The following is a 53,756-nucleotide window of genomic DNA, read 5'->3' as shown; positions in this document are numbered from 1 at the left end:
TGAGGAATCACCCCAGAAGCCCGCGTATTACGCTGAAAAATCCCCCCATACCCCGCAAGCGCCGTCACCCCCTCCTGAATCCGCGCCCCCGCACCGTCGTTCAACGACACCAACGGCGCCCCCGCCGCGATCGCCATATCCATGATCTTGTGGATCTTCTGCGCATGCGCCTCCCCCAACGCACCCCCGAACACCCGAAAATCATGCGCATACACAAACACCGCACGCCCGTGAACCGTCCCCCACCCGGTCACCACCCCATCCCCGTACGGACGCTTCCCCTCCAGCCCGAACCCCGACGCCCGATGCCGACGCAACGGCTCCATCTCGCCGAACGACCCCTCGTCCAGCAACAACCCGATCCGCTCCCGAGCCGTCAACTTCCCCTTCGCATGCTGCGCCTCGGTCGCCCGCTCACTCGGCCCCGCCAGCACCGACTCCCGGATCGCACCCAGCTCCGCCACGCGCCCCCGGCTGTCGCCACCGGCGTCCGTCACCACCGGGGCGGTCATGACGCGAGCGGCGGGCAGGGAGCACCCACCGGGGCGAGCTGCTGCTCACCGGTCCGGCCGCCGGATTGCGCGGCCCGGTCGGACTGCACGGCCTGCTCGGCCTGGTCGGGGCGTGCCATCGACCACTTGAGCAGGATCGTGCCGACGCTCATCCCGCCGCCGAAGGCGGTCAGCAGCACCAGGTCGCCGTGGGAGGCGGAGCCCGCGCGGTCCATCTCGTCCAGGGTGATCGGTACCGAGGCCGCCCCGGTGTTCGCGTAGTGCTCCAGGGTGAGGTGCAACGCGGCCCGGTGCAGCCCGAGTTCGGGCCACAGCTCGGCCAGCATCACCCCGTTCGCCTGGTGCGGGACGAAGTGCCGGACGGCGGCGGCGGGGGTGCCGGCCCGGCGCAGCAGCGCGCCGATCTCACCGGGGAGGGTGCTCTGCACGAACTCCCGCACGCCCCTGCCGTCCATCCGGAAGTAGTGTCCACCCTCCTCCAGGGTCGCCTGCGAGGCCGGCCGGCGGCTGCCGCCGGCGTCGACCCGGATCAGGTGGTGCGCGTCGCCCCGGGTGACCAGCGAGGTCTCCAGTAGGCCGAGCCCGGGTGCGACCGGCCCGAGTACGGTCGCCCCGGCGCCGTCGCCGAACAGGATCGCGGTGCGGCGGTCGCTGTAGTCCAGGATCCGGGAGTAGATGTCGGCGCCGATGACCAGCCCGTAGCGGGGGACGTCGCCGCTCTCGCCGTGCAGCAGCCGTTCGACCACCTTGAGCGCGTGCACGAAGCCGCTGCAGACCGAGTTGATGTCGAAGGTCGCTGCCTGCCGGGCCCCGATCAGGTCCTGCACGATGGCAGCGGTGGCGGGCTGCGGGTGGTCCGGGGTGGAGGTGGCGACGACGACGTACGACAGTTGCTCGGCCGACAGCCCGGAGCGGTCCAGGGCGCGCCGCGCCGCCTCCGCGGCGAGGTCCGAGGTCGCCTCGTGCGGGGCGGCCCGGCGGCGTTCCCTGATGCCGGTCTTGCGGACGATCCACTCGTCGGTGACGCCCGCCTCGCGTCCGATCTCGGTGTTGCTGATGACGGTCTCGGGTAGATAGGAGCCCACGCCGATGATGCCGATGGACTTCACGGTTCCTCCTCGAAGCAGCACGGGACGTGGGCCGCCGGGCCGGTGCGCCGGCCGGCTCTCCCGGCCGGGGGCTGCAGGTCAGCTGTGGACGCGGAAGCCGGCGCCCGCCTTGCGGCCGGCCCGCCCGGCGGCCACCAGGTGACCCAGCAGCGGGGCCGGCACCGAGCGCGGGTGGGGTGCGGCGGCGTGCAGGACCTGCTGGATGCTCAGCGACACGTCCAGGCCGATGACGTCCAGCAGTTCGAACGGGCCGAGCGGGTAGCCGAAGCCGAGCTTCATCACGGTGTCGATGTCGTCGGCGTCGGCGTAGTGCGCCTCGACCATCCGTACCGCCTCGTTGAGGTACGGGAAGAGCAGGGCGTTGACGATGAACCCGGGCCGGTCCGCGCACCGCACCGGGTGTTTGCCCAGCGTCGCGCACAGGGCGCGGCCGGTGGCGACCACCTCGGGCGCGGTCTCCAGCGAGGGGATGACCTCGACCAGCCGCATCTGCGGGGCCGGGTTGAAGAAGTGCAGCCCCAGGACGTCCTGCGGGCGGCCGGAGGCCAGCGCGCACTCGATCACCGGCAGGCTGGAGGTGGTGGTGGCCAGTACCGCGCCCGGCTTGCAGATCCGGCCCAGCGCGGCGAACAGCTCCCGCTTCACCAGCAGGTCCTCGGCCGCGGCCTCGATCACCAGGTCGCAGTCGGCGAGCGCGGCCAGGTCGGCCTGCGGGTCCAGCAGTGCGAGCGCGGTGTCGCGTTGCTGCTCGCTGAGCTTGCCCCGGGCGACCGCACGCCCCATCGAGCCGGCCATCACCGCACGGGCGGCCTCGGCCCGCTGCGGGCTGCGGGCCGCGAGCACGGTGGGCAGACCGGCCTTGACGCAGAGTTCGGCGATGCCGGCGGCCATGGTGCCGGAGCCGACGATGCCGATCCGGCCCACCGGCCGGGTCCACTCCGCCGCCCCGGCGGGGTCCTGCCGCGCGGACGGCTGCTCGGGAAGCCGGCGGCCGTCCTGGTCGTAGCGGTGGAAGCCGCGGCCGGACTTGCGGCCGAGCAGTCCGGCCAGGGCCATGTGGCGCAGCCGGCGGTCCGGCGCGAGGGACGGTTCGTCCAGGCGCTCGGCCAGCGCGGTGAGGATGTCGCAGGCGGTGTCGATGCCGATCAGGTCCAGCGTCTCCAGCGGCCCGTAGGGCAGGCCGCAGCCCAGCCGCATGGCCGCGTCGATGTCGTCGCGGTCGGCGAACTGCTGGTCGTGCATGGCCACGGACTGGTTGAGGTAGCCGAACAGCAGCGCGGTGGAGATCAGTCCGGCCCGGTCGCCGAGCACCACCCCGGTCTTGCCCAGCCGGGTCACCAGTGCGCGGACCCGGTCCAGCGCGGCGGGTTCGGTCATCACGGTGCGGACCACCTCGGCCACCCCGGTGTCGGCCACCGGCACGAACAGGTGCAGCCCGACCACCCGGGCCGGGCGGCCGGTGGCCGCCGCGAGCGCGGTCACCGACAGCGCGGAGGCGCTGGTCGCCAGTACGGTGCCGGGCGTGCAGACCTGGTCCGCGCGGCGCAGCGCGTCGGCCTTGGCCTGGTGCCGCTCCGGCACCGCCTCGGCGACCAGGTCGGCGGCGGCCAGGTCGGGCCAGTGCGCGCTGAAGCGGATCCGCTGCCAGACCTGTTCGCTCTCCGCGGCGGGCAGCCGGTCCCGGGCGACGGAGTCCTCCAGCAGCCGGCGGACCCGGGCCCGGCCCTGGTCCAGCCGCCCCTCCCCGGGCTCCAGGGCGATCACGGCCAGACCCGCCCGGGCGGCCGCCTCGACCAGACCCGATCCGGTGGCGCCCAGGCCGATCACGCCCAGCACTCCGGGCCCCTGAACGCCCGGATCCAGCAGGCCCGGATCCAGCAGGCCCGACTCCAGTCGGACCGGTTCCAGCTCGCTCTGATCGACAGTCATATCCGTTCGTCCCCCGTCGGAGTCGGAGTCTCGGTGCGGAAGCGGTTCAGGGCGCGGTGGTGCACCACCCGCAGCCCGGGGTCGCGGACGCCGAGGCCCGGTTCCGGGGCGAGGCAGAGCACGCCGATCTTGCCGTGGTGCTCGTTGCGGTGCATGGACTGCACCGCCAGGCCGACCTGGTCCAGCGGGTAGCTGCGGGACAGCGTGGGGTGGATCCGGCCCTTGGCGATCAGCCGGTTGGCCTCCCAGGCCTCGCGGTAGTTGGCGAAGTGCGAGCCGACGATGCGTTTGAGGCTCATCCACAGGTAGCGGTTGTCGTACTCGTGGATGTGGCCGGAGGTGGACGCGCAGGTGACCACGGTGCCGCCCCTGCGGGCGACGTAGACGCTGGCGCCGAAGGTCTCCCGGCCCGGGTGCTCGAAGACGATGTCCGGGTCCTCGCCGCCGGTCAGTTCCCGGATCCGGGAGCCGAGGCGGCGCCACTCGCGCGGGTCCTGGGTGTGCTCGTCCTTCCAGAACCGGTAGCCCTCCTCGCTGCGGTCGATGATCAGCTCGGCGCCCATGGCGCGGCAGATCGCGGCCTTCTGCGGGGAGGAGACCACGCAGACCGGGGTGGCCCCGCCGGCCAGCGCGAGCTGGGTGGCGTAGGAGCCGAGGCCGCCGGCCGCGCCCCAGATCAGCACGTTGTCACCCTGCTTCATCCCGGCCCCGTTGCGGGTCACCAGCTGCCGGTAGGCGGTGGAGTTGACCAGGCCCGGGGAGGCGGCCTCCTCCCAGCTGAGGTGCTCGGCCTTGGGCATCAGCTGGTTGGCCTTGACCAGGGCGAGTTCGGCCAGGCCGCCGTAGTTGGTCTCGAAGCCCCAGATCCGCTGCTCGGGGTCGAGCATGCTGTCGTTGTGGCCGTCGGAGCTCTCCAGCTCCACCGACAGGCAGTGGGCGACCACCCGGTCGCCGGGCTGCCAGCGGCGCACCCCGGGGCCGGTCCGCAGCACCACGCCGGCCAGGTCCGAGCCGATGACGTGGTACGGCTGGTCGTGCCGGGCGGCCAGGCCGCCGGTACGGGCGTACCGCTCCAGGAAGGAGAAGGTGGGCACCGGCGAGAACAGCGCGCTCCAGACCGTGTTGTAGTTCACCGCGCCGGCCATCACCGCGACCAGCACCTCGCCGGCGCCCGGCTCGGGCGTGGGCACGTCCTGGATGTGGACGGAGTCGGCCGGGGTGCGGTCGCGCAGCGCGACGCCCTCGAACATCTCCTGCTCCTCCGCGCGGAGCACCGCGCCCCGGTAGTGCTCCGGGACCGGCAGGGCGGCGAGATCCGCGCCGGTGGCGTCCTCGGACTCCATGGCCTCGACGAGGTCTTTCATCATCAAGTGCCTTCTCTCTCAGGGGCAGGGCGCTTTAATTCACCGTACGTTGAACTCAACACAGAAGGAGTTTTGCACAGGCGGGCGGCTCCGCCAAGCCCCCGCCCATCGGATCCGCCCTTGCCAGCGCGAACCCGGCATGCAAAACTCAACTCTTGATGACTTCATCGGACGTTGAGTTCCTCGTGGAGGGAACATGCCCGACGCACTCCAAGCCACCGTGATCGCGGACATCGCGCTGGTCCTCGTCGTGGGCGCCGTGCTGGTGCTGCTGGCCCGACGGCTGAGACAGCCCGCCGTCATCGCCGAGATCACCGCCGGCATCGTGCTCGGGCCGAGCCTGCTCGGACTGCTGCCGGGCGACCTGCCGCACCGTCTGTTCCCGAACGACGCCCGCCCGTTCCTGTCCATGGTGGCCCAGATCGGGCTGCTGCTCTTCATGTTCACCGTGGGCTGGGAGCTCGACCTGGCGTCGCTCCGGCGGGACCGCAAGGCGGTCACCGCGGTGGCCACGGTCACCACCGGCAGCATGGTGCTGCCGTTCCTGCTCGGCCTGGCCGTCGCCGGCTACTGCTACCAGCACCACTCGACGGTCGCGGGTCACCATGTCTCGTTCTGGTCGCTGGCGCTGTACCTCGGCGTCAGCATGTCCATCACGGCCTTCCCGGTGCTGGCCCGGATCCTGACGGACAACCGGCTGAACACCACCAAAGCCGGCTCGCTGGCGCTGGCCAGCGCGGCCCTCGGCGACGTGCTGGCCTGGTGCCTGCTGGCCGCGATCGTGGCCGTGGTGACCGCCTCCAGCCAGGCCGCCTTCATCTCCATCCTGTGGAAGTCGGCCGGCTACGTCTCGGTCATGGTGGTGCTGGTCCGCCCGGCACTGGCCTGGCTGGTGAACCGGTTCGCCGGACGCGGCACGCTGCCGCTCGGCGCGATGGTCACCGCCGCACTGCTGCTGTCCGCCTTCGCCACCTCCCGGATCGGCATCCACCCGATCTTCGGCGCCTTCGCGCTGGGCCTGGCGATGCCGCGGCAGTCGCGCGAGCTGCTGGAGGACGAGGTGATCAAGCCGCTGCACCACGCCGGACAGGTGCTGCTGCCGGTGTACTTCATCGTCACCGGCCTGTCGGTGAACATCTCCGGGCTGACCGGCACCGGCTGGGTGGAACTGCTGCTGGTGCTCGCCGCCGCCTGCGGCGGCAAGCTGATCGGGGCGACCCTGCCGGCCCGGAGGTCCGGCATGTCCTGGCGGGAGTCCATGGGTGTCGGGGTGCTGATGAACACCCGCGGACTGACCGAACTGATCATCCTGAACGTCGGGCTGAGCCTGCACGTGCTGGACACCTCGATGTTCACGGTGATGGTGCTGATGGCCCTGATCACCACGGCCATGGCCGGTCCGGTGCTGCCGTACCTGCTGCCACGCGGAGGACTGGCGCTGACCGGGCGCGCGAAGAAGCCCGACACCATCGTGGTCCGGCTGCGCCCGGCCCGCTCACTCGCGGACACCGACCTCGCCGGCTGACCGCGCCCCCGCTCATCCGTCCTCCAGCAGAAAGTCCAGGAGGTGTACCGCGATGCATCCCGTGACCAGCACCCTCTCCCGGATCTTCGGCGTACCGCCGGAGCAGATCAACGACAGCCTGCGGTTCCGATCGGCCGAGAGCTGGGACTCGATGACGGACGTCGAGCTCGTCGTGAACCTCGAGTACGACCTGGGCGGCACCGTCGACCTGGAGCAGGTCGAGCGGCTGGAGTCGGTCGGCGAACTGCGTGCCTTCTTCGACGAGCAGGCCGGCGCGCGCGGCGGCCAGCCGCCGCTGGACGCCTCGATGCTGGCCCCGGCCCTGCCCCGCTCGCTGCACACCGCCCCGCCCGAGGACGCCGAGGCACCGGTCGCGCTCGGCCTGGCCGGCACCGTACTGGACCAGACCCGGGTGTCCGAGGTCGACCTGATCCGCGGCCAGCTCTCCTACCGCGGCTACCCGGTGGAGGAACTCGCCGGCCGGGCCGGCTACGAGGAGGTGGCCCACCTGCTGCTGTACGGATGGCTGCCCGACCCCGGCGAGCTTCGCGGCTTCCGGTCCCGGCTGGCCGAGGCCAGGGAGCTGCCGGCGATGGTGGTCTCCAACATCGTCCAGAACTGCGGCTCCAACACCGCCTCGGTGCTGCGCACCGCGGTCTCGGCGCTGGCCGTCGCCGAGGAGACCGGCAACGACCCGGCCGCGCACCTGGACGTCGGCGAGCGGCTGATCGCCCGGCTGCCCACCATCTTCGCCACCCAGCAGGCCGCCAGGACCGGACGCCCGATCCCCCGTCCCAATGCCGAGCTCTCCCATGCGGAAAGCATTCTGCACCTGCTCGGCCTGCCCCGGGACGCCGAGCGGGTGCACCTGGTCGAGCTCTGCCTGGTGCTGCAGGCCGAACACGGCTGCAACGCCTCGGCGTTCGCGGCCCGGGTGGCGGTCGGCACCGGCACCGACACCTTCGCGGCGGTCACCGTCGCCCTGGCCACCTTCGCCGGGCCCAGGGACGGCGGCGCCGCCCAGCGGCTGGTGCAGCTGGCGCAGGAGATCGAGGACCCGCTGGACGGCGCCGCGTACCTGCGCGGACGGGCCGACGCCGAGACCGCCCGCGGCGGCCACCCGCACACCCCGGCCGAGGACCCCCGGGTCCGGCCGCTGCGCGAGGCGGCCCAGCGGTTCCGCGCCACCAGCGGCGGCAGCCACATCCTGCAGGTGCTGGACTCGGTCCGGGCCGCCACCAGCCCGACCCGCAGCCTGCGCCCGGACCACACCGTGGACTGCTACGCGGCGGCGATCCACCACATGATCGGCATCCCCACCGACCTGTTCATCCCGATGTTCGCCGCCGCCCGGATCCCCGGCTGGCTGGCCCACATCGAGGAACAGCGCACCCGGCAGGGCCTGATGCAGCCCCGGCTGCGCTACGTCGGCCCGCGCAACCTGCACTTCTCCCCGCCGCCGGAGCCCGGGTTCACCCGCGGCGGCGGCAAGGGCTGACGCCACCCGACCCGACCGGGCCTCCGACTCGACCGGGCCTCGTGCCCGACCGTACGCCGGCCGGGCCGGGGCGGTCCCCGGGGCCTGCCCCGACCCAGGAAGACCTGCCGACCAGGAATCAGGAGTGGACGTGGAGTTCGGCTGGAGCAACGACCAAGAGAACCGCTACCACGAGGCGCTGGACGCCACCCGGGCCGCCTTCCCCGCCGACGCGGTACGGGAGTCGACCTACTACACCCGCAAGGACTGGCTCCAGCTGGGCGAGATCGGCATGCTCGGCGCCTGCCTGCCCACCGAGTTCGGCGGCCGGGGGCTCGGCGCGCTGGACACCGCCCGCGTGGTCGAGGCCGTCGGCCGGGGCTGCCCGGACACCGGGCTGGTCTTCGGCGCCGCCGCGCACACCTTCGCCTGCGCGATGCCGATCGCCGCCTTCGCCTCGCCCGCCGTCAAGGAGCAGCTGCTGCCGGAGCTGGCCTCCGGCCGGCTGATCGCCGGCAACGCGATGACCGAGCCGGAGGCCGGCTCGGACTCCTCCAAGCTGGGCCTGCGCACCAAGCCGGTGTCCGGCGGCTACCTGCTGAACGGCACCAAGAGCTTCGTCAGCAACGGCCCGGCCGCCGACGTCTACGTGGCCTACGGCACCACCGACCCCAGGGCCGGCTTCCTCGGTGTCACCGGGATCGTGGTGGACCGGGACACCCCCGGCCTCAGCGTCAGCGAGCCGATGGCCAAGATGGGGCTGAACTCCTGCCCGGCCGGCTCGATCACCTTCACCGACTGCTTCGTCCCGGACGACCGGGTGCTGGGCGGCCCCGGGCAGGGCGCCGCGATCTTCCAGCACTCGATGGGCTGGGAACGCGCCTGCCTGTTCGCCCTGTACGTGGGGCTGCTGGACCGGCTGGTCGAGCAGTGCGTGGAATTCGCCCGCGAGCGGCGGCAGTTCGGCCGGCGCATCGCCGAGTTCCAGTCGGTGGCCAACCGCATCGTCGACATGAAACTGCGGCTGGAGAGCGGGCGACTGCTGCTCTACCGCGCCTGCTGGGAGATGGACCAGGGCTACCCGGCCGTGCTCGCCATCGCCCTGTCCAAGCTCGCCGTCTCCGAGGGCGTGCTGGCCTCGGCCACCGACGCGGTGCGCACCTTCGGCGGTCGCGGCTACCTCAGCGCCGACGGCATCGAGACGGTGCTGCGCGACGCCGTCCCCAGCACCCTCTTCTCCGGCACCTCGGACATCCAACGCCAGCTGATCGCAAAGGAGATCGGACTGTGAGGCTGCACCAACTCGTCATCGACTCGGCCCGGCACTCCCCGGACGCTCCCGCCGTCCGCACCACAGCCGCCGTCGTCAGCTACCGCGAACTGGACCAGCTCGCCGACCGCTACGCCGCCGCACTGCACCGGCGCGGGGTCCGCCCCGGGGACCGGGTGGTGCTGTGGACCCACAAGACCCCCGACGCCATCGCGCTGATGCAGGGCGCGCTGCGGATCGGCGCCGTCTACGTGCCGGTCACCGCGTCCAACCCGGCCGCCCGGGTGTCCCGGATCACCCGCAGCTGCGCGCCGGCGGTGGTGGTCACCGACGAGGCCGGGCTGCGCCGGGCCCAGGGCAGCACCTGGGCCGAGGAGGCGCCGCTGCTCGGCTTCGACCAGCTGCGCGAGGAGGCCACCGCCGAGGACGCACCCGCGCCGTACCGGAACGAGCCGGACGAGCCCGCCTACATTCTCTACACCTCCGGCTCCACCGGTGAGCCCAAGGGCGTCTGCATCAGTCACCGCAACGCGCTGTCCTTCGTCCGCTGGGCCGTCGCGACGGTCGGGGTGACGGCCGAGGACCGGCTGTCCAACCACGCCCCGTTCAACTTCGACCTGTCGGTCTTCGACCTCTACGCCGCGTTCCTGGCCGGGGCCTCGGTCTACCTGGTCCCCGAGGGGCTGGCCTACGACCCGCTGCAGCTGGCCGCGCTGCTGCACGAGCAGCAGATCAGCGTCTGGTACTCGGTGCCGTCCGCGCTGATCCTGATGATGCAGCGCGGCAACCTGCTCGGCGGTCCCGCGCCGGCCGCGATGCGGGTCTGCGTCTTCGCCGGCGAGGCCTTCCCGACCCAGCAGGTCCAGGACCTGCACAAGGCCTGGCCCGGGGTCCGGCTGCTGAACTGGTACGGACCGACCGAGACCAACGTCTGCACCAGCTACGAAGTCACCGACCTGGACCTGGGCAGCTCGCGCCCGCTGCCGATCGGCAAGGCCGCCAGCGGTGACCGGGTCACCATCCACCCGCCGCGGGCCGAGGAGGGCGAGATCATCGTCACCGGTCCGACCGTCATGCTGGGCTACTGGGGCGCGGAGCCGCAGCAGGGCCCGTACTTCACCGGCGACCTGGGCCGGGTCGGACCGGACGGCTGCCTGGAGTACATCGGCCGCCGCGACCAGATGGTCAAGGTGCGCGGGCACCGGATCGAGCTGGGCGAGATCGACTCGGTCATCGCCGCCAACCCGACCGTGGCCGCCGTCGCCAGCGTCGTCGTGGGCAGCGGACTCGACGCCAAGCTGCACGCCGTGGTGGTGCTCTCCGGCACCGAGCGCCCCGGGCTGCTGGACCTGAAGCGCGACTGCGCCACCCGGCTGCCGACCTACATGGTCATCGACGCCGTACACGTGATGGCCGAGCTGCCGCTGACCGCCAACGGCAAGACCGACCGCGCGGCGCTGGCCGCCGCGATCGAAAGCGGTGAGCTGATATGACCACGCCGATCGATCTGGCCCGCACCGGCACCAGCCTCTGGCTGGACCGCCAGGACCAGCACGAGGAGCAGGGCGAGCAGGTCGAACCGGCGGTCTTCCGGGCCGTGATGGGTTCGCTCGCGGCCGGCGTCAGCATCGTCACCTGTCTGGACGAGGACGCCGCACCGCGCGGTCTGACCTGCACCGCGGTGTGCAGCGTCTCGGCCGCGCCGCCACTGCTGCTGGTCTGCATCCAGCAGAACAGCTCCACCCTGGACGCCATCCACCACAGCGGCGCCTTCGCGGTGAACCTGCTGGCCGGCGGGACCGAGAAGCTGGCGATGACCTTCGCCAGGAACGTGCCGGAGCGGTTCGCCCAGGTCGACTGGGCCCCCGGGGAACGCACCGGGGCGCCGGTGCTGGCGCGTACCGCGGCCTGGGCCGAGTGCCTGCTCACCCACAGCCGCCGGATGGGCGACCACCAGCTGGTGGTGGGACGCGTGGTGCGCGGCGGGTCCCGTCCGGAGCAGCTGCCGCTCGTGTACTGGCGCTCCCAGTTCGCCGAGGTGCTGCCGTAGTGCGGTCCTTCTCTCAACCTGTCCTTCCCGCAGACCCTTTCGCCCCGTACTTCCCTCTGAAAGGAACCACCGCCATGGCCGTCGAGAAGAAGATCATCCGTCTGCACCTGGAGCCCGGCGAGGACGGGGTGACGCTCAGCGTCTCCGACTCCGTCTCCGCCGAACGCCACGGGCAGCCGGTGGTCGAGAACACCGTGATCACCGAGGCCACCGTCATCGAGGTCGAGGTCGAGGTCGAGGCGTAGCGCCGGGCGGCGCGGCCCTCCGCCCCTCCGCCCCAGCGCTCGCCACCTCACCGCCTCACCGCTCATCGCTGAGGAGAACAGCCATGCCCCCCACCACCACCGGCGACGCGCTGCGCGTCCCCGCACGGGTCAACGAGCGGGTGCACTGGCGGACCGACGGCGGCGGGTCGCGCTACCGGACCCGCCGCTCGTTCCCCACCGGCCCCGCGCACGCGACCGTGCTGCTCGCCGGACCGGGGACCGTCGGCCTGCTCGACGGCTCGGGCCGCGACGACCTGCTGCTCCAGGAACTGACCCACCGTCTGGTGGGCTGCGGCGTCCAGGTGCTGCAGTGCGACATGCCGATCCGCGACCCGGGCCGGCCGGCCGGAGAGGCCGACATCAGCGCCCGGGCGGACCGCCTGGACGGGTTGCTGCGCGGCTACCGGCACCTGACGGCGGGGCCGGTCTCCATGGTCGGCTTCGCCGTCGGCGGCGAGGCCATGCTGCGGCTGCTGGAGACCGGTCGGGTGCGGCAGGTGGACCGGCTGGTGCTGGTCGGCACGGTGCTGGAGGAGGAGACCTTCCTGGACACCAGCATCGAGGTGCTGTCGATGGTCTACGGCAGCCTCGACCTGATCGGCTACCTGGTCGAGGACGACCCGAAGTCGGTGGACGACGCGCCACTCGCCGTCCTCAGCCCCGACCTGTACGCCGAGTGGTCGGCACGGCGGCTGATCGGCAGCCGGCCGTTGAGCGTCACCGTCTGGCTGCTGAAGGGGCTCGGGCACACCCTGCACCCCTGCGTCAGCGGCCCGGTTCCGGACCCGGTGACCACCCTGACCGAACTGGTCACCGGACCGCGATAGCCCCCCACCACGAAGGCACGCCATGCTCTCCACCCAGCGCAGCGAGAACCGGCACACCGAGCAGTCCCCGCAGGCGGTTCCGGGCAGCGGCCCGGGCAGCGGTCCCGGCGGCCGCCTGTCCAGCCCCGGCGTCCTGTCCAGCCCCAGCATCGAGGCACTGCACGAGACCCTGGGCCCGCAGACCGGTCGCGACATCTGCGACGTCGGCTGCGGGGCCGGGGCGCTCGCGCTCTCCTTCGCCGCCCAGCGCCCGTCCCGGCTGGTCGGCGTCGACCCGGCGGACGGCGTGCTGCGGGCGTTCCGTGCGGCGGCGGCCGAGCACTCGGCCGTGGTCGAGGCGGTGCAGGCGTCCGCCGAGCACCTCCCGTTCCCCGACGGGGAGTTCGACCTGGTGGTGTCCCGGCTGGCGGCCAGCCGCTTCGCCGACCCCAGAACGGCCGCCGCCGAGATGGCCCGGCTGCTGCGCCCCGGCGGCCGGCTCGCCGTCATCGACCTGGAGGGCCACGCGGTCCCCGGGGTCGAGGCGCTGCACCAGGAGCTGGAGCGGCTGCGCGACCCCGCGTTCCGGCGCAGCCACACCCTGGTGGAGTGGATCCGGCTGCTGCACGGCGCCGGACTGAACGTCCCGATGGCCCGCAGCAGGCTGGCCGAGAGCCGCAGCGGCGTGTCGGTCGCCCGCTGGTGCGCGCTCACCGGGTCGGGAACGGAGGCCGCGGCGTCGGTCCGGCGGCGGCTGTCGCTGGCGTCCGAGCCGCAGTTGCACGCGCTGGGCATCCGGCGCAGGGGCTCCGACTACCTGCTCCCGGTGCGGACCTGCCTGGTCGTCGGCGTCAAGCGGGCGACCGACCAGGCCGGTCCGGCGCTGAAGCCCTGACCCGCGTTCCCTGCCCGCCCCCTGTGTCCAACGGAGGAAATCCCATGAGCGCCGTCCCATCGGCCCAGTCCGTCATCGTCGTCGGAGCCGGACCCACCGGTCTCACCCTGGCCTGCGAGCTGGCCACGGCCGGGGTCTCCTGCACGGTGCTGGAGCGCCGCGCCGCCCCGTCCCCGGAGTCCCGCGCGATCGGCCTCTACAGCCGGACCATGGAGCTGCTGTCGCTGCGCGGTCACGCCGAGGCCCTCGCCGCACTCGGCCGTCCGGTGGGGCGGCTGGCCGTGGGCCGCGGCGCGGGCGTCGACTTCGCCGAGCTGGACAGCCCCTTCCCCTACCTCAACGCCCTGCCGCAGAGCAGCGTCGAGGTGCTGCTGCAGCAGCACGCGCTGGATCTCGGCGTCACCATCGAGCGGCAGGCGGAGGTCTACGACCTGAGCCAGGACGGCCTGGGGGTGACCCTGAAAGTCCGCACCCCGCACGGGGAGTGGGAGGAGAGCGCGGACTACGTGGTCGGCTGCGACGGCGCGCACAGCGCGGTGCGCGACTTCGCCGGCATCGCCTTCCGCGGCCGCACCTACGACATGGCCCCGATCCTGGCCGACGTCCGGCTGCGGAAGGCCCCGCCGCAGGACCTGGTGCTGATCCCCTCGCGCGGCGGCATCCTGCTGTCCATGCCGTACGGCGACGGCTGGTACCGGATCGCGGTGGCGCACCGGGACAACCCGTGGAGCCGGGAGCCGGTCACCCTGACCGAGCTGCGCTCGCTGATGCTGGAGGCGCTGGGCTTCGACCCGGAGCCCTACGACCCGAAGTGGATCACCCGCTTCAAGATCCACCAGCGGATCGCGGACCAGTACCGCACCGGCCGGGTCCTGCTCGCCGGCGACGCCGCCCACCTGCACTCCCCGCTCGGCGGCCAGGGCCTGAACCTCGGCATCCAGGACGCGGTGAACCTCGGCTGGAAGCTCGCCGCCGAGGTCCAGGGCTGGGCCCCGACCGGCCTGCTCGACTCTTACGAGGCCGAGCAGCGCCCTTACGCCCAGCGGGTGCTCCGTGCCACCGACCGGGCCACCCGGTTCGCCACCAGCACCTCCAACCTCGCCTTCACGCTGCGGCGTTCGGTCCTGCCGAAGCTGCTCGGGATCCGCCCGGTCCGCCAGTTCGCCGAGGAGTCGCTCTCCGGCCTGCGGAACCACTACGCCGCCGACGGACCGGTCGGCGGCTCCTGCTCCGGCAAGTCGGAACTGCCGCTGCGCACCGGCATGCGGGTACCCGACCTGCTGCTGTCGATGCGCGGCTCGGCCCCGGTGCGGCTGTACGACCTGCTGCGCGACGGCCGGCTGCTGCTGGTCGACTTCGAGCCGGACGGCCGGGCGGCCAACCGGGCCGATGCCTGGGGCAACCGGGTCAACACCGTGGTCGCGACCTCCCCGACGCTCGGCCTCGACGGCGTCACCACCCTGCTGGTCCGCCCGGACGGCTACGTCGCCTGGGTCGACGGCACGGCCGCGCCGGACCGGCGCGTCGAGCGGGTCGGCGAGGCGCTGCTCCGCTGGTGCGGCGTGGCCGAGTACGCCACCCCGGGCCTCGCCACCGTCCTCAGCCTCCCGCACCTGGTCGCCGCCGGGGCCTCCGCCGACACCGTCACGGAGACCCCCACCGACGACCTCACCCCCCAGCCCAGCGCCTAGCCCCACCCCCGCCGGGCCGCACGAGTCGCGGCCCGGCCCACTCGCTATGCCACCTCGGATCGAGGATCAGCGGTCCTGCTGGAGCTTGTAGAGCTCGGCGAAGATTCCACCCGCGTCCACCAAATCCGAGAACGCGCCCGACTCGGCGACCTGGCCGGCGTCGAGGACGATGATGCGGTCAGCTGCCTTCACGTTGGCCAGCCTGTGCGTCACGAACAACACAGTCCGCCCCTTCGCCAGGGCCCGCAGCCGGGCGAAGACCATGCTTTCGGCACGGGCGTCGAGCGCAGACGTGGGCTCATCCATGATCAGGACGGGCGCGTTGCGGTAGAAAGCCCGGCTTACCGCGACCCTTTGCCACTGGCCGCCGGACAGGTCGGTGCCGCCCCACCAGGAGCGCGCCAACAGGGTGTCCAGGCCGTTCGGCAGCGCTTCCACGACCGACGAAGCCCCGGCCGACTCGGCGGCGGCGTGCACCGCCGAGTCGTCTCCGGCACGGGGTTGACCAAGCGTGATGTTCTCGCGCATGGCCATCGGCCATCGGGTGAACGCCTGCGGCACGATGCCCACACAGGACCACAGCGAGGCCGGGTCAACCCCGGCCAGATCCACCCCGTCCCAGGTCACCCGTCCCTGATCGGCCAGATAGAGGCCGGTCAGGATGTTGGCCAGGGTGGACTTCCCGGCGCCATTGGGGCCGACCAGGGCGACGACCTCACCGCGCGTCAGCTCCAGGTCGATCCCGCGCAGCGAGGGCGCCGAGGCGCCGGGGTAGGTGAAGGTCACACCCTCGGCGCGGATCAGGTCAGGGCCGTCCTTGCCGACCTCGGCCGCACCGCGCACCGCCCGCCGGGCCTGAGCCGTAGTCAGGAACCGGCTCCAGTCGTCCAGGTACAGCGACGTGCGGAAGAGCCTCGCCCCTGCCCGCACCAGGGAGGTGAGAGCGGAGGAGGAGGTTCGGACGGCCACCACTGCGGTACCTGCCGCCGCCAGCGGCAGGGAGCCGGTCGCCACCAGGGCGCCCAGCGCCGCCCAGGTCGCCGCCGTGGCGAGACCGGCGAGGCCGTCGCCGACCAGTTGTGTCCGCAGGGCGCGACGGCTGGCCCGCAGGTCCTCTGATTCCAGGCGCCCGGCGACCTCTTGGTACTGGTCGAGGAGGAACGGCGCCATGGTCGAGGCCCGCACCTCGGCGGCCGGGCCCCGGTCGGCGGTGTAGGAGCGCAGGACCGACCGCAGCCGGGTGTCCGAGAGCATCCGGTGCGTCGAGGCATGCTCAATGCGCGCCGCCCGCACCGCCGCCAGGCCGCGCGGAACCGCTGCCAGCACCAGCAGCGGCACCAACACGGGGTCGAGGACGGCCAGGACCGAGGCCGCCGCCGCCATCTGCGCCAGGGCCGATGTCAAGGACTGGGCGTCGATCACCAGTTCCCGTGTGGCCTCAGCCCCGCGCCCGGCCGCCTCCAACTGGTCCTCCCAGCCGGGGTCTTCGTACGCGCTGAGCTCCAGCGCCGTCGCGGCCCGCAGCACGTCCAGGTCCGCCCAGCGGGTGACCTTCGGCGCCAGTCGGGCCGCCGAGGCTTGAGCACCGGCATCGGCCGAAGCGCGGCCCACCAGCGCCACGACCAGCACAACCAGCACCGGCACGGCCGTATGAAGGCGAGCCGAGACCGCACCGCCGCTCAGCAGTGCGGACAGCGTGCCCGTGGTCGCCGCGAGCGCGCCGGCCCCCAGCGCCGCCGAGGCCACCTGTGCGACCAGCAGCCACAGCACGGCCGAGCGGTCGACCGTCCAGCCAAGTCGAACCGCCCGTGCCAGCGTCCGTGGCAGCCGCGCGGCCATCGCGACGCTGGTCATCGCCTCAGCAGCGTCGATATGGCGATCCGACCGGAGCCGCATCACCGGAGCCGCACCGGGGCCGGGGAGGGATGACGGGACAGATGTGGAGGAGGTCACCCGAACCACGGTGGCGGGGCACATGATGGCCCAGGGGCGCATCCGCCGATTCACCACCCGTGAGAGTCGAACCTTCACCGTCAGCATGTGCGCTCCAGGTCCTTCACGCCGGGCGGGTTTGCCCGGCGCGTACAGCAAGGTCCACGGTGAGGGCCCCTGCGGTCGGCAGATCGCGGTTCAGGCAGGCCAGGACACGGTCTGCACCCCGTCGGTCAGGCTGATCTCGAACCGCGCCAGGTCCGGTGCGCCTGCGGCCTGCCAGTGGGCGACCCGATTCTCGACCCGATCCCACAGGCGGCCTGGGCCGCCCTGGCGTACCAACCACCTGCCGGCGTCCTCGTACACCGCAGCCCAGGATCCGGCCTCGACGTCCAGGAGGATGTGCTCGGTACGGCCGTTGCGCGGCAGCTCCAGACGCTGCGCCCGGGGTGCGGCGAGCTGCATGATGAAGCGCGCCGCCCAGTCCCCGAGCAGATCCGCGCCCACCGCTGTCGGGCGCTCCTCGCCGTTGTCGAGGTCCGGGAGCATGCCCAGCGGCGGCGGGGTGTGCGGGCGGGCCAGCATGAACGAGACCTGGCCGCCGAGGAGCCGGCCCCGGGCCGTACCGTCCTCGGCCACGGTGAGGCGCGCCAGTTCGGAGGAGTACAGCCAGCCGCACACCGTGGCCAGGATGATCCCGCCCGGCCGGGTCTGGTCGATCCACGCCTGTGGAATGTTCAGCACGCCGCACGTCACGATCACCCGGTCGTACGGTGCTCCGCCCTTGTGCCCCGCGAGACCGTCGCCGACGACCAGTTCGGGCCGGTAGCCGACGCTGGCGAGGGCGTTGCGGGCGCGGAGCGCGACATCGGGGTCGACCTCGACGGAGGTCACCAGGTCCTCGCCCAGGCGCTCGCACAGCAGAGCCGTTGAGTAGCCGGTGCCGGTGCCGATCTCCAGGACCCGCATACCGTCGTCGACCCGGAGGTCTTCGAGCATCCGCACCACCAGGCCGGGCATGGTGCTCGACGAGGTCGGGGCGCGCGAGATCCGACCCTGCAGATCGCCGGGCACGATCGTTCCGGCGATCTGCGTCACCAACGAGTCGTCCGCGTAGCAGCGTTCCAGCCAGTGCGGATCGTCCGGCATGACCGGCGTCCAGAACGTCGGTACGGATCCGTCGACGACGTCGAAGAAACCGCCGCGCAGGAACTCCTGCCGGGGCACCGCCTCGATGGCGCGGCGCCACGGTGCGCTGCGCAGCTTCCCGGCCTTGGTCAGCCGATCGGCGAGGTCGACACGTAGTTCCCTGTCGCTCATCCGTTCTTCCTCTCCAGCAGATCCGCCATGGCGGCGACCATCGGCAGGCCGGTCTCCGGCTCCAGCCAGGCCCACTGCCCGGACGGATTGCACTCCAGGAACCACCATTGCCCTTGCCGGTCGACCGCGAAGTCGAACGCGCCGAAGACCAGCCCGAAGTGAGCGAGGTAGGCGTTCAAGGCTTCCGTGACCGAGGGCGGCGGGGTGACGACCGAGTACGTCAGTCGGGTGTAGTCGGTGCGCCAGTCCAGCAGATCACTGTCGATGCGGACGGCGAACACGTTCGTGCCCATCACGGTGACCCGGGCGTCCACGGTCTTGTCCACCGCGTGCTGGAACAGGTGCACGGTGCCGGCGACCGTCTCGTCGATCTGGTCGGCGGTCACCTCCTGGACCTGGACGGTGCACGAGACGCCGTCGATCCGGTACAGCGGCGCGGACAGCGGCTTGTAGATCACCGGACCTGCGGCGTTCTTGACGAAGGCTCGGGCGGCGTCCGGGTCAGAGGTCACCAGCGTGGCGGGCACCCGGAACCCGGCGTCGACAGCTGCGGCGAGGCCGGACGGCTTGAACTCGGCGTCGCCAATGCGGTGCGGGTGGTTGACGTACAGGCAGCCGGGAAGCGATGCGAGGATGCCGCCAAGGCCGTAGCGGGCCTGGGTGACCGCGAAGCGGGCAGTCTGCTCATCCAGGCTCGGGAAACAGAACCCGGACGGACGCCGGTAGTACAGGGACCGGACGTGCGCGAGGTTCGCGGTGCGCGTCGGCGTGGACAGCGAGCCCGTCACTCCCGCGTGGGTGATCGTGGCCTCGACCGACAGGGTGGCGGGGAAGTCCCCGGAGTCGAACCGCACGACCGGGACACCCCGGCCGTGCAGTTCGCCGATCACCAAGTCGGTCGTGGGGTCGTCGAGGTTGGTGACGACCAGCACCGGAGCGTCTGGGCTCACCGGTCACTGGTCGCTGTCGTTGCCGGTGTCCTGGTCGCCGCCGCCCGAGCCACCACCGCCGGCCCCGTCGGACGGATTGCCAGTGTTCGTGGCCGGGTTGGTGCCGGTGCTGGTGCCGTGGCCGGGCATCTCCATGACCGCGTCGCTCTCGTCGTAGTAACGCCCGGCCTGGGTGACCGGGTCCAGTTCGACGCGGGCGTATCCGGGTGCCATGGCCGGGTAGGGAGCCATGCGGCGCAGTCCCCACGGTGTGGGCGTGATGGTGCCGTTGGGCAGCGGCGTGCCGGTGGGCAACCGGTCGGAGTGGGCGAACATCTGGCCTCCGTCGAGTCGGTGGTTCTGAAGATGGCGACAGGGGTGCGGTGGTGCCGGGCCCGGTCTCCGTAATGCAGCGGAACCGGGCGGGAGTCAGGAGGGTGCGGTCACGTCGGCTGCTCAACCAGGACGATGGGCAGGCCGTTGATGTATTCGCGGAAGCAGTCCTCATGGTTGATCGCCACACGCTTGGACGTCGGGTCTCCTGGATGCTGGCGGACGGTGATCCCCTCGGCAGGCCGCTGGCAGAAGTCACACATCCGCGCCCGGCGCGGACTGACGGCGGGTGTCGTCACTCGGTCACCTCCGCCAGGTCGGCGACGAGCTGCAGCACGATGCAAAACTGCTGGTGCGCGCCCCGGCCATGTGGCTCAGGCCTGCCGGTGTCAGGGCGACCACGTCCTGCTCTCGCACCTGCTCCAGGTCGTTGCGGGCGACCCGCAGCCAGAACTCCTGGCTCGGCCTCAACTGGCTGCACACCATGCCGGGGTTGGGTCAGTGCTCTCGCTGAATCCGCCATGACACCGACGGTAGAGATGGCCGCAATGCCGTCTCAAGGAAGTTGCCGATAGTTGCGGATATTCACCCGAGGGCGGCTATCGCATCGGTGATCAGTGCGCGGGCCTGGGTGCCGTAGACAGCGAGTTCCTGCAGTTCGGTGAATGTCTGGAGGTACTCGCGCAGTTCACTGGCCGCCGTGATCCTCACCCGTGCGGTCACCAGCTCCACCTCAACGAGGTGATCGTCAATGATGTGGAAGGTCTCCACCGGCCACAGACCGCGCTCCGTCGTGAAAGGGATGATTCCCAGGCTCACACGGGCGAGCGACATGACCGAGAGCAGGTGCCCGAGCTGGCCAGCCATCACGGATGCCTCCGCGATGCGGTATCGCAGGACAGATTCCTCAATCACGCAGACGATCCGACGGTCTCCCTCGTGCATCAACTGCGCGCGGCGCATCCGCTGGGCTACGGCCTGTTCCAGGTCGCTGGGCGAGCTGGCCTCGGCGGCGAAGCGCGACAGGATGGCGGTCGCATATCCGTGGCTTTGGAACATCCCCGGGATGGCGTCTGAGGAGTAAAAGCGCAGGAGTCGGGCACGGGTGTATGCCTGGGTGTACGACTCCTGGAGCCGCTTCAGCCCGAGGCGCCGAAGGCGCTTCCACTCCGCGTACATCGTCTCGACCGCACGCGACGCCGCGATGAGTTCGGGCGCCTGGCCGTCCGCGCCGCATGCGGCACACCAGGCGCGGATATCGGCGTCGGACGGCGCGGCCTTGGCATCCTGGATGCGCGAGGTCTTCGCAGGATGCCACCCGCACCGGGCAGACAGCTCACGCCCGGTCAGCCCCGCGTCCTTCCGCAGGTTCTTGAGCCGCTCCGCAAGCGCCCTACGGGCCGACTGGGCGCTTGACGACGGTGACGTGGGCATGAGGCTGGTTGTCCGGTGCTCGCAGGGTCAGACCGCGTACTTCTCGTGCGGGATCGCCCGCGACCAAACCGCCTCGAAGGCGTCGGCACAGAGCTTGACCACGGCCTGTTCGGTCCGGATCTCATGTCCCACCAGCTCGCCGTCACCGGTGAAATGGCCGAACCGCACAACCGCGTCGTCGAACAGCCAGAAGTCATTGCCGGGCAGAGCGATGCCAGACGCCTCACGCCTGGGCAGCCAGCGCACATCCTCACCCAGGCTGAGGTTCACCACCGTGGCCGCATGTTCGAAGCGGATGTAGTCGGTGACGGGCTCGGAGACGATCCGCGCCCTGCGCATCACCACACCCCGGGCGACAGCTGCACGGGCCATGCCAGACCAAGCACCCCAGCCCTCGGACTCCGGGTCGAGGTCCAGCTCTCCGGTCTGCTTCCAGTGCTCGAACTCGTCGGCCTCGTGGGACACGCCATAGCTGTCTCGCATCTCCATGTGCACGGCCGATCGCCGTGCTTCGCGCAGCAACTCACCCAAGCTCGGCACGTTCTGCGACATCGCAAGCCTTCCTTAGCACCTCGACCATCCTCGCGGGCATCCGGATCACATCCTCGTGGTCCGGGATGCCGGGGGCGTGGCCCGGTGCCGGTGTCTGTGTGATCCGCCGGCGCAGATCGACGTCAGCCTTCCAACCCTGGAACACGAACTCGCGCGTGTCGTCGTCGAACCAGACAGTCGACGAGTCCCCGGTCTTAGTGTCCGGGTCAATCCCAACGAGATGTAGCGACATTACTGCCTCCCCGGTCGAACACGTTGCGTGTCGTTGCGACCTTCCCGCTGATGGAGCACCACCGTCAAGAGCGCGTTGATGCTTTCGGGCAACCCCGACAACGACACCACCACGTTGCCCGCACCAGTGCCCAAGCCGAACGTGCCGGCTGGGCGGAACTTCACGGGTCGTTGGACACTGCGGGCCGGCCCTCGGTGGTGGGCTTGAGGGGCCGTTGCCGTGCGGTGTGCTATTGCGTCGGCGGTACGTCCTGCGGAGCGTCGTACATGCGGATATCGCGGGCGACCACGAGCGGCATCACCTCGCCGAGGCCGATGTCGCGGAAGTGGGCCGAGGCTCGGTGCGCCGCGAAAGCCTCACGGTCGGCGTACTTCTCGATGCTCACGCAGCGCTCGGGCTGGTCTAGCGAGCGGAAGACCTCGTAGGACAGGCAGCCGGGTTCGGTTCGGCATGCCTGGGCGAACTTCTGCAGGATCCGGCCGAATTCTTCGGCGTTCTCAGGCCGGGAGGAGGTGTCGGCGACGACGAGCACATGAGAGTCCACCCCTGCACTCTAACGACCTGGGGAGAAGGTGGAGTTGGACTGACCGATTGCGACGGGACCCGCACGGCACGAGCCGGGACGGCCGTGCTTCCAGGGTCCGAGGTGGATTGTCAGTGGGCGATCAGAGGCTCGCTCCGTTCGCTGTCGACAACGAGCAAGGAGCTGTCATGAGCGCGTGGGCCAACGGCATCGCCGCCAACACCCTCTTCGTCGAAGACCTGGCCGCCTCGAAGAAGTTCTATCTGGACGTCTTCGACATCCCGATCCTCTTCGAGGACGAGCAGTCCGTCGCCTTCAGGTTCGGCGGGACGATCATCAACCTGCTGCAGACGGCGAACGTCCCGGAACTCGTCGAGCCGGCGACCGCGGCCCCGCGCGAGGCCGGTGTGCGTCTGGTCTTCACCGTCGAGGTGGACGACGTCGACGCGAGGTGCGCCGAGCTCGCCGCCGTCGGCGTGGAGCTCGTCAACGGGCCGATGGATCGGCGCTGGGGTCCGCGCACCGCGCGCACCGCCAGCTTCCGTGACCTTGACGGCTACATGTGGGAGATCGCCCAAGGCCAGTAAGCCGCCGGCGGGTCACGGCCGGACGGCGACCTGCCGGTCAGGCGATGCGTGCGGGCTGGGCGCACTCGGAGAGGGCGCGGGCGACGAACTGGTGGAAGGCCGGGTCGTCCAGGATGAAGTGGGCGCCGGGGAGCAGCTCGCAGGTCAGCTCACCCGTCGTGTACTGGTCCCAGTCGAGCAGTCCCGCGCGATCGGCCATCGGGTCGTCGGCGCCCGCGCAGACCCAGACCGGACAGGTCAACTCGGCTCCGGACAACGGCCGGTAGGTCTCCGAGAGGGTGAAGTCGGAGCGCAGCAGCGGGGTGAACAGCCGGATCAGCTCCGGGTTCTCGAAGAGCTGCGGCGGGGTGCCGCCGAGACGGCGGATCGCGGCCAGGAAGGCGCTGGTCTCCAGCCCGTGGATGGGCGGGAACTTGGAGCCCGCGCCGGGCCCGTTGCGTCCGGCGAGCACCACGGCCGCAGGCGGACGGCCCCAGCCGGTCCAGTACCTGGCGACCTCGAAGGCCAGTGCGGCCCCCATGCTGTGGCCGACCAGCAGGTAGCGGCCGGAGGTGTGCAGAGCCGTCTGCCGGGCCAGGTCCTCCACGACGGTGCCGAGGTCGGAGCTGGCGGGCTCGCGCATCCGCATGCCGCGCCCGGCCAGTTCCAGCGGTACGGTCACCGCCTGCGGCAGCGCCCGGGCGAGGTCGGCGAACACCCGTGCGGCGCCGCCCGCGTACGGGATGCACAGGACCGTCGGGCGGTCCTCGTCCCGCTGGTCCGGCTGCCGGGATTCGGCCGACGCCGGCTGGTGGGCAGTTGTCATGACGTCCCCCTGTAGCTGAGTTCCTGCGACCGTCCGGCCGACGGCGCCGCCGCCGGCTCGGGTCCGATCGGCTGCGGCGGCCCGACCAACTGCGCCGTCCCGAAGGGCCGCTGTGGTCCGGACGCCGGGCCCCGGCCACGGCCGAACGAGCCGCCGCGCAGCGTTCCGGCCGACGGGTGCGGCAGGGTGCCGGAGGGCAGCTGGAAGGTGCGCAGCCGGACGCCGCCGCCGGCCACCGCGACCGCGGCCCGGTAGCGGGGACCGATGTTGACCAGTTGCAGGGTCCAGGCGCGGTCCCGTCCGGCGACCCTCGGCAGGCCGCGGATCGGCACCGGACCGTTGAGGGCCTCGCCGGGGTCGACCTGGACCGCGGTGAGGTCACCGGTCAGTCCGGTGCCCAGGGCCTTGAGCACGGCCTCCTTGCAGGCCCAGTAGCTGAAGAAGCGGGCGGACCTGGTCCGGCTCGGCCCCTGTTCCCAGTTCGCCTGCTCCCAGGGGGAGAAGACCAGGTCCGGGGCGGGGCGGGCGTCGTCGAGCGGGCGGACCCGCTCGATGTCGACCCCGGTCGACCCGTCCCGGCTGACGGCCACCAGGGACATGCCGCGGGTGTGCGAGAGGCTGATCCGCAGTCCGGGGCGTCCGGCCACATAGGGCTTGCCGTGCCGCCCGGTGACGAAGTCCACCTGGGACGGCCAGAGGCCGGTGTACGCGGCGGTGACGGCGCGGAGCCCGGCGTGCGCGGAGGCGAACAGCATCTGCTGCGTCGGCGCCATGTGCTCCCAGCGGGCCAGTTCCCCCGGCGACAGCAGCTTCCGGCAGCGCTGGTGCGTCGCCTCGTCGCGCAGCTCCGGTTCGGGGACGGCCCAGACATGCACCTCGCCGGGTGCGGGTCCGTGCGCGTTGCTCGTCATGGCTCTCCTGTCGGTGCGTCAGCGATGGCTGACGAGAGGTCAGCAACCGCGAGCGGGGTGGCTCTTGACGAATAACTCAACACTAGTAGAGTTCAACGCGAAATGAAATCACCAACCGGTGAAATCTTCGCCGGGGGGTGAGCGGCCGGCGCGGGCCACGCCCGTCACCCCGGCACTGTCGTCACAGCCCCGGCCCGACCCGTCGTCGTGCCCAGGCCGGGGCTGTGCGGCGGCGGCACACCAGGGCCCATGTCTTCCCGCCTTGACGGCCGCCTGGAACAGCCGCTGACAGCCGCCTCGGCCACCACCGCAAGGGGTGTGGAGGCAACCGCCCTCGACCGCGCCACAGGAGACCCGCAGTGACACCTGACCGAGACACACTGATCGGGCAGCTCATCGAGTTCATCCAGGAGCAGCTGCTCGCAGAGCCCACCTCGCAGGGCCTGGACCCGGACACCCCGCTGCTGGAGTGGGGCATCCTCAACTCGATCAACACCGCCAAGCTGCTCACCTTCATCCGGGAAGAGCTGGGGGTCTCGGTGCCGCCCACTCACCTGACCGGCGGCAACTTCGCCGACCTCAACAGCATCGCGGATCTGCTGATCACCCTCACCGAGGCCGCGGCCTGACCACAGGCAGCCCGTTCTGACGCAACACCTCCCGAACCCGGATTGGAGACCAAGGTGTCCGCAGACTACGACTACGACATCGGCATCATCGGCGGGGGTCCGGCTGGCTCGACCGCCGCGTCCTACCTCGCCAAGGCGGGGCTGACCGTCGCGGTGTTCGAGGCCGAGACCTTCCCCCGCGAGCATGTCGGCGAGTCGCTGGTGCCCGCGACCACCCCGGTGCTGATCGAGATCGGCGCCATGGACAAGGTCGAGGCGGCCGGCTTCCCGCACAAGTACGGCGCCGCCTGGACCTCCGCCGAGGACCGGAACATCGACCACCTCGGCTTCCAGGGCCTGGACCACGACTTCCGTGCCGCCGAGGTGCTGTTCAGCGAGCGCGACCAGGCCGGGGTGGACCGCGACTACACGTTCCACGTGGACCGCGGCCGGTTCGACCAGATCCTGCTCCAGCACGCCGAGAGTCTCGGCGCCAAGGTCTACCACGGGGTCCGGGTCAACCGGGTCGACTTCACCGACCGCGACCGCCCGGTGATCCAGGCGAAGATAGGCAACCAGTCGGTCGGCGTCCCGGTGCGGATGGTCGTCGACGCCAGCGGCCGACGCACCATGATGGGCAGCCAGCTCAAGGTCAAGGTGCCGGACCCGGTGTTCAACCAGTACGCCGTGCACACCTGGTTCGACAACTTCGACCGCAAGGCGCTCGCGGTCAACAAGAAGCAGGCCGACTACATCTTCATCCACTTCCTGCCGCTGACCGACACCTGGGTCTGGCAGATCCCGATCACCGACACCATCACCTCGATCGGCGTGGTGACCCAGAAGTCCCGCTTCAAGGAGTCCAAGGGCGACCTGGAGGCCTTCTTCTGGGACTCGGTCGGCAGCCGCCCCGAGCTGCTGGACGCGCTCAAGAACGCGGACCGGGTCAAGCCCTTCAAGTCCGAGGGCGACTACAGCTACGGCCTCACCAAGGTCGCGGACGACTCCCTGGTGATGATCGGCGATGCGGCGCGCTTCGTCGACCCGATCTTCTCCAGCGGTGTCAGCGTGGCACTCAACAGCGCCCGGCTGGCCTCGACCGACATCATCGCCGCGTTCCACGCCGGGGACTTCCGCAAGGACCGGTTCGAGGGCTACGTCAACACCCTCCGCCGCGGTGTCTCCAACTGGTACGAGTTCATCTCCATCTACTACCGGCTGAACATCCTGTTCACAGCCTTCGTGCAGGACCCCCGGTACCGCCTGGACGTCCTCAAGATGCTCCAGGGCGACGTGTACGACGACGAGCCCAAGGCGCTGGCCGCGATGCGGGAGATCGTCGAGGCGGTCGAGGCCGACCCGACGCACCTCTGGCACAAGTACCTCGGCACCCTCAAGGCCCCGACGGCGGCCCCCGGCTTCTGACCGGCGCCCGGCGCTTCGGTCCTGCGGAGGCTCGCCACCTGGGGTTTCGCAGGGGTGCGGGGCGTCGCGCCCCGAAGAGTCGGAGTACCGCACCACCGGATGGCGGGAGGGGCCAGCCTCCCGCCATCCGCTGCCCACCCGCCTTCCTTCCAGGGGGAAACCCATGCCCGCCCGCCAGGAGTCGCCGTCCGAGCCCGTGATCGCCCTTGTCGGTATCGGCTGCCGCTACCCAGGCGGCGTGGTGGACGCAGAAACGTTCTGGCGCACGCTGCGCGACGGCGTCGACGTCATCAGCGAGGTCCCGGCCAGCCGTTGGGGCCCGGAGTTCCTCAGCGAGGACGGCTCCGCCCCCGGCACCGGCTACTGCCGCTACGGCGGCTTCCTGCCGGAGCTGGACGGCTTCGATGCGGACTTCTTCGGCATCTCCTTCCGCGAGGCCCGCGAGATGGACCCGCAGCAGCGGCTGCTGCTGGAGGTCTCCTGGGAGGCCCTGGAACACGCCGGGATGACCAAGCCACAGCTGTCGGGATCCCGTACCGGGGTCTTCTTCGGCATGCTCGGCATGGACTACACCCTGCTGCACAGCAAGACCCGGGGCGTGACCGGGATCGACCCGTACTTCGCCAGCGGCAAGGAGTTCAGCTTCGCGGCCGGTCGCGTCGCCTACACCCTGGGCCTGCACGGCCCGGCGCTGTCGGTGAACACCGCCTGCTCCTCCTCGCTGGTCGCGGTGCACCTGGCCTGTCGCGCGCTGGCCGGCGGCGAGGCCGACGTGGCCCTGGCCGGCGGCGTCAACGTGCTGGTCGCGCCCGAGCTCTCCATCTTCATGAGCAAGGTGCAGGCGCTGTCCCCCACCGGCAGCTGCAAGCCCTTCGCCGCCGACGCCGACGGCATCGTCCGCGGCGAGGGCTGCGGCGTCGTCGTGCTCAAGCGGCTGGACGACGCGCTGGCCGCGGGCGACCAGGTGCTGGCGCTGATCCGCGGCAGCGCGATGAACCACGACGGCCGCAGCGCCGGGCTCACCGTCCCCAACGCCACCGCGCAGATCGCGCTGCTGCGCGAGACGCTGCAGCGGGCCGGGGCCACGCCCGAGCAGGTCGCCTACGTGGAGACGCACGGCACCGGCACCCCGCTCGGCGACCCGGTCGAGGCCTACGCGCTGAGCGAGGTGTTCGGCCCCGGCCGGCCCGAGGCGCAGCCGCTGCACATCGGCTCGCACAAGGCCAACTTCGGGCACACCGACGCGGCGGCCGGCGTGGCCGGGCTGATCAAGACCGTGCTGACCGCGCAACACCGCCTGGTGCCACCGCAGTTGCACCTGGGTACGCCCAACCCGGCGATCGCCTGGGCGGAGAGTCCGCTGCGGATCGCCGCCGAGGCCCGGCCGCTGGACTGCGCCCCGGACGCCCTGTTCGGGGTCAGCGCCTTCGGCCTGAGCGGCACCAACGCGCACCTGCTGCTGTCGGCCGCCCCGGTGGCCGAACCGGCGGTGCCGGCGCCCGGCGACGAGGGCGCGCCCCGGGTGCTGCTGGTCTCCGGATCCACCGAAGCGGCCCTGCGCACCCGGGCCGGCGACCTGCTGCGGACCCTGGAAGGCCTGGAAGCCACTCAGAACACCGAGCAGCCGGAAGGCCAGGAGGCACCGGAGATCCCGGAGCCCGCCTCCCCCGTGCGGCTCGCCGACATCCTGCACACCGCCGCGGTACGGCGCACCCACCACGAGCACCGTGCCGCCCTCCTCGGCACCGACGCGGCCGGGCTCAGGGAATCCCTGCGCGCCCTGGCCGCCGACGAGGCCGACGAGCACACCTTCACCGGCCGGGCCGAACCCCGCCGCCGGCACCACACCGTCTTCGTCTTCTCCGGTCAGGGCAGCCAGTGGCAGGGCATGGGCCTGGACCTGTGGGAACGGGACCCGGTCGCGGCCGCCGTGCTGGACGAGTGCGACCGGCTGCTGACCGGGGCGGGCTTCCACCCGCTGCGCGCACTGCTGGGCGAACTCGACCTGAGCGCCACCGAACTGGCCCAGCCCGCACTGCTCGCGGTGCAGGCCGCGGTGGCCGCGGTGTGGCGCTCGCGCGGGCTGGAGCCCAGCCTGTTCCTGGGCCACAGCGTCGGCGAGATCGCCGCCGCGCACGCCGCCGGGGCCCTCGACCTGCCCACCGCCCTGGACCTGGCGGTCCGCCGCGGACGGATCACCGCGCAGGCGGCCGGCAGCGGCCGGATGCTGGCGGTCCCGCTGTCCGAGGAGGACGCGGCCCAGGCGATCCAGGGCATGTCGCTGCACATCGCCGCGGTCAACGGCCCCACCTCGGTGGTGCTCGCGGGAGCCGCGGCGGACATCCGCGAGGCGGTCCGGATCTTCGCCGAACACTCCGTCAACTGCCGTCTGGTGCCCGGCGACTACGCCTTCCACAGCCCGGCCATGGCACCGTACGCCGCGTTGCTCGGGGCGGAACTCGACGGTGTGCTCACCGCCTCGCCCGCCCCGGCCTTCCGGTCCACCGTCTTCCCGGACGAGCCGCCGGAGCTGCTGGACGCCGCGTACTGGGCGGCCAACGTGCTGCGCCCGGTGCGCTTCTGGCCGGCCGTGCAGCGGATCCTGAACAGCGGCGGCGCCGACTTCATCGAGATCGGCCCGCACCCGACCCTGGTCCGGCCGCTCACCGCCGGTCTGGTCGCCCGCCGCCGCCAGGGCATCGCGGTGCCCTCGCTGCGCCGGGACGGCGACGGCCCGGCCACCCTGCTGGCCGCCCTCGCGGAACTGCACTGCGCCGGCGCGACCGTCCGCTGGGACGGACTGCTGCCCGGCCGTGCCACCGATCTGCCCGGCCATGCCTGGCAGCACGAGTCCTTCTGGCTGCCGGATGTCCAGCCGGGCGTCCAATCCCTGCCCGGGGTCGCCGGTACCGCCCACGGCGCGGTGCCGGCGCTGCTCTCGATCCAGCCGCTGGACAGCGAGGGACGACCCGTCGGCCCGGTCCAGCACATCGACATGACCGTCCCGCTCCCGGGTGGCACGGATGGTCTCGCCCAAGCCCCGGTGGCGACACCCCTCCCGACCACCGGTCCCTCCCCGGCCCTCACTCCGCCCCCCGTCGGAGCGGCCCGGGAGAACGCAGCCCCCGTCCCCGCGCCCGCCGCCCCCCCTGCGGCGGAACCGGGGACGGGCGGCAGCACCCCCGCCCCCGGCCGCAAGGCGCTGCTGCGCCAGGTCTCGGAGGTGCTGGCCTGGGTGCTCGGCCAGGACTCCGACCGGCGCATCCCGGCCCAGCGCGGCTTCGCCGACCTCGGCATGGACTCGATCACCGTGGTCGAGTTCGCCGACCGGCTGGAGGTCGTGCTGGGCGTCGAGGTCCCGGTCTCCACCCCGTTCGAACACCCCTGCCTGGACGAGCTGGTCGACTTCCTGCTGCCGCTGGTCACCGCCAAGGCCGAGGCCGACGCGGCGGCGACCGCAGCCGCGGCTCCCGCCGTCCCGGGGGCCGGTGCGGCTGCTTCGGGTGAGGCCGCAGCAGCGCAGGACGCCCTCGTCCCCCTCGTCACCGCGGCCGCCCCGGAGGCGCCAGGAGCACCGGAGTCGCCCGGAACGCTGGAGTCGCCCGGCGTCGCGAGCCCGGAGGACGACCCGGTCGCGGTGGTCGGCCTCGGCTGCCGTTTCCCCGGCGGGGCGACCGTGCCGGACTACTGGCGGCTGCTGACGGACGGCCGCGAGGTGATCCGCGACGTCCCCGGCGACCGCTGGGACGGCACCGCCTTCCTCTCCGAGGGCGAGTGGGCCCCCGGCACCATGTCCTCACTGCGCGGCGGTTACCTGGACGACGTGCGCGGCTTCGACGCCGCCTTCTTCCGGGTCTCCCCGCGCGAGGCCCGCAGCCTCGACCCGCAGCACCGGCTGTTCCTGGAGGTCGCCTACGAGGCCCTCGCGGACTCCGGGACGCCCCCGGAGCAGCTGCGCGGCTCGGCCACCGGCGTCTTCGTCGGCATGAACAGCTCCGACCACGCCCAGATCGTCGGCAGCCGGCTGCAGGACGTCGACCTCTACTACGGCACCGGCAACTCCTTCGCGGGCGCGGCCGGACGTCTCTCCTACTTCCTCGGGCTGACCGGCCCGAGCATGGCGGTCGACAGCGCCTGCTCCTCCTCGCTCACCGCGGTCCACCTGGCCTGCCAGAGCCTGCTCAGCGGCGAGAGCGAGATCGCCGTCGCGGGCGGCGTCAACGTCATCCTCAGTCCGGTGATCCCGATCGCGGTGTCGGCCGGCGGCGCGCTCTCCCCCAGCGGGCGCTGCCGTACCTTCGACGACGCGGCCGACGGCTACCTGCGCGGCGAGGGCGCCGGTGTGGTGGTGCTCAAGCGGCTGTCCCGGGCGCTCGCCGACGGGGACCGGGTCTACGCGGTGCTGCCCGGCACGGCGGTGAACCAGGACGGTGCCAGCAGCGGCCTGACCGTGCCCAACGGGACCGCTCAGCGCGAGCTGATCCAGCGGGCGCTGAACCAGGCCGGGCTGACCGGCGCGGACGTCGGCTACGTCGAGGCGCACGGCACCGGCACCCCGCTGGGCGACCCGATCGAGCTGCGGGCGCTGGCCCAGGTCTGCCGTCCCGACCCGGCGGCGGCCGAGGGCCCGCTGCTGGTCGGCTCGGTGAAGCCGAACGTGGGCCACCTGGAGGCGGCGGCCGGGGTGGCCGGGCTGATCAAGGCGGTGCTGTCGGTGCACCACGGCCGGCTCGCCCCGCACATCGGAGTGGAGACGCCGACCCGTCAGATCGACTGGCAGCGGCTGGGCCTGGCCCTGGCCGGCGACGAGGAGCAGTGGCCGCGGCCGGAACGGCGCCGGATCGCCGGCGTCAGCGCCTTCGGCTTCACCGGCACCAATGCGCACGTCCTGGTCGCCCAGGCGCCGGACCGCGCCGCCGCGACCGAGCGGCCGGAACCGCCGGCCCGCTATGTGCTCCCGCTCTCCGCCGCGCATCCGGCCGCGCTGCCCGCCGCCGCGGCCAACCAGCTGGCGGCGCTGCCCGACCCGACAAGCCCCGGCTCGACAGGCTCCGGCTCGGCAGGTGCGGGCACGGACGGCGCCGCGCTGGCCGACCTCGGTTACACCACGGCCGCCCGGCGCGGTCATCTGGAGCACCGGGCCGTGGCCGTGGGCCGCGACCTGGCCTCGCTGCGGGCCGCGCTGCAGGCCGGCGCCGAGGGCAGGCAGCACCCGGGACTGCGTACCGGGACCGCGGAGTTCCCGCGCGGCACGGTGTTCGTCTTCTCCGGCTTCGGCTCGCAGTGGGTCGGCATGGGCCGGCAACTCCTGCGCGAGGAGCCGGTCTTCGCCGACGCGGTGCTGCGCTGCGAGGAGGAGATGCGCAAGTGGATCGCCTGGTCGCCGCTGGCCTCGCTGCGCGGCGAACCGGACAGCCGCCCCTTCGACGAGGGGGTGCCGCAGGAGCTGATCTTCACGGTCCAGGTCGGCCTGGTCGAGTTGTGGCGCAGCTGGGGCGTGCGTCCTGACGCCGTCGTCGGCCACAGCATGGGCGAGGTCGCGGCGGCCTGGACCGCGGGGGCGCTGACGCTGGCCCAGGCCGCCGAGGTGCTGTGCCTGCGCTCGCGGCTGCTGGACACCCTCACCGGCACCGGCGGCTCGCTGGCCGTCGGCCTCTCCCCGCAGGCGCTCGCCCCCTACCTGGTGCTGTACGAGGACCAGTTGGGCATTGCCACGGTCAACGGCCCGCGTACCACCGTGGTGTCCGGGGCGCTGGAGGCGCTGGAGGAGCTCGCGCAGGAGCTGGTGGAGGAGAACATCTTCGTGCGCCGGGTGAAGGTGCCGGTGGCCGCGCACAGTCCGCTGATGGAACCGCTGCGCGAGCGGCTGGTGGAGGGGCTGGCCGCGCTGGTCCCCGCGCCGACCCGGATCCCGCTGCACTCCTCGGTGGAGGGCCACGAGGTCCCCGGCCAGGCGCTGACCGCCGAGTACTGGGGCCGCAACCTGCGCAACGCGGTGCTGTTCCAGGCCGCGGTGACCTCGGTGGAGGACCCCGCCGAGCGGGCCTTCGTCGAGGTGTCCCCGCATCCGGTACTGGTGGCCTCGATCGAGGAGTCGCTGGTCGCGGCGGGTGTCGAGGAGCCGGTCGCGCTGCCCTCGCTGGTCCGCGACGAGGACGAGGTCGAGTCGCTGCTGGGCACCCTGGCGACGCTGCAGGCCCACGGCGTGCCGGTGGACTGGAACGCCTTCTACGGCCCCGGGCGCAGCGTGGTCGACGTCCCCGGCTACCCCTGGCAGCGGATCGAGTACCGGCTGGCGGACGCCGAGCCGGAGGCCCCGGCGGCCGGCGGCGCGCTGGTCGGGCCGCCGGTCCGGCCGGCCTACGCGCCCGAGGTGGCGCTGCTGCCGGTGCACGTCGACGGGGTGCGCAACCCCTGGCAGGTGGCCCGCCCCGGTGCGGGCGCACCGGTCACCCCGGCCGCGCTGCTGGAGGCCGCGCTGCGCGCGGTGGCACAGACCGCGTCCGCGACACCCTCGCTGCGCGAGGTCCGCTTCGGTCCGGCCGCCCGTACCGGGGCCGACGGCCGCGCCGCGCTGCAGGCCGCGGTACGGCCGAGGGAGGGGACCCTCGCGCTCTACCCGCAGGACGGCTGGGACACCCCCGGCCTGACCGCCGCCCTCGACCGGTTCCCGCAGCCCGCCGCCGGGGTTCCCCCGGTCGACGGGATCAGGGACGAGGCACTGCGCGACCGGCTGGCCGACCGCTTCCCGGCGCTGCTGGTGCGGCGGGTGGAGACCGGCGCGGACGGCGTCGAGGTCACGGTGACCCTGCCGGCCTCCGCCTGCCGCTACCGGATGCCCGCCGACCTGCTGCGGCTGGCGCTGCAGCTGGTGGCCGACACCCGTCCCGGCGAGAGCTCCCCACCGGAGCCTCAGCCGCAGTCGATCGGGCTGGTCCGGGTCAGGGCCGCCGTCGACGGCACGGTACGGGTCCGCCGGGGCGCGCTGCGGCTGGGCGCGGACGGCCTGGCCGAGGCCGACCTGGTGGTACTGGACCCGGCCGGACGCCCGGTGCTGGAGCTGGACGCGCTGCGGCTGACAGCCGTTCAGGCACCGGCCGGTGACGAGGACGCCGAGGACCGGGTGGCCGGGCTCTGCTACCAGATGGTGCGCCGCCCGCAGCAGCCGCTGCCGGCCGCCACCGACGGTGACGCGACGAAGCGCTGGCTGGTCTGCGGCGACACCGGGCACCTGGCCGGCGCGCTGGCGGGACGGCTGGCCGAGCTGGGCCTGGACGTGGTCCGGGTGCGCTCGCTGGACGCCGGCGGCGCGCCCGCCGAAGCCGAGCTGACGGATGGTCAGCCGATCGCCGCCGACCGTCGGATCGACCCGGTCGACCGGGACGCCTGGCGGGCCCTGCTGGCGGACTACGCCGACGGCGTCCCCACCGGCATCGTCTCGCTGTGGCCGCTGGAGGACCTGGACCCGCGGCCCGGGGCCTGGCGCTCCAGCGCGGCCCTGGCCGGAGCGCTGGCCGGGAGCGAGGGGGCGGTGCCGCGGCTGTGGCTGGTCACCCGCAACGCGGTACTGACGCAGGGTCACGGCGGCTACCCGGACGGCCTGCAGGGCACCCACGCCGGTATCGGCCGGGTGCTGTCCATGGAGCGTCCGGACGCCTGGGGCGGGCATGTCGACCTGTCCTGCGGCAGCTCCGAGGAGGTGGCCGCGCTGGCCACCTGGCTGAGCCGGGGCCCCGGCCCCGAACACGTCCGGCTGGAGCACACCGCCGCCGAGGCCGCGTCGATGGTCCGGGTGGCGCTGCCGGAACGGAACGCCGCCGAACTGCCCCGGCTCCCGGCCGACCGCTGGTACCTGGTCACCGGCGCGGGCGGCGAACTGGCCGCCCCCTCGGTGGACTGGCTGCTCGACTCCGGCGCCCGCCGCATTGCCCTGCTCGACAGCGGCACCGGCAGCGGCACCGTCGACTCCCCCGCCGGGGACCGGCAGACGGAATGGCGCGGCCGGGGCGCCGAACTGCTCCCCGCCACCGTGGACGGGCTGGACGCGCTGCTCACCCGGCTGCGGGCCGACGGCGGCCTGGCCGGCGTGGTCTGCGCGACCCCGCCGGGTCCGGCCCGGCCGCTGGAGCAGCTGGACGAGCAGCAGGTGGGCGCCGCACTGCGGCGCGCCGAACTGGCCGAGGAACTGCACACCGCCACCCTGGCCGACCCGCTGGAGCTGTTCGTGCTGCTCGGCTCCACACCCGGCGCCTGGGGCGGTTCCGGCGCCGGGGCCGCCGCTCCGGCCGACTGGCTGCTGCGGGCCCTGGCGGCGCGCCGCAAGGCGTCCGGACTCCCGGTCACCCACCTGGAGTTGATGCCGGTGGAGGGCGCGGAGCTACTGGACGAGCGGACCACGCGGCTGCTGGCCGGCAGCGGTGTCAACGCGCTGCGGCCGACCGACGTCACCGCCGCGCTGGCCCGGGTGCACGGCACCGGGGCGGTGCACGTCGCGGTCGCCGACGTGGACTGGGAGGTGTTCGGGTCGGCGCTGGCCGGCTCGGCGCACCGCCGGCTCTTCGCCGAGGTGCTGGACGGCCGGGCCGTCCACGCCGACGGCGGGCGGTTCGCCGCGCAGCTGGGCGACCTGGACCCGGTCCGGCGCCGTGACCTGATGCTGGACTGGGTCTGCGCCCAGGCCGCGACCGTGCTCGGGCTGCCCGAGGACGGACTGCAGCCCCGGCAGGGCTTCTTCGAGCTGGGCATGGACTCGGTGATGGCCCTGGCCCTGCGGTTGCGGCTGGCCAGGGAGCTGGACCTGACGCTCTCCGCCACGGTGGCCTTCGAGTACCCCACCGCCTCCGCGCTGACCGACCACCTGCTCGCACTGCTCGGCCACGGACCCGCCGCACCGGACGAGGCCGGCGCCGAGGCCGCTCCCGCCGCCCCCGGCGGGGACGACCTGGACGACCTGGACGACGACGAACTGCTCCGCCAACTGGACGCCGAAATCTCCGGCTCCCAGGACTTCGGGCACGAGGAGAACCGATGACGACGAACAGCCCCACGACCCCGCCGAACCAGCCGACCCCGCCGACCTCGACGACGCCCGATGCTCTCCGAGGCCGCCTCAAGGACTCTCTGGGCACCATCCGCACCCTGCGCGCCAGGGTCAACGAACTGGAGCGTCCGCAGCCGCTGGCCGTGGTCGGGATGTCCTGCCGGCTGCCGGGCGGCGCCTCCCCGGAGGAGTTCTGGCAGTCGCTGGTCGACGGCCGCAGCGCCCCGGTCGACTTCCCCGCGGACCGGCACCCCACCGAGGGCTACTACCACCCGGACCCGGACCACGCCGGCACCGCCTACACCCTGTCCGGGAACTTCCTGGACGCCCCGGTCGACGGCTTCGACCCGACGGTGTTCGGCATCTCGCCGCGCGAGGCGGCCGGGATGGACCCGCAGCAGCGGCTGATCCTGGAACTGGCCTGGGAGGCGATGGAGGACGCCGGGCTGCCGCCCACCTCGATGGAGGGCACCCGCACCGGGGTCTTCCTCGGCGCCAGCACCAGCGACTACGTGCGGATGCGGCAGCAGGAGGCGCCGATCGAGGACGTCGACGCGTACCAGCTGATCGGCGAGCCCAGCTTCCTGGCCGGCCGGATCTCCTACACCTTCGGTTTCCAGGGCCCGAGCATGGTGACCGACACCGCCTGCTCCTCCTCGCTGGTGGCGCTGGAGCAGGCCTGCCTGTCGCTGCGCTCCGGCGGCAGTGACGTAGCGCTGGTCGGCGGGGTCAACCTGATGCTCTCCCCGTACGGCTTCGTGCTGGTCAGCAAGCTGCGCGCGCTCTCCCCCGACGGCCTGTGCAAGACCTTCGACGCCTCCGCCGACGGCTACGCCCGCGGCGAGGGCGGCGCGCTGTTCGTGCTGAAGCGGCTGCGGGACGCGGAGGCCGCCGGGGACCGGATCCTGGCCCTGGTCCGCGGCGTGGCCACCGAACACGACGGCCGCAGCAGCGGTCTGACGGTGCCCAACCCGACCGCACAGCAGGGCGTGATCCGCTCCGCGCTGAAGGACGCGGGCATCGCCCCGGCCGACCTGACCTATGTCGAGGCGCACGGCACCGGGACCCAGCTGGGCGACCCGATCGAGCTGCAGGCCCTGGACGCGGTGACCACCGTGGGCCGCCCGGCCGGCCGGCCGCTGCTGGTGGGGTCGGTGAAGACCAACATCGGCCACCTGGAACCGGCCGCCGGCGCGGCCGGGCTGCTCAAGGCCGTGCTGGCGCTGGGTCATGACACCATCCCCCGGCACCTGCACCTGGAGAACCCCAACCCGCAGGTGCCGTGGGCCGACCTGAACCTGACCGTCACCACCGCGGCCACGCCCTGGCCGGCCGGCCCCCGGGTGGCCGGGGTGAGCAGCTTCGGCGCCAGCGGCACCAACGCGCACGTGATCGTCAGCGAGGCGCCCAAGCCGTCGGCCCGCGAGGGACTGCCGCGCACCGTGCACCTGCTGACGCTGAGCGCCAACACCGCCGAGGCGCTGCGCGCCGCCGCCTCCTGCTACCTGGAGCCGGTGCAGGCGGCCGACGACCGGGCACTGTCCGACATCGCCTACAGCACCCACATCGGCCGGGCCCGGCTGCGGTTCGGCCTGAGCGTGGTCGGCGACCGCGACCGGATCGCCGCCGGGCTGGCCGCCCACGCCGCCGGTGAGCGCTCGGACCACGCCCAGCCGCACGCCCCGGCCGGCTCCAAGGCGCGCCGGCTGGGCTGGCTGTTCACCGGCCAGGGCTCGCAGTACGCCGGGATGGCGGCCGGGCTCGCCGAGTCCGAGCCGGTGTTCGCCCAGGCCCTGCAGGAGGCGGTGGACGCCCTGGACCCGCTGCTGGCCGAGCCCCTGGGCCCGGTGCTGGCGGGCCGGACCGACGCCGACCGGATCAACCGCACCGGGCTCACCCAGCCCGCGCTGTTCGCCGTGGAGTACGCGCTGGCCCGGCTCTGGGAGTCCTGGGGCGTGCAGCCGACGGCGGTGCTGGGGCACAGCCTCGGCGAGATCACCGCGGCCTGCGTGGCCGGGGTCCACTCGCTGGCGGACACCGCGCGGCTGATCGCGGCGCGGGCCCGGCTGATGGAGGCGCTGCCGACCGGCGGCGTGATGGAGACCCTGGTCTGCGACGAGGCCTCGGTACGGGCGGCGATGGCCGCCGCCGGGCCGCTGACCCAGGTGTCCGTCGCGGCCGTGAACGGGCCCACCGACGTGGTGCTGTCCGGCGCCGAGGCCGAGGTGGCCGCGGTCGTCGCGATCCTGGCCGGACAGGGCGTCAAGCACCGTCGGCTGGTGGTCTCGCACGCCTTCCACTCACCGCTGATGGCCCCGATGCTGGACGACTACCGCGCGGCGATCAAGGACCTGGCCTTCCAGGCGCCGCGCTACCGGCTGATCTCCAACGTCACCGGCAAGGAGTGGGGCCAGGAGCAGCTGCGCCCGGAGTACTGGGTCGAGCACGTGGCCTCGGCGGTCCGCTTCGCCGACGGCATCGCGGAACTGCACGCGCAGGGCTGCCGGACCTTCCTGGAGCTCGGTCCGGCACCGATCCTGCTCGGCCTGGGCGCGCGCTGCCTGCCCGACGACAGCATCACCTGGGTGCCCTCGCTGCGCCGGGACCGGGAGGACCCGCAGGTGGTGGCGCAGGCGCTGGGCGCGCTGCACCACCGCGGCGTGCCGGTGGACTGGGAGCAGGTGCACCTGGCCGAGGCACCGCGGCGTACTTCGCTGCCCAGCTACCCCTGGCAGCGCGAGCGCTACTGGTTCGCGGACAGCACCCAGGGCGGCCGGCCGATGCCCCCCGACAGCTCCCCAGCCGCGATGTTCGACGGCCACCTGCTCTCCGGACCACCCACCTGGACGCCCGACCTGGCGGCACTGGCCGACGAGTTCGTCCAGACCGGTCCGGACGGGGTGCGCTCGGTCTCGCCCGGCGGCTTCTGCAACTGGGCGCTCACCGGGGCGGCCCACCTGCCCGGCGCCCAGCCGCGGCTGATCGACCGCTTCCTGGTCGGCGAGCCGCTGCTGCTCGACCAGGACCAGCAGCCCAAGGTCCGGGTCTACGTGATGCCGCAGGACGACGACGGCAGGTCCCTGTTCCTCTGCTACTCGCTGCCCGGCGGCGAGATCCGCGAGGGCGACAGCTGGCGGCTGCACGCCCGCGGCGTGCTGTCGCGGCGCCCGGCCGACGCGGAGCCCGAGCAGGGACGGCTGGCCGAGATCCGGCAGCGCTGCGTCCCGGTCGGCCCGGAGGAGATCACCGTCCCGGTCTGGGCCGAGCCGGTGCTGACCGAGGTGCACCAGGGCCCCGGCGAGGTGCTGGCCGAGGTCAACGGGCTGGCGGAGTCGCTGCCCAGGGGTGCGCTGCTGGATCTGACGCTGCATCTGCTGCGGCAGTCCTCGGACGCCTGGGAGAGCGGGATGCCGGTGCCGGCGAACGTCCGGCCGCTGCCGGCCCGGGGCACCCGCCGCTACATCCACGGCTGGCTGGACCCGGTCGAGGAGGACGGCGAGCTGCGCGGCGGCCTGGAGATCCTGGGCGCCGACGGCACCGTGCTGATCGCGATGCGCAACGTCCGGGTGCACGACCCGGAGGCGGTGGTCGAGCCCGCGCCGCGCCAGCCGGTCGAGCAGACCGTCTGGGACATGGAGTGGCAGCCCGGCCCGGAGCTGTCCGGCGCCGGGAGGCTCACCGGCGAGCGGCTGCTGGTGATCGGCGGCGGCAGCGGTCCGCGCGGCGACGTCGCGGCCGAGCTCGGCGAGGAACTCACCGCCCAGGACGCGGTGGTCGAGTGGGCCGAGGCCACCCCGGAGGCGGCACTGGAGGCGCTGTCCGGCGCCGGCTTCGACCATGTGCTGCTGCTCAGCGCCCTGGAATGGCCCACCGACCACGTCGAGGCCGGCTCGGTCGACCGAGCCCGGCACACCGCCGAGCACGTCTTCCTGGCGGTGGCCCGGCAACTGGCCAACGACGAGGCCGCCACCCGGCTCTGGGTGGTCACCCGCGGCGCCCAGTGCACCGGCCGTGACCAGCGCGAACTGTGCCTGCCCGCCGGTCCGTTGTGGGGTCTGGGCAAGGTCGCCGCACTGGAGCACCCGGACCTCTGGGGCGGCCTGCTGGACCTGGACCCCTCCGGCGAGGCGGACGAGGCCGCGCAGATCGCCGCGTTCCTGACCGCCGGCGGCCCGGAGGACCTGGTCGCGCTGCGGGACAGGCGGCCGCTGGTCCCCCGGCTGGTCCCGGCCACCCTCGGCGAGGAGCTGGGCGTTCCCGAACTCACCGACCTGGGCAGCTACCTGGTCACCGGCGGGCTGGGCTCCCTGGGCCTGGTCGTCGGCGAGTGGCTGGCCAGGAACGGCGCCGGCACCGTGGTGCTGGCCGGCCGCTCCGGCCTGCCCGAGCGCTCCGGCTGGGAGGACCGGACGCTGGACCCCGGGGTGCGGGCCCGGATCGCCGGGGTGCGCCGGATCGAGGCGCACGGCGCCGAGGTCCGGGTGGCCGCGCTGGACACCGCCGACGAGATCGCGCTGACCGGCCTGGTCACCGAACTGGAGCGGGCCGGACGGCCGCTGCGCGGTGTGGTGCACGCGGCCGGTCTCTCCGAGCCGCAGTTCCTGCGCGAGGCCGACCCGGCCACCTACGACCAGGCCATGCACGCCAAGGCGGCCGGCACCTGGGCGCTGCACCGGGCGACCCTGGACCAGAACCTGGACCTGTTCGTCTCGTTCTCCTCGATCGCCTCGGTCTGGGGCTCGCAGCACCTGGCCGGCTACTCGGCGGCCAACGCCTACCTGGACTCGATCGGGCAGTACCGCCAGTTGCTGGGGCTGCCGGCCACCACGGTCGCCTGGGGCCCCTGGGGCGTCAAGTCCGGCCTGGCCGACGACTCGGTGATGGCCTTCCTGCGGTCCATCGGCCTCTACCAGCTCAACCCGGACCAGGCCCTGGAGCTGCTCGGCGACGCCATCGCTTCGGGCGTCCCCAACCGGACCGTGTGCGCGGCCGACTGGCCGATGTTCCGGGACCTGATGGAGGCCCGGCGCGAGCGGCCGATCCTGCGCGAGATCCGGGTCCGCCCGGCCGCCCGCGAGGACCAGCAGTCCGGCCCGGCGAGCGCACTGACGGCGCAGCTGCTGGCCATGGACGAGGCCGGACGGCAGTCGACGCTGGACGAGTACGTCCGGGCGCAGCTCTCCGCGATCATGCGGCTGGAACTGGATGTGCTGACCGAGGACACCAGGCTGGCGGACCTGGGCCTGGACAGCCTGATGGTGATGGAACTGATCTCCCGCTGCCGGGAGGACCTGAGCCTGGAGATCAGCAGCCGGGAGTTCTTCGCCTGCCCCGGCATCGAGTGGGGCTCGTTCCTGCACCGGCTGGTCATGCAGCAGCTGGACTCGATGAGCGGCAACCCCGCCGACAGCCCCGCGCTGGCCTGACCCCCCGGGGCGCGCGCCGCAGCCATCAACAGGCCCGCAGCGCGCGCCCCCAGGGGTACCCCGCCCAAGGGCCACCCCGCCCCGGAACCACCGCACAGCGGACGCACCCCCGCCCGGAGCACCGCACGCCGCGCACCCGTACACCGCACAGCCAGCCCAGACCTGGAGGCCCGGCCATGCCCACGCCCGCACAGCCCCGACCCGATCACCCCCCGTACGACGTCGCCATCCTCGGCGCCGGCATCGCCGGTTCGATCCTGGCCGCCATCCTGGCCCGCAACGGGGTCAGCACCGTCCTGGTCGACGCCGGGACCCACCCGCGCTTCGCCGTGGGCGAGTCCACCATCCCCTACACCTCGGTGATGCTGCGGATCCTGGCGGCCCGCTACCGGGTGCCCGAGATCGCCAACCTGAGCCACTTCTCCACGATGCGCGGCAAGGTGTCCTCCAACACCGGCCAGAAGAAGAACTTCGGCTTCGTCTACCACCGCGAGGGACGGTCGCAGGACCCCCGGGAGATCAACCAGTTCGTCATCCCGGCGGCGCTGTCGACCGAGTCGCACATGTTCCGGCAGGACACCGACACCTACATGTTCAACGTCGCGGTCCGCTACGGCGCGGTGCCCCGGCTGGCCAGCAGGGTCACCGACGTCGAGGTCGACGGCGCCGGGGTCACCCTGGCGGTGGCCGGCGGTCCGGAGATCCGGGCCCGCTACGTGGTCGACGCCGGTGGCCACAGTTCGCCGCTGGCGGCCAAGTTCGGCCTGCGGGACGCGATCCCGCAGCAGCGCACCCACTCCCGCGCGCTGTTCACCCACATGGTGGGCGTGAAGCCGTACGACGACTGCCCGGCCGCCGCGAGCCACGACAACCCGAGCCCCTGGCACCAGGGCACGCTGCACCACATCTTCGACGGCGGCTGGCTCTGGGTGATCCCCTTCGACAACCACAAGGCCGCGACCAACCAGCTGTGCAGCGTGGGCCTGACCCTGGACCCGCGCGTGCACCCCAAGGGCGAGCTGTCCCCGGAGCAGGAGTTCGCCCGGTTCCTGGAGCGGTTCCCGGACATCGCCCCGCAGTTCGCGCAGGCGAAGGCGGCCCGGCCGTGGGTGTCCACCGGCCGGCTGCAGTACTCCTCCAGCCAGGTCGTCGGCGACCGGTTCTGCCTGACCTCGCACGCGGCCGGCTTCGTGGACGCGCTCTACTCGCGCGGTCTGACCAACACCACCGACATCGTCAACGCCCTGGCCTGGCGCCTGATCGAGGCCGCACGGGACGACGACTTCTCGGCCGAGCGCTTCGCCCATGTGCAGACCCTGCAGCAGGGCCTGGTGCAGGCCCACGACGACGTGGTGTCCAGCTCCTTCACCTCGTTCCGCGACTACGGGCTGTGGAACATGACCTTCCGGATGTGGGCGCTGGGCACGGTGCTGGGCACGCTCAACGCCCAGGACGCCTACGTCCGCTTCCAGCGCAGCGGCGACCCGATCATCTGGCGGGAACTGGAGTCCCAGCCGCACCCCGGTGCGCTGTTCCCGGCCAGCCAGGGCTTCAACAAGATCACTGAGGCGGCCTGGGCGGCCTGCCGGGACGTGGAGAGCGGCCTGATGAGCCCGGACCGGGCCACCGGCGCCCTGCTGGACCTGCTCCAGGACGAGTCCTTCGCGCCGCCGGCCTTCGGCCTGGCCGATCCGCAGAATCGTTTCTACAACCCCAACCCGGCGCGGATGCTGCGCACCATCCGCTGGGCGCACACCGGCGCCGACCCGGACACCGGAGCGATCGTCAGCAGCGCGCTCGGAGGGTTCCTGCGCAGTCGATTCCAGAGGAGCGCGTGATGGGGGCGAACCAGATGCCGGACCCACAACCCACGGACACCGCCGCAGCGGCCCCGTCCCCGAAGGCCCCCGCGGCCAAGCCCACTACCAGGCCGACCACCGTCAAGCCGACCGCGGCGAGGGCCGCCGCCAAGCCCGCCGCGGCCATGGCCGCGATGGCGGCCACCACCGCCAGGCCGACCTCGGCCGCCACCCCCGGCACCGAAGCCACGCCCACGACCTCCGGCGCCACCGCCCGGCCCGGTGCCACCGCGCCCGCGGCCCCCGCCGCCGGCGCCTGGTGGGAGGGGGCGCAGGCGGTCGGCGTCGGCGACTCCGCGCTGCCGGACGAGCCGCTCGACGACCGGCCCGAGCGTTCCGGCGCCCCGGACCGCGAGCGGGTGCACGAGGTCGCCGTGCTCGGCGCCCACCTGGGCGGCGGCATGCTGGCCGCGGTCCTGGCCGAGGGCGGGGTGGACGTGGTCCTGGTGGACGCGCCGCAGGACGCGTCCACCCCGGCCGGGGAGAGCACCGTCCCGTACACCGCGGAGGTCTTCGACCTGCTGGCGCGGCGCTTCGACGTCCCGGAGCTGTCCGCGCTGGGCCACTTCGGGCAGCTGCCCACCGAGGTCCGGTCCACCTCCGGGGTCAAGAAGAGCATCGGCTTCGTCTACAGCGAGCCGGGCCGCCGGGTCCGGCCGAACCACCTGCTGCAGTTCAACGTCCCCAGCGAGCACGGCGAGTCGCACCTGTTCCGTCCGGACATCGAGGCCTGGGTGCACCGGGCCGCGGTCACCCACGGGGCCCGAATACCCGCCGGCCGGTCCGCGCTGACCGCCGTACGGGGCGGCCCGGGCGACTTCCGGATCGAGCTGGCGGACGGCAGCACGGTACGGGCCCGCTTCGTCGTCGACATGGCCGGCCAGGACGCGCCGATGCTGGAGCGGCTCGGCCCGGCCACGGTGCTGCAGTCGCTGCGGCACTCGTCCCGGGTGCTGACCGCGCACCTGCGCGGGGTGCTGCCGCTGGAACGGCAGGTGGTCCCCGGCGTCGGCGGCAAGCCGTGGAGCGGCGGCACCACCCACTTCGTCTTCCCCGGCGGCTGGGTGCAGCAGGTCACCTTCAACAACCACGTGCCCGGCAACGCGCTGGTGACCAGCGTCGCGGTGAGCCTGGACCCCAAGATCTGGCCGCAGACCACGCTCTCCCCGGCCCAGGAGTTCAACCGGCTGACGGCCCGGTTCCCGGAACTGGCCTGGCAGTTCGAGACCGCCGTGGCGGTCCGCCCGTGGAGCGGCGGCGACCAGTGGCAGTACGGCGCGACCCGCACGGTCGGCGAGGGCTTCCTGCTGCTGGACCGCTCGGCCGGCCGCAACGACCTGGTGCTCTCCCGCGACGTGACGATGACCGCCGAGCTGGTGCACGCCGCCGCGGTGGCGCTGCTGTCCGCGCACCGCAGCAACGACTGGTCCACCGCACACTTCCGCCCGCTGGAGTCGTTCCAGGCCGAGCTGATCGAGCACAACGACCGGCTGCTGGAGATGGCGCTCGCGGCAACCGTGGACTTCCGGCTCTGGAACGCCTTCTGCCGGGTCTGGCTGCTGCACTCGATGTTCGCCGCGCTCTCGCTCAAGCGGGCCCGCAACGACGCGCTGGCCCGGCCCGGCACCCCCGGCCAGTGGCAGCAGGTGGACCAGTACCGGGGCTGCGGCTTCTGGTTCCCGGTCTACCCCGGCTTCGCGGTGCTCTTCGACGACGCCTACCGGGTGCTGCGGCAGGTGTCCGAGGACCGGCTGGCCCCCGGGGAGGCGGCGGACCGGATCTTCGCCCAGCTCGCCTCGGCGTCCTTCCTGCCGCCGCTGTTCGGCTTCGGCGACCCCCAGGACCGCTACTACAACTTCACCCCGCCGAAGCGGCTGAAGGTACTGCTCTGGGCCAAGCGCTCGGCGCCGCCACTGGTGCGGCGCGCACTTACCCGGGGCTGACGCCGGCTCCGGTCCCGGCACCGACAAGGCCGGATTCACGCTCCGACGTCCCAGCGAGAAGACAGGACACACATGACACTCGCCATCGACGGCAGCCAGGCCGCGGAAGCGCGGGAGGAGGCGGCCCAGTCCCTGGTCTCGGCCGGACGGACGCTGTTCACCGACCGCGGCTACCGGCAGACCGGCTTCGCGGACCTGGCCGAGCTGGCCGGCCTCGACCCGGAGACCGCCCGCACCCTGTTCCCCGACAAGGCCGCGGTCTTCGGCGCGCTGATCGAACGCACCGTCAAGGTCGCCGGGCTGCTCGGCCCCGACCTGGCCCACGGGGTGGACGACGACCTGCCGGCCCGACTGGCCCGTACCTACCTGACGTTGTGGGAGTCGAACGCCGGGGAGGAGTCCCCGCTGGTCGAGATCTACCGGATCGCCCTGTCCGACCGGGAGGCCTCCGGGGTGCTCCGGCAGCGGATCACCGCAAGCCTGAACGGGCAGGTCGACACGCTGCTGGGGACGCCGGACGCGCCGCTGCGCACCGCGGTGTTCGGCGCGCACCTCGGCGGTACCGCGATGATGCGCCATCTGGTCGGCATCGAGCCGCTGGCCTCGGCCCCGCTGGCACAGGTACTCGATATGATCGCGCCGTCGCTGCGACACGAACTGCTCGGCCCGGCGGCCGGGTGACGCACGCACCGCAGCCGATCCGGTCCGATCCCCGCAGTGCCCGGTCCCACCTGGGACCGGGCACTGCGGTGCCTCGTGGCCTCGACCGCCGCCCCGACCCCGGACACCGCCCGAGACTTCCGGACCTCCGGGCTTCCGGGGCCATCCGGACTTCGGAGCCCGGGCTTCCGCCTGGGCCTCCCGACCCCCCGGCCGGCGTGGTAGCTTTTTATTCTACGGGCCATGAATTACCTGCGCGAAGGGCGATCCACCATGACTTCCGAACGCACCGGCCGGCGCGCCGCGCAGGCCGCGGAGGCCCCGTCCAGGAAACCGGCCGGGCGCGGGCGTGACCTGCCGGCCCGCAGCGGCCGCCGCCCGGGCGACAGCGGCACCAAGGAGCAGATCCTCGGCGCGGCACTGGGCCTGTTCGCCTCCAAGGGGTACGGCGGCACCACCATCCGGGGCATCGCCGAGCAGGCCGAGGTGGACCCGGCCCTGGTGCACCACTTCTTCAGCAACAAGGACGGCGTGTTCCGCGCCGCCATCGAGTCCACCCTGACCACCTCGTCGATCCTCGACTCGATGCCCGCCTCCGGGGAGCCGGGCACCGGAGCCGACGCGGGCACCGAGGCACTGCGGGCCAACCCGGCGCTCTGGTACGCCCGGGCGTACCTCTCCTACTGGGAGGACCCGACCACCGGCCCGGCGATGATCGCCATCTACCGGACCGGTCTGGCCGACGAGTCGTCCTCCGACCTGGTCCAGGCCCGGTTCCAGGCCACCACCGCGAACTTCAAGGAGGTGACCGGCTGCCAGGACTCGCCGGAGACCGACGTGGTGATGGCCCTGGCGGCCGCGCATCTGGCCGGGCTCTGCGTGATCCGGCACGTGCTCCGGCTGGAGCCGCTGGCGTCGATGCCTTTCGAGGACTTCCTCGGCCGTTCCATCCCGGTCCTGGAGCGCTACTTCGCCGACCTCGACCTCTGACGGACCGGCACCCCAGCAGAGAGCCCCGGGCCTCGATGCCCGGGGCTTCCGCCTGTGGAGTTCCCGCGTCGAGTCCCCGCGTCGAGTTCCCGCAGTGCGGGCGCGGCCGGAAGCCGCACCGACGGTGGCGCGAGAACCGCGCCCCCGTCGGTGCGGCTTCCCGCGCGCCCGAGGCTGAACTCCGAGGGGAGGGGCCCGAGGAGATCAGCCCATGTGGACGGCGGGTGCGCCGTCCGACGCGGCATTCGGGTCCGGCGCCGGGGTGTTCATCAGCGCCGCGACCAGGACGACTGCCACCGCGAGGATCCCCGCGGCCCAGCCGAAACCGGTGGTGAAACCGTGCGTCAGCGCGTTCCCCAGCAGCGCCGGGCTCTTGGCGTGCGAGCCGACGTAGGAGGTGGTCGCGCTGGTGGCGATGGTGTTGAGCAGCGCGATCCCGATCGAACCGCCGATCTGCTGCATCGTGGTCACGCTGGCCGAGGCGACGCCGGTGTCCCGCAGATCCACGCCGTAGGTGGCGTAGTTCATCGCCGGGGCCATCACCAGGCCCATGCCCAGGCCGATCACGAACTGGGCCGGCAGCAGCACCCCCGCGTACGAGGTGGTCGGGCTGAGGACGGTGAGCCAGCCCACCCCGATCGCGCCGAAGAGCAGGCCCGGCGCCATGATGGCGCGCGGCGGCAGCTTGGGCAGCAGCCGGCGGGAGATCCCCCCGGCGCCCGCCAGCACACCGGCGGTCAGCGGCAGGAAGGCGCAGCCGGTCTTCACCGGCGAGTACCCGCGGACCACCTGCTCGTAGTAGGTCAGGAAGAGGAACAGCGAGAACATGCCGACGATGGCCAGCCCGACCGCGAGGTAGGCGCTGCCGCGGGTCCGGTTGAGCAGCACCCGCAGCGGCAGCAGCGGCTCGGTGACCCGGCTCTCCACCACGACGAACACGGCGAGCAGTACCACGCCGGCCACCAGCAGGCCGATCACCTTGCCGGAGCTCCAGCCGCTGCTCTCCGCCTCGCTGCAGCCGTAGACCACGGCGAGGAGTCCGGCCACGACCAGGACCACTCCGGGGAGGTCGAACCGGGCCCGGACCGCGGCGCGGTGGTCGGCGGGGAGGGTGTACCAGCCGAAGGCCGCGACGACCGCGATCGGGACGTTGACGAACAGGCACCAGCGCCAGTCCAGGTACTCGGTCAGGGTGCCGCCGACGATGAGGCCGAAGGCCCCGCCTCCGGCCGCGATGGCGCCGAGGATGCCGAAGGCCTTGGCCCGCTCGTCCGACTTGGTGAAGTTCACCGAGATCAGTGCCAGCACGGCCGGCGCGAGCAGCGCCGCGAACATCCCCTGGAGAGTGCGCGCGGCAAGCAGGGTACCGAAGTTGGGGGAGGCGCCACCGAGCGCGGAGGCGCCGGCGAAGCCGATCAGGCCGATCATGAAGGCCCGGCGCCGGCCGGTGTAGTCGGCGATCCGTCCGCCGAGGAACAGCAGGCTGCCGAAGGCCAGGGTGTAGGCCGTGATGATCCACTGCCGGTTGCCGTCGGAGATGGCCAGGGCCTTCTGGGCCGAGGGGAGGGCGATGTTCACGATCGTCATGTCGAGGACGATCATCAGCTGGGCGAGCCCGATGAAGGTAAGCGCCGCCCACCGCCTGGGGTTTGGCGGCGACCCGGCCTCGGCTCCGGGAACCTCGGGAGCATCGGTCGGCCCCGCGGCGTCGCGCGAGGAGGAGATGGTCATGGTGGTGCCTTTCTGCGAGGGCAGGAGCAGGAGGCGACCGGCGGATCCATCCGTCAGTTGTGGCGAGCCGCGCCGCCGTTGCGACTCGCGCGTCGCGGCCGCTTCCCGAAGGAGTAATTCATTCCCTTGTGAAGTCTACGCTTGTTGAGTTGAATGTCAATCGTCAACCACCCCAGTCGAGTTGGTGTGCGGAGCTGCGAACACCCTCGTGACCGGCGGGTCCGAGGACGTCGCAGTTCGTCGGCGATCAGCTCTCGCTGCCGAGCAGGGTGCGGCGCAGCGCCGGGGCGATCGCCTCGATGACGGTGTCGAGCGGGGCGGAGGCCACCGGCTCGATCCGCATCAGGTGCCGGGCGAAGGCGGTTCCGCCCACCTGCGCGCCGAACAGCGAGGTGCGCAGTACCGCGTCCGGGTTCGGCAGCCGACGGTCGATCTGGCTGTTGAGCATCAGCGAGACCCGGTCCCGCGCGATGAGGGAGGCCTCCTGGTCGGAGAGCGCGACCCGGTAGAGCTCGATCAGCGGGGACTCACCCTCGGGGCTGGGCTCCCAGAGCGAGAGGTAGGTACGGGCCAGCCGGGCCGGCAGGTCCTCGTCGACGCCCTCGGCCATGACCGGGCCGAGGATCCCGGCGACCCTGACGGTCCGTTCGACCAGCGCGCCGAACACCGCCGCCTTGTCCGGGTACAGCTCCCGGGCCAGCCGGGGCGCCAGGCCGGCCCACTCGGCCAGGTCGTCGAAGCCGGTCTGCCGGTAGCCGCGCTCGGTGAAGAGCACGCGCGCCGCCGAGACCAGGACCTCGGCCGCCTCCTCCCGGTCGGCCGCGGACATGTCCTCGATGGATTGCGGAGGTGTGGGCCTGTTTCGGTTCGTGGTGACGTTCATCCCGGACTCCTTCAGCAAATGCCCCGGCCGGCGCCGGAGTCGGACAGCGGATCTGAGCGGTGCAGAGCGGTTCATCGCGGAGCGGTTCATCGCGGTTCAGGCGGTTCGGAACGGTTCAGCCGGTCCGGGGCGGCGACCGGCGGTCAGGGCTGGATACCCAGCAGCAACAGCACCGCCTCGGCGGTGGAGAGCCCCGACCGGTCGGCCACGTCGCCGTCGACGGCCGCACCGGGTGCCGGGATCAGATCGAGGGACAGCGACGGGTGCTCGGCGAGCACCGTCTCCCAGTGCCGTCGGCTCGCGCCGCGCAGCACCATGACCCGGCCGGCGTGCCCCGCGACGGCCATACCGTTCAGCACAGCCCGGCCCAGGGCGGTGGCCGGCTCGTGAAAGCCGTCCTCCGGCAGCAGGTCGACCAGGATGTCGACCTGTCCGAGGTCCTCGGTGACCTCGGACACGACACGCTCCGCGTCGTCCGCGTCAAAGGGGCAGACCCGGTACGGCAGTGCCGTCAGGCCGAGTTCGGCCAGTTCCTTGCACAGGTAGGTCGCGCCCACGGCCTCCTCGACGGTCACCACCGCGACCCGGAGACCGGCGGCCGAGAGCCGTATGCTGACGATCCGTCCAGGACCGGTCGCACCGTCGACCACAAGCGCTGTGAGCGAGGACAACGCGGGTGTGTCGGACATGGCGGTACTCCAATCCGAGACCGGGGAACGCCCATGGGCGACGGAATCCGTCCGGATGGGCGCACAACCAGAGAAGCACGCGCGGGTGAGCGGGAACCAGGTGTACGGCTGCCAGGAAGCTGCCGTGCATCTTCCTGCCCGACGGTCGGCGGACCTGCGCCGGAACCCGGATTCCGGGACCAAACATTCATAAGCCGATTCAGGCCAGCCGAGTAGTCTTGGCGCGACAGTTACGCGCCGGTCGCGAACGCGGTCGGCTCCGGTCGGGGGAACGGAATCGTCCAGTGTCTGACTTCACCGATCTCGACCAGGTGACCCTGGCGGTCTACCGGGCAGTCCTGCTGCACCGGGAGGCGGATCCCGCGGTGCTCGCCGAACGCCTCGGTATCCCGGTGGACCAGGCCGACGCGGCCGTCAAGCAACTGATCGACATGACCCTGCTGGCCCCCTCCTGGGAGCAGCCGGACCGGCTTCGCGCGGTCAGCCCCGCCTTGGGCATCGAGGTCCTGGTCCAGCGCGAGCAGCAGGAACTGGCGATGCGTCAGCAGCGGATCGAGCAGAACCGGGCCGCACTGGCTTCGCTGGCGGCGGAGTTCGCCGCCCAGGGCCAGGCCGGGGCGGCGGGCGACACGGAATACCTCTGCGGGATCGACGCCATCCGCACCCGGCTGGCCTCGCTCTGCGCGAGCTGCACCAGGGAGAGCCTTGCCTTCCATCCCGAAGGGGCGCTGCCGGCGCAGGCGATCGCGGCGGGCCAGCCACTGAACGAGCCGATGCTGCGGCGGGGGGTCCACTTCCGCTCCATCTATCTGGACAGCATGAGGAAGGACCGGCCCACCCGGGAGAACGTGGAGTGGCACATCGCACGGGGCGGCGAGGCCCGCACGGTGCCCACCCTACCGATGCGGATCCTGGTCATCGACGGCGCCACAGCCATGATCCCCGCACCGTCCATCGCCGGGCAGCAGCGGGCCCTGATGCTGCACAGCCCTCCGGTGGTGCAGGCCATCCAGGCCCTTTTCGAGGCGTACTGGCAGCACGCGACCCCTTTCGGCGAGCCGGTGAAAGCACCCGACGGCGGTCTGACGCCGCAGGAGCGGGAGGTGCTGCACCTGCTCGCCTCCGGAATCACCGACGAGGCGGCGGCCCGCGCACTCGGGATCGGCGTGCGCACCGAACGGCGCATCGTCGCCGAGCTGATGGATCGGCTCCAGGCGACCAGCAGGTTCGAGGCAGGTGTCAAAGCCGCCAAGCTGGGCCTGCTCTGATGCTCCGTCAGCCGCTCGGCGTGGGCGTCGGCACCGAAGACGCGGTGCCCTCGGGCCAGATGTTGTCCGCCTGGCCCAGCGGTGCGGGACGCGTCGGCGAGGACGAGGACGAAGAGCTGGACAGGCACCCCAATGCGAGGACGGCGGCGAGGGCAAGGGTGGCGAAAAGGGCAACAACGACTGTGCGGTGCGAAATGGACACAACCATTCCCCGATCTGCTTGCACCGGATTCCCCGGTGTTCGGCCGGAGCCCCTGCGGCGCCGGTGAGTACGGCTATAGCCAAGCATTGGAAGTCAAACCCTGCCAACAATTCACTCCACCAGGAACCTGCCATGCAGTTTGCTGCCGATTTGTATACGAATCTTTACATCAAAAAACCCTGTCAATCGGCAATTCAGTCGTGGAATAAGGTTTCCCGCAGGCCAAAAAGGCTGAAGCCGGGAACGTCGGTCCGGCCTCTGCCACAGGAGTCGCGACAGAGGCGCCGGCACCGCACCGACCAGGAAACACCGCTCCTGAGAACCGTCAGCCAGTCATCAGGCGAACCCGCCGCAATGGCCGCCGCGAATACCGCGCGGCACGCATCCGGATTCCTCGCATGGCTGTCGTTCTGGAGTCGCGCTCACTCACAGCACCCCCGATGATCGACCGCATCCCCGCAATGGGAGACCAATCCACCCGTACCGGACGGCGTCCGGTACGGGAAATTCCAGGAGGCCCCGGGGACGGGGTGCGGCACAGGATCCGGAATGCCGGTGCCCTGCCGCGGAACAACATGCTCATGACGCTTCGGCGGTACTCCCCCGAGACCGAAACCGGCGCTCGAACCACGTCGAGCGGTTTGACAGTAAGCCATCATGCGATGCCGCAGCAATACCCTATTTCAACATGTGAGGAATCTTGCCGTCCGAACCACCGGGCGGCCCTGCGGCACCCCCGAGGCGGGTCAGTCGACCCCCTGGTCAGACCCCCGATCGGGGCCCGGGTCGACCCCTCGTCCAACCAGGGTCCGCTCCCAGTCCGGCGGGGGCACCAGCCGGCCGTGGCGGATGGTGAACCCGGCCCGGAGCAGATGGGGACGCGCCTGCTCCAGCAGCCCGACCACACGTAGTGAGGTCCGCAGGCACAGCGCGGCCATGGGCAGTTCGACCAGCCCCGCCATCAGCAGGGCCTCGACCAGCTCGTCGCGCGTGGACGCCGTCATCACGTCGAACCAGGCGTCGGTGACCAGCAGCGCGCAGGCCGCCGCGGTGACCACGGCACCGCGGGCGGAGACCCGCAGGATCCGCACCCCGGCGCCGATGAAGGCGACGATCATCAGGGCGTCGAAACCGCCCCAGGCCAGGTTCCAGTGCGCGGCGACCGCGGCCGGCGGCAGCGTGAGGAACAGCCAGGCCGTCCAGGGCGCCAGCACCAGCGCGGAGCCGAGGAAGAAGAGCGCCAGGGCGGGCGTGACCACGTGCTCGGCGTGCTCCGCCGTACCGTCCCCGAACAGCGCGGGCGGCCGCAACGCCCGTGGCAGCCGCCGCTCCCAGTCCCGATGACCGGCCATCAGCACCTCCCCATCTCAATTCACTGCCCATTGAAATCATCAGATGGTGAGTTTATCCTCGGGGCAGGCACAGGCACAGCCTTCCGTGCGCCCTCGGTGAGGACGTACGGCTACCCGCCGAAGCGAGAAGGGGTCTTGGCCGGTGAGCAAGCAGGTCAAACAGCTCGACCGAGTGATCATCAGATTCGCGGGGGACTCCGGAGACGGCATGCAGCTCGTCGGTGACCGGTTCACCGCGCAGACCGCGACCTTCGGGAACGACATCTCGACACTGCCCAACTTCCCCGCCGAGATCCGGGCCCCCGTCGGCACCCTGCCCGGTGTGTCCAGCTTCCAGCTGCACTTCGCGGACCACGACATTCTCACCCCCGGCGACGCCCCGCACGTGCTGGTGGCGATGAACCCGGCGGCGCTGAAGGCCAATATCGGCGACCTGCCACGGGGCATGGAGATCATCGTCGACACCGACGAGTTCACCAAGCGGGCGCTGGCCAAGGTCGGTTACACCACCGACCCGCTGCAGGACGGCTCCCTGGACTCCTACAGCGTGCACAGGGTGCCGTTGACCACGCTGACGGTGGAGGCGCTGAAGGAGAGCGGGCTGGCCCGCAAGGACGCCGAGCGGGCCAAGAACATGTTCGCGCTGGGCCTGCTGAGCTGGATGTACGACCGCCCCACCGAGGGTGTCACCGGCTTCCTGACCCAGAAGTTCGCCCGCAAGCCGCTGATCGCCGAGGCCAACATCAAGGCCTTCCGGGCCGGCTGGAACTACGGCGAGACCACCGAGGACTTCGCCGTCTCCTACCAGGTCGCCCCGGCCAGGTCGGCCTTCCCCAGCGGCACCTACCGCAGCATCTCGGGGAATCTGGCGCTTGCGTACGGCTTGGTGGCGGCGGGGGTGCGGTCGGGCCTGCCGGTGTTCCTGGGCTCGTATCCGATCACTCCGGCCTCCGACATCCTGCACGAGCTGAGCAGGCACAAGAATTTCGGGGTGCGGACGTTCCAGGCCGAGGACGAGATCTCGGCGGTCGGTGCGGCGTTGGGTGCGGCGTTCGGTGGGGCGCTGGGCGTGACCACGACGTCGGGTCCCGGGGTGGCGTTGAAGTCGGAGACGATCGGATTGGCGGTGTCGCTGGAGTTGCCGTTGCTGGTGATCGACATCCAGCGTGGTGGTCCGTCGACGGGGTTGCCGACCAAGACCGAGCAGGCGGATCTGTTGCAGGCGATG

General features: G+C 72.4%; 40 protein-coding genes. 20 read left to right on the top strand and 20 right to left on the bottom strand.

Annotated features, from left to right (window positions below):
* The 4 genes from ABH925_RS32505 to ccrA all read right to left on the bottom strand — a co-directional run.
* Positions 1–512, bottom strand: a 512-nt coding sequence (locus tag ABH925_RS32505) for a carboxyl transferase domain-containing protein (RefSeq protein ID WP_370153888.1), incomplete at its 3' end; no start/stop codon positions are given.
* Complete coding sequence (locus ABH925_RS32500) at positions 509–1,621, bottom strand: 3-oxoacyl-ACP synthase III family protein (protein WP_370153886.1); 1,113 nt, start codon at positions 1,619–1,621, stop codon at positions 509–511. The genes ABH925_RS32505 and ABH925_RS32500, both read right to left, overlap by 4 nt.
* 78 nt (positions 1,622–1,699) lie before the next feature.
* A complete protein-coding gene (locus ABH925_RS32495) occupies positions 1,700–3,550 on the bottom strand; it encodes a 3-hydroxyacyl-CoA dehydrogenase family protein (RefSeq protein WP_370153884.1) in 1,851 nt (616 codons plus the stop codon).
* The gene (gene ccrA / locus ABH925_RS32490; protein ID WP_370153890.1) at positions 3,547–4,914 is read right to left on the bottom strand and encodes a crotonyl-CoA carboxylase/reductase; all 1,368 of its coding nucleotides are present in this window, start codon (positions 4,912–4,914) and stop codon (positions 3,547–3,549) included. Before ccrA ends, ABH925_RS32495 begins: the two co-directional genes overlap by 4 nt.
* 196 nt (positions 4,915–5,110) lie before the next feature.
* Between ccrA and ABH925_RS32485 the strand changes: the two genes are divergently transcribed.
* The 9 genes from ABH925_RS32485 to ABH925_RS32445 all read left to right on the top strand — a co-directional run bounded on the left by ABH925_RS32485 (position 5,111) and on the right by ABH925_RS32445 (position 14,894).
* Positions 5,111–6,439, top strand: coding sequence for a cation:proton antiporter (locus ABH925_RS32485; protein WP_370153882.1), 1,329 nt, complete (start codon positions 5,111–5,113; stop codon positions 6,437–6,439).
* A gap of 52 nt (positions 6,440–6,491) precedes the next feature.
* On the top strand, positions 6,492–7,937 hold the full coding sequence (locus ABH925_RS32480) for a citrate/2-methylcitrate synthase (RefSeq protein ID WP_370153880.1): 1,446 nt from the start codon (positions 6,492–6,494) through the stop codon (positions 7,935–7,937).
* 124 nt (positions 7,938–8,061) lie between these two features.
* Positions 8,062–9,207: an acyl-CoA dehydrogenase family protein gene (locus ABH925_RS32475; RefSeq protein ID WP_370153879.1), complete on the top strand. Its 1,146-nt coding sequence runs from the start codon at positions 8,062–8,064 to the stop codon at positions 9,205–9,207.
* Entirely contained in the window at positions 9,204–10,679 is a 1,476-nt protein-coding gene (locus ABH925_RS32470; protein ID WP_370153877.1) for an amino acid adenylation domain-containing protein, read from the top strand. The genes ABH925_RS32475 and ABH925_RS32470 overlap by 4 nt, the downstream gene beginning before the upstream one ends.
* Positions 10,676–11,236: a flavin reductase family protein gene (locus ABH925_RS32465; RefSeq protein WP_370153876.1), complete on the top strand. Its 561-nt coding sequence runs from the start codon at positions 10,676–10,678 to the stop codon at positions 11,234–11,236. Before ABH925_RS32470 ends, ABH925_RS32465 begins: the two co-directional genes overlap by 4 nt.
* A 74-nt stretch (positions 11,237–11,310) precedes the next feature.
* Complete coding sequence (locus ABH925_RS32460; RefSeq protein ID WP_370153875.1) at positions 11,311–11,481, top strand: hypothetical protein; 171 nt, start codon at positions 11,311–11,313, stop codon at positions 11,479–11,481.
* An 83-nt stretch (positions 11,482–11,564) separates the two neighbouring features.
* Positions 11,565–12,329 carry a hypothetical protein gene (locus ABH925_RS32455; RefSeq protein ID WP_370153873.1) on the top strand — a complete coding sequence of 255 codons (765 nt, stop codon included), beginning with the start codon at positions 11,565–11,567 and terminating at the stop codon, positions 12,327–12,329.
* Between the two features lie 22 nt (positions 12,330–12,351).
* Positions 12,352–13,203 carry a class I SAM-dependent methyltransferase gene (locus ABH925_RS32450; protein WP_370153871.1) on the top strand — a complete coding sequence of 284 codons (852 nt, stop codon included), beginning with the start codon at positions 12,352–12,354 and terminating at the stop codon, positions 13,201–13,203.
* Positions 13,204–13,247: 44 nt separating this feature from the next.
* Positions 13,248–14,894: an FAD-dependent monooxygenase gene (locus tag ABH925_RS32445; protein ID WP_370153869.1), complete on the top strand. Its 1,647-nt coding sequence runs from the start codon at positions 13,248–13,250 to the stop codon at positions 14,892–14,894.
* A 66-nt stretch (positions 14,895–14,960) separates the two neighbouring features.
* Here the strand turns inward: ABH925_RS32445 and ABH925_RS32440 are convergent, their stop codons facing one another.
* The 10 genes from ABH925_RS32440 to ABH925_RS32395 all read right to left on the bottom strand — a co-directional run bounded on the left by ABH925_RS32440 (position 14,961) and on the right by ABH925_RS32395 (position 22,170).
* The gene (locus ABH925_RS32440) at positions 14,961–16,748 is read right to left on the bottom strand and encodes an ATP-binding cassette domain-containing protein (RefSeq protein ID WP_370153867.1); all 1,788 of its coding nucleotides are present in this window, start codon (positions 16,746–16,748) and stop codon (positions 14,961–14,963) included.
* Between the two features lie 276 nt (positions 16,749–17,024).
* Entirely contained in the window at positions 17,025–18,146 is a 1,122-nt protein-coding gene (gene tgmC / locus ABH925_RS32435) for an ATP-grasp peptide maturase system methyltransferase (RefSeq protein WP_370153865.1), read from the bottom strand.
* On the bottom strand, positions 18,143–19,096 hold the full coding sequence (gene tgmB / locus ABH925_RS32430) for an ATP-grasp ribosomal peptide maturase (protein WP_370153863.1): 954 nt from the start codon (positions 19,094–19,096) through the stop codon (positions 18,143–18,145). The genes tgmC and tgmB overlap by 4 nt, the downstream gene beginning before the upstream one ends.
* Before the next feature lie 3 nt (positions 19,097–19,099).
* Positions 19,100–19,411 (bottom strand): putative ATP-grasp-modified RiPP, encoded by a 312-nt coding sequence (tgmA, locus tag ABH925_RS32425; RefSeq protein WP_370153861.1) that lies wholly within the window; start codon positions 19,409–19,411, stop codon positions 19,100–19,102.
* Between the two features lie 107 nt (positions 19,412–19,518).
* Positions 19,519–19,707 (bottom strand): hypothetical protein, encoded by a 189-nt coding sequence (locus tag ABH925_RS32420; protein ID WP_370153859.1) that lies wholly within the window; start codon positions 19,705–19,707, stop codon positions 19,519–19,521.
* Between the two features lie 4 nt (positions 19,708–19,711).
* Positions 19,712–19,879, bottom strand: coding sequence for a hypothetical protein (locus ABH925_RS32415; RefSeq protein ID WP_370153857.1), 168 nt, complete (start codon positions 19,877–19,879; stop codon positions 19,712–19,714).
* 114 nt (positions 19,880–19,993) lie between these two features.
* Positions 19,994–20,842 (bottom strand): helix-turn-helix domain-containing protein, encoded by an 849-nt coding sequence (locus ABH925_RS32410; protein WP_370153855.1) that lies wholly within the window; start codon positions 20,840–20,842, stop codon positions 19,994–19,996.
* Positions 20,843–20,869: 27 nt separating this feature from the next.
* Positions 20,870–21,394 (bottom strand): DUF6879 family protein, encoded by a 525-nt coding sequence (locus ABH925_RS32405; RefSeq protein ID WP_370153853.1) that lies wholly within the window; start codon positions 21,392–21,394, stop codon positions 20,870–20,872.
* The gene (locus ABH925_RS32400; RefSeq protein ID WP_370153851.1) at positions 21,366–21,626 is read right to left on the bottom strand and encodes a hypothetical protein; all 261 of its coding nucleotides are present in this window, start codon (positions 21,624–21,626) and stop codon (positions 21,366–21,368) included. Before ABH925_RS32400 ends, ABH925_RS32405 begins: the two co-directional genes overlap by 29 nt.
* A 229-nt stretch (positions 21,627–21,855) precedes the next feature.
* Entirely contained in the window at positions 21,856–22,170 is a 315-nt protein-coding gene (locus ABH925_RS32395) for a putative quinol monooxygenase (RefSeq protein ID WP_370153849.1), read from the bottom strand.
* Between the two features lie 167 nt (positions 22,171–22,337).
* On the opposite strand from ABH925_RS32395, the gene ABH925_RS32390 reads away from it, so the two are divergent.
* Complete coding sequence (locus tag ABH925_RS32390; protein ID WP_370153847.1) at positions 22,338–22,736, top strand: VOC family protein; 399 nt, start codon at positions 22,338–22,340, stop codon at positions 22,734–22,736.
* 37 nt (positions 22,737–22,773) lie between these two features.
* On the opposite strand, the gene ABH925_RS32385 is transcribed toward ABH925_RS32390, so the two are convergent.
* Together ABH925_RS32385 and ABH925_RS32380 are read right to left on the bottom strand one after the other, a co-directional pair.
* Positions 22,774–23,541, bottom strand: a complete 768-nt coding sequence (locus ABH925_RS32385) for a thioesterase II family protein (protein ID WP_370153845.1) — start codon at positions 23,539–23,541, stop codon at positions 22,774–22,776.
* Complete coding sequence (locus tag ABH925_RS32380; RefSeq protein ID WP_370153843.1) at positions 23,538–24,452, bottom strand: 4'-phosphopantetheinyl transferase superfamily protein; 915 nt, start codon at positions 24,450–24,452, stop codon at positions 23,538–23,540. The genes ABH925_RS32385 and ABH925_RS32380 overlap by 4 nt, the downstream gene beginning before the upstream one ends.
* Before the next feature lie 359 nt (positions 24,453–24,811).
* On the opposite strand from ABH925_RS32380, the gene ABH925_RS32375 reads away from it, so the two are divergent.
* From ABH925_RS32375 to ABH925_RS32340, 8 genes are all read left to right on the top strand, one after another.
* Positions 24,812–25,081 (top strand): acyl carrier protein, encoded by a 270-nt coding sequence (locus ABH925_RS32375; RefSeq protein ID WP_370153841.1) that lies wholly within the window; start codon positions 24,812–24,814, stop codon positions 25,079–25,081.
* A 54-nt stretch (positions 25,082–25,135) separates the two neighbouring features.
* A complete protein-coding gene (locus tag ABH925_RS32370; RefSeq protein ID WP_370153839.1) occupies positions 25,136–26,485 on the top strand; it encodes an NAD(P)/FAD-dependent oxidoreductase in 1,350 nt (449 codons plus the stop codon).
* Positions 26,486–26,648: 163 nt separating this feature from the next.
* Positions 26,649–35,516: a beta-ketoacyl synthase N-terminal-like domain-containing protein gene (locus tag ABH925_RS32365; protein WP_370153837.1), complete on the top strand. Its 8,868-nt coding sequence runs from the start codon at positions 26,649–26,651 to the stop codon at positions 35,514–35,516.
* Positions 35,513–40,951, top strand: a complete 5,439-nt coding sequence (locus tag ABH925_RS32360; protein ID WP_370153835.1) for a beta-ketoacyl synthase N-terminal-like domain-containing protein — start codon at positions 35,513–35,515, stop codon at positions 40,949–40,951. The genes ABH925_RS32365 and ABH925_RS32360 overlap by 4 nt, the downstream gene beginning before the upstream one ends.
* Positions 40,952–41,127: 176 nt before the next feature.
* On the top strand, positions 41,128–42,789 hold the full coding sequence (locus ABH925_RS32355) for an NAD(P)/FAD-dependent oxidoreductase (RefSeq protein ID WP_370153833.1): 1,662 nt from the start codon (positions 41,128–41,130) through the stop codon (positions 42,787–42,789).
* Positions 42,789–44,753 (top strand): NAD(P)/FAD-dependent oxidoreductase, encoded by a 1,965-nt coding sequence (locus ABH925_RS32350; RefSeq protein WP_370153831.1) that lies wholly within the window; start codon positions 42,789–42,791, stop codon positions 44,751–44,753. Before ABH925_RS32355 ends, ABH925_RS32350 begins: the two co-directional genes overlap by 1 nt.
* Before the next feature lie 72 nt (positions 44,754–44,825).
* Positions 44,826–45,434, top strand: coding sequence for a TetR family transcriptional regulator (locus ABH925_RS32345; protein ID WP_370153829.1), 609 nt, complete (start codon positions 44,826–44,828; stop codon positions 45,432–45,434).
* A 252-nt stretch (positions 45,435–45,686) separates the two neighbouring features.
* Positions 45,687–46,403, top strand: coding sequence for a TetR family transcriptional regulator (locus ABH925_RS32340; protein WP_370153827.1), 717 nt, complete (start codon positions 45,687–45,689; stop codon positions 46,401–46,403).
* 204 nt (positions 46,404–46,607) lie between these two features.
* On the opposite strand, the gene ABH925_RS32335 is transcribed toward ABH925_RS32340, so the two are convergent.
* The 3 genes from ABH925_RS32335 to ABH925_RS32325 all read right to left on the bottom strand — a co-directional run bounded on the left by ABH925_RS32335 (position 46,608) and on the right by ABH925_RS32325 (position 49,706).
* Positions 46,608–48,134, bottom strand: a complete 1,527-nt coding sequence (locus tag ABH925_RS32335) for an MFS transporter (RefSeq protein WP_370153825.1) — start codon at positions 48,132–48,134, stop codon at positions 46,608–46,610.
* Between the two features lie 247 nt (positions 48,135–48,381).
* Positions 48,382–49,017: a TetR family transcriptional regulator gene (locus ABH925_RS32330; RefSeq protein WP_370153823.1), complete on the bottom strand. Its 636-nt coding sequence runs from the start codon at positions 49,015–49,017 to the stop codon at positions 48,382–48,384.
* Positions 49,018–49,160: 143 nt separating this feature from the next.
* On the bottom strand, positions 49,161–49,706 hold the full coding sequence (locus ABH925_RS32325) for an SDR family NAD(P)-dependent oxidoreductase (protein ID WP_370153821.1): 546 nt from the start codon (positions 49,704–49,706) through the stop codon (positions 49,161–49,163).
* 284 nt (positions 49,707–49,990) lie between these two features.
* On the opposite strand from ABH925_RS32325, the gene ABH925_RS32320 reads away from it, so the two are divergent.
* Positions 49,991–50,974, top strand: a complete 984-nt coding sequence (locus ABH925_RS32320; RefSeq protein ID WP_370153820.1) for a LuxR C-terminal-related transcriptional regulator — start codon at positions 49,991–49,993, stop codon at positions 50,972–50,974.
* 948 nt (positions 50,975–51,922) lie between these two features.
* Here the strand turns inward: ABH925_RS32320 and ABH925_RS32315 are convergent.
* Positions 51,923–52,528 carry a hypothetical protein gene (locus ABH925_RS32315; RefSeq protein WP_370153818.1) on the bottom strand — a complete coding sequence of 202 codons (606 nt, stop codon included), beginning with the start codon at positions 52,526–52,528 and terminating at the stop codon, positions 51,923–51,925.
* Positions 52,529–52,670: 142 nt separating this feature from the next.
* Here ABH925_RS32315 and ABH925_RS32310 point away from each other — a divergent pair.
* The coding region (locus tag ABH925_RS32310; RefSeq protein WP_370153817.1) for a 2-oxoacid:acceptor oxidoreductase family protein at positions 52,671–53,756 on the top strand (1,086 nt) is incomplete at its 3' end.

Source organism: Streptacidiphilus sp. EB129 (genome assembly GCF_041262645.1).
Lineage (GTDB): Bacteria > Actinomycetota > Actinomycetes > Streptomycetales > Streptomycetaceae > Streptacidiphilus.
Note: the sequence above shows the minus strand (reverse complement) of the source record. Positions and strands in the feature narration are given on the sequence as shown.

Bases quoted from the DNA above. Each gene is read 5' to 3' on its own strand.
- ABH925_RS32410 (WP_370153855.1), bottom strand. From the start codon at position 20,842: ATGCCCACGTCACCGTCGTCAAGCGCCCAGTCGGCCCGTAGGGCGCTT.
- ABH925_RS32455 (WP_370153873.1), top strand. From the start codon at position 11,565: ATGCCCCCCACCACCACCGGCGACGCGCTGCGCGTCCCCGCACGGGTC.
- ABH925_RS32450 (WP_370153871.1), top strand. From the start codon at position 12,352: ATGCTCTCCACCCAGCGCAGCGAGAACCGGCACACCGAGCAGTCCCCG.
- ABH925_RS32405 (WP_370153853.1), bottom strand. From the start codon at position 21,394: ATGTCGCAGAACGTGCCGAGCTTGGGTGAGTTGCTGCGCGAAGCACGG.
- tgmC (WP_370153865.1), bottom strand. From the start codon at position 18,146: ATGAGCGACAGGGAACTACGTGTCGACCTCGCCGATCGGCTGACCAAG.
- ABH925_RS32325 (WP_370153821.1), bottom strand. From the start codon at position 49,706: ATGTCCGACACACCCGCGTTGTCCTCGCTCACAGCGCTTGTGGTCGAC.
- ABH925_RS32400 (WP_370153851.1), bottom strand. From the start codon at position 21,626: ATGTCGCTACATCTCGTTGGGATTGACCCGGACACTAAGACCGGGGAC.
- ABH925_RS32350 (WP_370153831.1), top strand. From the start codon at position 42,789: ATGGGGGCGAACCAGATGCCGGACCCACAACCCACGGACACCGCCGCA.
- ABH925_RS32365 (WP_370153837.1), top strand. From the start codon at position 26,649: ATGCCCGCCCGCCAGGAGTCGCCGTCCGAGCCCGTGATCGCCCTTGTC.
- ABH925_RS32360 (WP_370153835.1), top strand. From the start codon at position 35,513: ATGACGACGAACAGCCCCACGACCCCGCCGAACCAGCCGACCCCGCCG.
- ABH925_RS32345 (WP_370153829.1), top strand. From the start codon at position 44,826: ATGACACTCGCCATCGACGGCAGCCAGGCCGCGGAAGCGCGGGAGGAG.
- tgmA (WP_370153861.1), bottom strand. From the start codon at position 19,411: ATGTTCGCCCACTCCGACCGGTTGCCCACCGGCACGCCGCTGCCCAAC.
- ccrA (WP_370153890.1), bottom strand. From the start codon at position 4,914: ATGAAAGACCTCGTCGAGGCCATGGAGTCCGAGGACGCCACCGGCGCG.
- ABH925_RS32385 (WP_370153845.1), bottom strand. From the start codon at position 23,541: ATGACAACTGCCCACCAGCCGGCGTCGGCCGAATCCCGGCAGCCGGAC.
- ABH925_RS32445 (WP_370153869.1), top strand. From the start codon at position 13,248: ATGAGCGCCGTCCCATCGGCCCAGTCCGTCATCGTCGTCGGAGCCGGA.
- ABH925_RS32440 (WP_370153867.1), bottom strand. From the start codon at position 16,748: ATGACCAGCGTCGCGATGGCCGCGCGGCTGCCACGGACGCTGGCACGG.
- ABH925_RS32465 (WP_370153876.1), top strand. From the start codon at position 10,676: ATGACCACGCCGATCGATCTGGCCCGCACCGGCACCAGCCTCTGGCTG.
- ABH925_RS32355 (WP_370153833.1), top strand. From the start codon at position 41,128: ATGCCCACGCCCGCACAGCCCCGACCCGATCACCCCCCGTACGACGTC.
- ABH925_RS32485 (WP_370153882.1), top strand. From the start codon at position 5,111: ATGCCCGACGCACTCCAAGCCACCGTGATCGCGGACATCGCGCTGGTC.
- ABH925_RS32330 (WP_370153823.1), bottom strand. From the start codon at position 49,017: ATGAACGTCACCACGAACCGAAACAGGCCCACACCTCCGCAATCCATC.
- ABH925_RS32315 (WP_370153818.1), bottom strand. From the start codon at position 52,528: ATGGCCGGTCATCGGGACTGGGAGCGGCGGCTGCCACGGGCGTTGCGG.
- ABH925_RS32335 (WP_370153825.1), bottom strand. From the start codon at position 48,134: ATGACCATCTCCTCCTCGCGCGACGCCGCGGGGCCGACCGATGCTCCC.
- ABH925_RS32380 (WP_370153843.1), bottom strand. From the start codon at position 24,452: ATGACGAGCAACGCGCACGGACCCGCACCCGGCGAGGTGCATGTCTGG.
- ABH925_RS32390 (WP_370153847.1), top strand. From the start codon at position 22,338: ATGAGCGCGTGGGCCAACGGCATCGCCGCCAACACCCTCTTCGTCGAA.
- ABH925_RS32340 (WP_370153827.1), top strand. From the start codon at position 45,687: ATGACTTCCGAACGCACCGGCCGGCGCGCCGCGCAGGCCGCGGAGGCC.
- ABH925_RS32460 (WP_370153875.1), top strand. From the start codon at position 11,311: ATGGCCGTCGAGAAGAAGATCATCCGTCTGCACCTGGAGCCCGGCGAG.
- ABH925_RS32480 (WP_370153880.1), top strand. From the start codon at position 6,492: ATGCATCCCGTGACCAGCACCCTCTCCCGGATCTTCGGCGTACCGCCG.
- ABH925_RS32495 (WP_370153884.1), bottom strand. From the start codon at position 3,550: ATGACTGTCGATCAGAGCGAGCTGGAACCGGTCCGACTGGAGTCGGGC.